This is a genomic window from Providencia sp. R33 (genome assembly GCF_019343475.1).
Taxonomy (GTDB): Bacteria; Pseudomonadota; Gammaproteobacteria; order Enterobacterales; family Enterobacteriaceae; genus Providencia.
The window spans coordinates 4,083,938-4,141,608 of sequence record NZ_CP072453.1 but is presented as its reverse complement, the minus strand read 5'-3'; the positions used below and the strand labels follow the sequence as shown (position 1 = coordinate 4,141,608).

Genomic DNA, 57,671 nt, shown 5'->3' with positions numbered 1-57,671 from the left:
CGCAGCATTATTATTGCTGCCCTTTTTTGTGCTGTTTGGCCTATTTCAAATCGCCCCGATGATTTGGGTGCTTATCAACAGCTTTATCTATGAAGAAGCCTGGTCCTTCGGTAATTACCTTGAGGTGTTTACCAATGATTTTTACCTACAAGCCTTCGAAAACACCTTATGGTTATCATTAATTTGTAGCGTGATCGGTTTGTTTATCGCCAGTGTTACTGCCTTTTCTATCTACAAGATGCAAGGCAAGGTGCGCCGAATGATGATTTCATTCACCACCATGGCAAGTAACTTTAGCGGTGTTCCGTTGGCTTTCGCATTTATCATTATTTTGGGCTTTAATGGCGCAATCACTTTGCAGCTCAAAGCATGGGGGATTATCGAAGATTTTAATATCTACAGCGCCAGCGGGTTAATGCTGCTGTATGTTTATTTCCAAATCCCACTCGGTGTGTTGTTGCTTTACCCAGCCTTTGATGCCCTCAAACCTGAATGGGAAGATGCGGCAAAAACCATGGGAGCCAGCAAATTAACCTATTTGTTAAAGGTCGCGATTCCGGTGCTTTCCCCTGCTTTACTCGGCACGTTTATTATCTTAATTGCCAATGCGATGGGTGCGTATGCCAGTACTTATGCGTTAACCAGCGGTAACTACAACCTTGTGACCATCCGTATTGCCAGTTTAGTTTCCGGTGATTTGTTCCTCGAGCCAAATATGGCGGCGGCATTATCCGTCCTGCTTATCGCTATCTTAGGGTTTATCACTGGCATCCATCATTGGTTAATCAAGCGGAGCTACCATGCAAAATAACAATGTGATTAGCCCAACTATAACCAATAAGAACGCTGGATTATGGTTTCATAAGTTAGTGCTAGTCAGTGTTGCCAGCTTATTAGCGCTACCTATTATTGCTACGTTTGTGTATTCCATTGCCAGTTCTTGGGGTGCAACCGTGTTACCTGATGCTTTGTCCATTAAATGGTATCTGCAATTGTGGCAAGACCCACGGTTTTTAATGGCATTTGGCCGTTCGTTGATTATCTGTTTTGGTACGCTGTTAATCAGTACCTTGGTCATTTTACCGATGACATTTGCGGTGTTTTATCGCTTTCCAAAGCTAAAAGGATTGATGGATTTATTGATTATCCTGCCTTTTGCAATCCCCCCTGTGGTGTCGTCCGTTGGTTTATTGCAAATTTTTGCGGATGAACCATTTATGTTAGTGGGTACGCCGTGGATCTTAATTGGCACCTATTTCACCATCACATTGCCATTTATGTACCGTGCCCTCGCCAACAGTTTTCAAGGGATTAACTTACATGACCTGATGGATGCTGCGCATTTATTGGGTGCGAATACCTTTAACGCTTTCATGATGATTGTACTGCCAAATATTCGCAAAGGTATGTTGGTTTCATTATTAATTTCATTTTCATTTTTAATGGGTGAGTTTGTGTTTGCCAATATTTTAGTGGGAACACGTTATGAGACCTTGCAAATTTACTTGTTCAATATGCGCCAAACCAGTGGGCACTTCACTTCTGCACTGGTGATGTCTTACTTCTTATTTACGCTATTGCTGACGTGGTTGGCAATGCGTTTGAATCGTTCAGGAGATGAATGATGAGCTATGTGATTGCTGAAAATTTAACGAAATCCTTCGGGTCAAATCAGGTCTTTGCGGATATTCAATTTACTATTGAAAAAGGCGAATTTATCACCTTATTGGGGCCAAGTGGGTGTGGGAAATCGACTTTATTACGCTGTATTGCAGGACTTGAGCAACCGAATAGTGGTGAGCTTTATATTAACCGTAAAAATATTACCCATCAGCCTGCCCAACAACGTGGCGTGGGCATGGTGTTTCAAAGCTATGCACTTTTCCCCAATATGACCGTCGCAGACAATATCGCCTTCGGCTTAAAAATGCGTAAAATCGATAGCAACGAAAGAGCCAAAGCTGTCGCGGAAGTGATCGAAATGGTTGAGTTACAAGGAAAAGAGCAACAATTCCCTCACCAACTATCTGGTGGGCAGCGCCAACGCGTGGCACTGGCAAGGGCGCTAGTGATGAAGCCACAAATTTTGTTACTCGACGAGCCGTTATCCGCCCTTGATGCGCGTATTCGTAAGCATTTGCGCCAGCAAATTCGCCATATTCAGCGAGAGCTTGGACTCACGACTATTTTTGTTACCCATGACCAAGACGAAGCGATGATCATGTCCGATAGGATCTTTTTGATGAATAAAGGGCAGATCGTGCAAAGCGATACGGCAGAGAATATTTATACCCAGCCCGCCACCGAGTTTGTTGCTCGCTTTATGGGCCACTACAATTTGGTGGATGCTCACAAGGCCAACGCGATGTTAGGCGTCAATTTACAAGGCACCCTCGCCATCCGCCCTGAATCTATTTATGTGAAAGAAGCAGGTCGCCAGTATGGTAGCCATATATCACACCCTGTCGATGCCGTGATTTTAGACCATCAACTACTTGGCAATATTATTCGTTATAGTGTTAATACCCCCGCAGGGGATATGACGGTGGATTTGCTCAATCGCTCCTCTGAACGTTTATTTGAACCTGGCACCCGCCTTGAGTTAATGTTTAATAAAAATGAAATTCGTGCACTTAGCTAATCATACGATAGGAATATAATGCAAAACCAATTAGCCATTTTTGACTTAGATGATACGTTGATTCAAGGGGATAGCAGCGTATTGTGGACGCAATACCTGTGGGATAAGCAAATCATCAGTGACCCACAATTTGTGGAAGCCGATAAAGCCATGATGGTGCAGTACAATGCAGGAACGTTGGATATGCCAACTTACTTGAAGTTTAACCTGCAAACCCTCGCTGATATCAAAACGGAACAAGTGGATATCTGGCTGGATGATTTTGTGCAAAGTGTGATTTTACCGAGGATCTACCCTGAAGCGATTCAAACGATCGCCCGCTACCGTGCCAAGGGGATCCCGATTATTGTGATCTCCGCGACCGTTTCGTTTATTGTCAAAAAGATAGCAGATCAACTCAATGCCGACGTCGCGATGGGCATTGATATTAAACAGCAAAATGACTGCTATACCACCGAAATTGAGGGTATCCCGACCTTTAAGGAAGGTAAGGTTAAACGCCTTATGAATTGGGTACGCCACCAGCCAATCACCGATGCGTATGTATATTTCTACACCGACTCTGCCAACGATCTCCCAATGTGCCAATTCGCCGATGAAACGTTTATCGTTAACGGTGACCCACGCCTTCTCAAAGCCGCCAATGAAAATAATTGGCCGCAATATCAGTGGGATTTATAAACCTTATTTTTAATTTTTGAGGTTTTAGGTTTTAGGTTTTAACTAACTTGCCTTTCAAAGGTTCCTCTAAATTATTCGTGCTAGAGGAAGGCGGCAAACTAAGATATCCCTAGGAGCATACACAAGTATGTGACTAGGGTAACTTAGTGCAGCCAACGCACCTATCGCGCGAAGAATGACGAGGAAGCACTTATCGCTTGAAGAATGACAAGGAAAGCTTATACTGAAATCTCTTGTCGGAGTGCCTAGTATGCATAGCATCAGGCTGAGACCGTTAATTCGGGATCCGCGGAACCTGATCGGGTTAATACCCGCGAAGGGAACAAGAGTAATCACTCAGCGCAATTTTTGCCATTTTCCTTTTGGTGAAAATTTAAACGCAACGTCTTTTTATTACTCCTCCGAACTCCTGACAAGCAACTTTCTTTCGATAAACCCGCTTGGTGCGTTTTGCATCACAGCCGTGACAATGTCAGGAAATTGCTATGTCCAATATTACAAATAATGTTATACCGACCGCTGATTTATCCCCACAAGCTGCACCTGCTCGCACACGTAAAGCCCAACGTGACGCCGCTGAAAACTTTATCAACACAGTTTCTGGCGTTTCATTTCCCAATTCTGAACGTATTTATCTCCAAGGTTCAAGAGACGATATCCAAGTTCCGATGCGAGAAATCCAGCTTTCGCAAACTCTTATTGGCGGCGACAAAGACAACCCGCAATTTGAAGACAATGAACCCGTTCCTATCTACGACACTTCTGGCCCTTACGGCGACCCAACATCAGAACTCAACGTTCACAAAGGCCTGAAAAAAATTCGCGCTCCATGGATAAACGAACGCTCAGACACCACCAAAGTAGAAAACTTAAGCTCTGATTTCACACAACAGCGACTTGCCGATGCAGGCCTCGACCACTTGCGCTTTAACAACCGCCCACACCCATTAAAAGCACAAGTCAACAAATGCGTCACCCAACTTCACTACGCTCGCAAAGGCATCATTACCCCAGAAATGGAATTTATCGCCATCCGCGAGAATATGGGTCGTGAACGTATTCGTGGTGAAGTTCTGCTGCAACAACACCCGGGACAAAGCTTTGGGGCTAATTTGCCCGAAAATATTACCCCTGAGTTTGTTCGCCAAGAAGTCGCCGCAGGTCGTGCCATCATCCCTGCTAATATCAATCACCCTGAATCTGAGCCGATGATTATTGGCCGTAACTTCTTGGTGAAAGTGAACGCCAATATCGGCAACTCGTCGGTCACTTCATCCATCGAAGAAGAAGTGGAAAAACTGATTTGGTCAACGCGCTGGGGTGCAGATACCGTCATGGATTTGTCCACAGGCCGTTACATCCATGAAACCCGTGAATGGATTTTACGTAATAGCCCAGTCCCCATCGGTACGGTGCCAATCTACCAAGCCCTTGAAAAAGTCAACGGCGTGGCAGAAAACCTGACGTGGGAAATGTTCCGCGATACGTTATTAGAGCAAGCCGAGCAAGGCGTTGACTACTTTACTATCCACGCCGGGGTCTTGCTGCGTTACGTGCCAATGACCGCTAAACGCTTGACGGGTATTGTCTCGCGCGGCGGCTCTATCATGGCAAAATGGTGCTTATCCCATCACCAAGAAAACTTCCTGTATGAAAACTTCCGTGAAATCTGTGAAATTTGTGCCGCTTACGACGTTTCTTTGTCATTAGGCGATGGTTTACGCCCAGGCTCCATCCAAGATGCAAACGATGCTGCACAATTTGCCGAGCTTCATACCCTTGGCGAGTTAACTAAAATTGCGTGGGAATATGACGTCCAAGTGATGATCGAAGGCCCTGGCCACGTACCGATGCAGATGATCCGCCGCAACATGACGGAAGAATTGGAACATTGCCACGAAGCCCCGTTCTATACCTTAGGCCCTCTCACAACCGATATTGCACCGGGTTATGACCACTTTACCTCGGGTATTGGCGCAGCAATGATCGGCTGGTTTGGCTGTGCAATGCTCTGTTATGTCACACCAAAAGAGCATTTGGGCTTGCCGAACAAAGATGACGTTAAACAAGGGCTTATCACCTATAAAATTGCGGCGCACGCAGCTGACCTTGCGAAAGGCCACCCCGGCGCACAAATCCGCGATAATGCCATGTCGAAAGCGCGTTTCGAATTCCGCTGGGAAGACCAATTTAACTTGGCTTTAGACCCCGAAACTGCACGCAAATACCACGATGAAACCTTGCCGCAAGCTTCGGGGAAAATTGCCCATTTCTGCTCAATGTGCGGCCCGAAATTCTGCTCGATGAAAATCTCCCAAGAAGTGCGTGATTACGCAGCCCAAAAAGAGGCAAACGAAAAAGAAGCAGGTATGGAGCAGATGTCTGAAGCCTTCCGCGCCCACGGTAGCGAGCTATACCATGGCGCAGAAATTGTGAATGCAGAGGTCGCTGATAATGAAAAAATCGCCTAACGCTATTATTGCGCCAACAACGCCATTTCCAGAGACCGAGCAATACCTCGGCCTTTACCCTGTTGTCGATTCCGTTGAATGGATTGAACGCCTGCTTAGTGCAGGTGTTTCCACCCTTCAATTACGCATCAAAGACAAAGCGGATGCTGACGTACGAGATGATATTCAACAAGCCATCGCATTAGGCAAAAAGCATAACGCACGGTTATTTATCAACGACTACTGGCGCTTAGCCGTTGAGTTTGGCGCCTACGGCGTACACCTTGGCCAAGAAGATTTGGAAACCACTGACTTGCTAGCAATCCACCAAGCTGGCCTTCGGTTAGGTATTTCCACCCACGATGAACATGAGCTAGCCATCGCCAAATCTGTGCGCCCCTCTTACATTGCCATGGGGCACATTTTTCCCACGCAAACCAAAGAGATGCCATCATCTCCCCAAGGGCTAGAAACCCTTAAAGCAATGGTAGAGGCAACGCCAGATTACCCAACTGTCGCCATTGGTGGAATATCCATTGACCGTGTACCCGCTGTTTTAGCAACGGGTGTTGGCAGTGTGGCACTGGTCAGCGCGATCACCAAAGCCGATGATTGGCGAGCCGCCACTGAAACGTTACTGAATTTAATTGAGCGTCATCGCGCTTATTAATTAATTCATAATCAAATAATTAGCCGTGTATTTAGTGAAATAGACACACGGCTGATAATTCGAGGAATTTAATCATGTTAAGTGACCAAGAATTCATGCGTTACAGCCGCCAGCTATTACTTGAAGACGTTAGCCCTGAAGGGCAACAAAGACTGAAAAATAGCAAAGTGCTGATTGTCGGTTTAGGTGGGTTAGGCTCTCCTGCCTCCCTCTATTTAGCTGGTGCAGGCGTTGGTGAGTTATGGTTAGCAGATCACGATGATTTGCATGTCTCTAATTTACAAAGGCAAGTTCTCTACGATACAGATGATATTGAGCAATCAAAAGCGCAGTTAGCCGCAAAGCGGCTTCGCCAACTCAACCCGTTCGTGAAAACGCGTGCCATTGTGCAAAAATTAGAGGTTGAAACGTTAATCCCACTCGCCGAGCAGGCCGACTTAGTGCTTGATTGCTGCGATAACATGGCAACGCGCCATGCCGTCAATGCCGCCTGTGTCATAACCAACACCCCCCTCGTTAGTGGTAGCGCGGTAGGCTTTGGTGGGCAACTGATGGTACTCGAACCACCGTTTAGTTCAGGGTGTTATGCCTGCCTTTATCCCGACCAAGATGAACCTGAGCGTAACTGCCGTACCGCTGGGGTATTGGGGCCTGTTGTTGGCGTTATCGGTACACTACAAGCCCTTGAAGCCCTTAAATTACTTGTCGGGTTGCCTTCATCCTTAAGTGGGAAATTACGCTTATTCGATGGAAAACAACAACAGTGGAACACATTGCAATTGACGCCATCGTTGCAATGTCCAGTTTGTCGGGAAGAAGCATGCATATCCTAATTAATGACCAAAATATGACGCTTGATGCCCCGCTAACCGTCAATCAGTTGTTTGAGGTGCTAGGTCGCTCCACCACTGGCACCGCACTGGCCATCAACCAAGTCATCATTCCAAAGAGTCAGTGGGATTCTCATCTCATTAATGACCAAGACAATATCTTGTTATTTCAAGCTATCGCAGGGGGCTAACCATGTTAAAAATCGCTGATGTAACCTTTCAATCACGCCTATTTACGGGTACAGGGAAGTTTGCCAATGCCACGTTAATGCAAGAGTCTATTCAAGCTTCGGGCAGCCAATTAGTTACCATGGCGATGAAGCGGATTAACCTGCGCGGGCAAGATGATGGTATTTTGCAGCCGCTTCAAGAGCTTGGCGTAAAGCTTTTACCCAATACATCTGGTGCAAAAAATGCCCAAGAAGCTGTTTTTGCTGCGCGACTGGCACGAGAAGCTCTTGGCACCCATTGGGTCAAACTCGAAATTCACCCTGACATGCGCTATCTATTACCCGACCCTATCGAAACATTGTTAGCAGCGGAGCAACTGGTCAAAGAGGGGTTTGTAGTATTACCTTATTGCAGTGCTGACCCTGTGCTATGCCGCCGTCTTGAAGAAGTTGGCTGCGCAGCGGTCATGCCATTAGGTGCCCCTATCGGTACCAATAAAGGTTTAGCCACCAAAGAGATGCTGCGAATTATTATCGAACAAGCCACCGTGCCTGTTGTAGTAGATGCTGGGATTGGCGCGCCAAGCCACGCCGCAGAAGCTATCGAGATGGGGGCGGACGCCGTACTGGTGAATACGGCGATTGCCGTTGCCAAGCAACCTGTTTTAATGGCAAAAGCCTTTAAACTGGCTGTCGAAGCTGCCGAATTGGCTTATCAAAGTGGCTTAGCGGCACCGAAACAGCAGGCTCAAGCATCCAGCCCGCTCACCAGCTTTTTGGGGGCACTATCATGATCCCCCGTTTCCAAGAGCGCTTAAATGCACTGGATTGGGACGATACTACGCTGCGAATTAATAGCAAAACCGCCCACGATGTAGAACACGCTTTAGGCAGTGATATCCTCTCCCTCGATGATTTTATGGCACTGCTCTCCCCTGCGGGACGGCCTTACGTTGAAGCGATGGCGCAAAAAGCACAACGGCTTACACGCCAACGTTTTGGCCACGCGGTTGGGTTTTATGTCCCACTTTATTTGTCGAATCTCTGCGCAAACGATTGTACTTATTGTGGTTTTTCAATGAGCAACAAAATCAAACGTAAAACACTCAATGACGCAGAGATAGTCAATGAGTGTGAAACAATCCGTAAAATTGGGTTTGATAGCTTATTGTTGGTCACAGGGGAGCACCAAAGCAAAGTGGGAATGGATTATTTCCGCCATACTTTGCCTATCATTCGCCCTTATTTCAGTTCGTTGATGATGGAAGTGCAGCCATTAAGTACTGCCGAGTATAAAGAATTGAAAACATTAGGGTTAGATGGTGTGATGGTTTACCAAGAAACGTACCACGAGCCAACCTACCAGCTGCATCACCTAAAGGGCAAAAAGCAAGATTTTCACTGGCGTTTAGCCACCCCTGAACGCCTTGGTGAAGCTGGTGTAGATAAAATCGGCCTTGGCGCATTAATTGGTTTATCTAATAGTTGGCGCACCGATTGCTACATGGTGGCCGAGCATTTGCTGTATTTGCAGCAATATTATTGGCAAAGCCGCTATTCCATTTCGTTTCCACGTTTGCGCCCTTGTGCGGGTGGCGTCGAACCTGCATCATTGATGAATGAAGCGGAATTGGTTCAACTCATTTGTGCTTTTCGGTTACTTGCCCCGAATGTTGAGCTTTCACTGTCGACTCGTGAGTCCCCATATTTTCGCGACCATGTGGTGCCACTCGCGATTAATAATGTCAGCGCAGGCTCAAAGACCCAACCGGGGGGTTATGCGGATACCAAAGAAGAGCTAGAACAGTTTTCACCAAACGATAACCGCAGTGCGGCACAAGTGGCAAATGCCCTCGTACAAGCGGGGTTACAACCCGTTTGGAAAGATTGGGATGGCTATTTAGGTCGTTAAACTTCTGCTAAAAAGCGTATTAGCTGCACAAGAGCTTAATACGCTTTTTATTATTTAAGCAATTTTGTCCCACTTAATGGTGTTTTCCAGAATTAATGCAAAAATAATCCCCATTAAAAGCCCATTACCTAATAGCGAACTGAACATTGTGGGTAACGAATCTAATACCGCTGATGGTGCTGACATTAAAAATATTCCGACAAAAATCGGCAGTGCTAACCGGTAAATATTACGTGCATTTAATTTCATATCCGTTAGAAATGAAAATGATGAAAACAACAGCGGCAAATACGTGGCTAACATCACCGCGCTACCAATTGCGAGGGGTAATGAACGGAAAAATTGCGTGAGTACGGCAATTCCCCCGACACAAAGAAAAATCACACTGCCAATGACAAATGAAATGCGAGAGCTGTCTTTTGTTTGGGTAATCAAGCCAATAGAAGAGACAAAAGGCGAGAAAGGCACAATTCCCAGCGGGGCAGCAAGTACCGTCACAATGCCTGACATCACAAAACTGCGTCGGTACAGTGACTTAGTCGGCTGCGTATTTGGGTAGAAGACATCGGTTCCTCGCATCGCCCCAAAAGTATTTGAGGTATTCAGAATACCTGCAAAGATAGCGGTTAAAATAATACTCACGCTAATTTCATCCGATTTACCGAGTGGAAAAAGCATCCACGAAGAAGACGACACTGGTAATGTGCTACTGCCAAACAATATGCTATACACTACCCAACCGATGATTGTACCAATCAGTAGCGCGTACTTACTGATACTCGCAGGTAAATAAATAATAATCCCAATCACTAACGTAAGCACGGCAAGGGCAAGAAAGAAAACAGGGTAATTTACCACCACTTCCGCCCCACCAACACCAAATGGAAGGCCTAACATCCCTTTCAAGAAAATCGTCACCAGTTGAGCGCCAAGTAAAAACATAAACACCACTAACACACCCGGTTTAAATAAACTGGCTAACCACCCGCCAAGCCCGCTTAAACCAATTAAAATGGTGATAATTCCCGAGAGAAAAATACCTATAGCAAGACTCCAACCAATGGTGCTAAGGGCAGTTCCTTGCATCGATTCTGATAATGTCACGGTTAAAATCGTCGCCCACCATAGCCCTGTTGGCCCTTCCATCACTGATCGTTTATGGCCCAAAAAAGCTTGCAACAAGCAGGCTAGCGCAGTTAATAGAAATGAATACTGGGTAATGGTAAAAGTGGTTTGGTCCGATAAATGAAAAGCCGACTGTAACGTTGGAGGAATAACGACCGTATTGCAGAAGATAAAAAAGAACCACTGAAAGCCAGAAATAATATTATTTTTTTTAATGTTAATTGAAGCCATACTGATCCCTTGCCTTACTTTATTAAATATGGAGTATGGCCCCTCACTTTAGTTTTCTTTTTATTTCATTAAGTAAACTCGCTAGGCACCAATTGCATCATGTCAAAAAAACACCATAGGTTCCATTAAAATAAGATTTAAAAACACGGTATATTTGATTTTGTGGTCTAACCCTATTCGTTAATCTATTTTATCTATTCATAAATAGATATTAATAATAAATGGAATTCCTCATTTTTGAACACTGCTACACTTCAAGTGGATATACTTAACCATTGATGACTATAACGCCAACTCCACCGATAATTAAGTACTACCACTCAAAATTGGTTTTAAATACTAAAATATCACCTTATTCATTCATAAATAACTCACTAAAGAGCGATTTAACTTTTAGAAAATTAAAATAAAAATTCAGTAGTAATGATTAAAATTAATTTAGTTTATCTAGCCTAGATTATTGACAAATAGATTTAAGATAAGGAAAGATAACATCAGATGTTAAATAAAAAAAACATACAGGAGGGATTTATTACTCTTTAATATCAATAAATTAACATTATTAAATAGGTAAGGTATAAAGTTGCACATTTTAATTCATTATACGAATAAAGCCAGTTTTAATTATTGATTTTATATTCCCCCTAGCATTTCTTAAAAAAATTCAACAGGTCGGATATTCAAGCTCTCTTTAGTTATGATAAAAGAATAATACTGTGAAATGAGATTACAAACACAGCGATAACTAAAGTATAAAACATTCATAATAATGTTGGAGCATGAGAATAATGAATATTGTTGACCGTTTTATTTCTTACACCAAAGTGAATACCACCACTGATCGGGAAAAAGGCGCTGCGGGGATCATGCCATCCTCCGAAGGGCAACGTGTATTAGCCAAACAACTTGTACAAGAGTTAGAGGCACTCGGCGCTGAAGATATCAAACTGCGTGATACCGCCATTGTGACAGCGACTTTGCCGTCTAACCTTGATTACGACGTCCCAACTGTCGCGTTTTTTGGTCACCTAGACACAAGTGCAGAGCAAACCAATGATACTAAAGCACAAATCTTACCTTATACTGGTGAAGACTTGTGCATGAACAAAGAACTCAATATTTATCTACGCAAAAGTGAGTTCCCTGAACTGGTGAATTATATCGGAGATGACATCATTGTCACTGATGGAACCAGCTTATTAGGTGCAGATGATAAAGCGGCTATCGCATCTATTATGGATATGTTGCAATACTTCAAACAAAACCCAGACATCAAACATGGCACTATCAAAGTCGGTTTTGTACCAGATGAAGAACAGGGTCTGCGCGGTGCCAAAGTATTTGATGTCAAAGAGTTTGGTGCAGATTTTGCTTATACCCTCGACTGCTGTGGTATTGGTGAATTAGTGTATGAAAACTGGAATGCAGGGGATGCAGAGATTATCTTTACTGGTAAATCAGCTCACCCAATGTCGGCAAAAGGTAAATTAATCAACTCATTACTGATGGCGCAAAAATTTATTGCCATGCTACCGGGTGGTGAAGCACCTGAATATACTGAAGGCCGTGAAGGCTATTACTGGGTTAAACAAATGTCAGGAAATAGCGCGCGTACCGTGTTAAAAATGGACGTTCGTGATTTCACGGAAGAAGGCTACCGTGTACGTATGGCTTTCTTGAAAAAACTGGCTGAAAATTGTGAAGACTTGTGGGGTAAAGAAAGCGTCGTTTGTAAGCTAGCGGATCGCTATTCTAATGTGTATAACAGCCTGCAAGGTGAAAATAGCTATCCGATTGATATTGCTGTCGATGCTTACCAAGCCTGTGGCATTACACCGAAAGTTATCCCAATGCGCGGTGGCTATGATGGCGCGGCATTGTCGCAAAATGGCTTACCTTGCCCAAATATTTTCACGGGCGCGCATAACTTCCATTCAATCTATGAATACCTCCCTGTGAAATCTCTGTACGCAGCAAGTAATGTTCTGAAGCAAGTGGTCCAGATCACCGCTGAACGCTTCAAACCAGGAGCAAAAGCATGATCCCAATTCTAACGGTTCTGATTATCGTTGTTTTGGTTGCACGGTTTATTTTGAAGGGCTACAAAGCAGAACCCGTGTTATTAATCGCGGGTTTAGCGCTGATGATCTTCACCATGGCATTGGGTTGGGGTCCAATCCTGCCTAAAAACGTTGCAACCACAGGGATAACTTGGCTTGACCCATTTGAAGTGATGCGAGACCTTTTCAGTAGTCGTGCAGCAGACCTTGGTTTGATGATCATGGCGCTGATGGGCTTTGCACAATATATGGACCATATCGGTGCCAATGAAGCCGTGGTTCGTGTTGCCACTAAGCCACTGAAAAATATGCGCTCGCCATATGTGCTGTTGTTTTTCTCTTTCTTACTAGCAAGTATCCTGCAACTCGCTATCCCATCTGCAACAGGCCTTGCCGTGTTGTTAATGGGCACCATGTTCCCTATCATGATTGGCTTAGGTTTATCACCAGCCTCTGCGGCTGGGGTGATCGCCACTTCGCTCGGCGTTGCCTATACGCCAACGGCTATTGATGCTATCCGAGGTGCGAAAGCTGTCGACATGTCTGTCGTTGAATATGTGCTTTACTACCAAGGCCCTGCGGCATTAGCCACCGTGCTTGTCGTTGGTATTACCCATATTTTCTGGCAGCGACATTGTGACCGCAAACAAGGTTTTGTGCCTGAGATCGGGAAAGCCGTTCAGTCTCACGAAAAAGAAGAAAGTAAAAAATCCGTCCCGGGATACTATGCATTTCTTCCTATGCTACCAATCGTGATGGCAGTTGGTACATCCAATCTATTCTTTGCAGGTATTCACTTAGATGTGGTGACCATTGTATTAATTGCAATGGCAATTTGTATGGTGATTGAAACTCTAAGAATACGTAATTTTAAATTGGTATGTAATGGTTTCCAAACATTCCTTAATGGGATGGGACACGCTTTCAGTAACGTTGTTGGTTTACTTGTTGCTGCTGGGGTATTTGCTCACGGTATCAAAGTCAGTGGTGCTATCGACCAACTGATTTTAGGTGCAGAGTCTGTCGGTTTACCACCGTTTGCCATGGCGATCGTTTTCGCCCTCGTCACACTCGCAGCCGCAATTATCATGGGCTCAGGTAATGCACCATTCTTAGCGTTTGTGGAGTTGATTCCACAAATCGCACACAGCATGGGCGTGAACCCGATTTCAATGATCCTACCAATGCAGCAAGCTTCCCATATGGGTCGTGGTATGTCTCCTGTTGCAGGGGTGATCATTGCCGTATCCAGTGGTGCTAAGCTACAGCCTTTCGATGTAGTGAAACGAACGGCGGTACCGCTAATGGTCGGTTTTGTTGCGCATTGTGCAATCATTGGTATCTTCTATTAGTCCGTAACGCTATACGCAAAAATAGAAAAGAGGGAGATTATCCCTCTTTTTTTGTCTAAAAATCAGTCATCAATGGGTACATTGGCAAGGTTTAACCACATCATGGTGCTTATCGGGCTCTTTTGAGCAGCAAGCATCAATCGTCTTATTGATAATCTCAGCTAACGTATTAACCGTCGCTATAATCAAAGGAAGTTGCTCACAAACTGTTGCACAGCTAGATTTCTCTATTTCCGGACGCCCTGGAGGCGTTAAGCTATCGCATAAAATTTCCTGTAAGACTAACGTGAAATTCGCGATCCCAGTGGTATAAATGTATGAACGTCCTCCCGTTTGTACTGCTAGGCGCTCGTATTCTTTTGTGACTTTGTCACGGTCACCCAAGGTTGGGAAGCGGTCAATATTTGACGGGTCATCATTCGGTGTCCCTTGGTAGGTATACACTTTGACGTGGGCATTTTGTGCAACGGTAATCGCTTCATTATTTTTCAGTACTGCCGCACTGGTTAACGTCCCTCCCCCGCCCTCTAAACCTTCATCTCCCAACACAAAAATCGCGCGGCGTGCATTGTCACGCCAATCAAAATAGTTACTGACATCAATGACTGCACGGCACAAATCCTCTTTGTTACCGGCATGGTCAATGCCATCAGCCTCTTTAAAAGGCTGCCTTGCTTGTAAACTGCCTTGGCTAACACCCAAGGCCGTTAAATAATCACTCACTGATTGATCAAACTTAGTTTTATCCCACGTTCCTTGAATACCTAAAAACGTAGCGCGTAGCTGTGAGGGGCATTCTGCTGATGCTTTTTCAATCGCAGCATCGATTTGCTGACTCAAATCGCTAGATTCATCCGACATTGATCCACTGGTATCAATAATAACAACTAAATCCAATGCAATAGAGCCACTACCCGTCACAATTTGAGAGGTGGCTATCGCACCAAGTGAGTTCACAGGAAGGTTCGAATTTATAACAGGATTGGTCATATCATTATCAATTTGGTTGTTTACAACATCTTTATCCATTTAATATTCCTTTTAAATTTTAAATAAAAATATACCTAATAGTGATTTCATAAATTATTACCTCATGTTTTTATCGAGGTAATTTATTATCACTTATTTTAATTCATCTTCTTCCCATAAAAATTAAAAGTGGTTTTTATAATTAAATGGATAATTTTTTTTAACAAACACTAATAAAACATCAAGTTTATTATTACGAGATTAACCTTTATATTGCTTCAACTTTTTTATGCTACTTAAATAAAAAACAAGAATAACCAACAAAAATAATAACCTAACCCAATGGCTAACATCATAAAAACAAACAATTGATCTCACCAGTGACTACCCATAGATAAAAATGAAAAAATTCAATCAACCTTTTGAAATTTATAACAACTCAATAAAATGGCAACTTAGACATTATGTAAACTCTATCACTTCCTTATATTCAATTTCTTCATATTCTTCTTATTACACTTTCAAAATTAAATAATTTTAATTCCATTTTTCATAAAAGGACTCAATATGAATTTAAAAACGCGCAGTTTGTTATTACTGCAAAACACCCGCTTTTTAACACTCGCCACACAAGGTGATGACCAATTACCTTGGGCATCAACCGTCGAACATTGCGTTAAATTAAACCCGCTACGCTTTATTTGGTTTTCATCTCGGCAAGCTAAGCATTCTAAAAATATCCAACAAAACGAAAAGGTCAGTGGATCATTATTTAATCACTCATTGCCTGAAATGCTACAGTTTGGCCTTGATGGAATGCAATTTACTGGGAAAGCACGTGAGCTATCCGCGATGGAATGTGAGGAAGCATTGGATGAATTTTACCCCCAATCTCCCTTTGATGAAGTTTCAACCAATAGTGCTCGAATTCCACTTGATGAGTTAAGTGGTAATGGCCATTCGCGCTTTTATGAAATCACTGTTGAAAATTTATGGATGTTCGATATGAAAAGCTGGGAGGAAAAACAAGAAAATCGAAGAGTCACCGTACCGATATCATTACTTAGTAATAGATAAACTTATTTCCATTACTCATAAAAAAACCGGCGCCTTACGACACCGGTTTCTATCAAGATACACTTGGATATCAGAAATTAGTTCTGGTTATCACTCGTGAAACCTGCATTTAACAGTTCAGCTAAGTTCGCTGTTGCTTCATCTGCGCTAACTTGTGGAGCTTCCACAACGTCGTTCAGATGACGGCGACGGATACGGTCTTGGTGATACGCAAAACCAGTACCAGCTGGGATCAGACGTCCAACAATAACGTTTTCTTTCAGACCACGCAGTTCATCACGTTTACCTGCTACCGCTGCTTCTGTCAGTACGCGTGTTGTTTCTTGGAACGATGCTGCTGAGATAAAGGACTCTGTTGCCAGAGATGCTTTAGTGATACCCAACAGGTCGCGTGCGTAATTGGCTGGAATTTTACCTTCAACTTCCAGTTTACGGTTAGAAACTTTAACACGTGAGTACTCGACTTGTTCACCTTCGAGGAATTCAGAACTTCCTGCATCCGCGATTGTTACTTTACGCAGCATCTGACGAACGATAACTTCGATGTGTTTATCGTTTATCTTAACGCCTTGTAAGCGGTAAACTTCCTGAACCTCGTTCGTGATATAACGCGTAACAGCATGGACACCACGCAGACGCAGAATATCATGTGGAGATTCTGGACCATCAGAAACAACGTCACCGCGTTCAACGATCTCACCTTCGAACACGTTGAGCTGACGCCATTTAGGGATCATCTCTTCGTACGGATCGCTACCATCTAATGGGGTGATAACCAGACGACGTTTCCCTTTGGTTTCTTTACCAAACGAGATAATACCGCTGATTTCAGCCAAGATTGCAGGCTCTTTCGGACGACGTGCTTCGAACAAGTCAGCTACGCGTGGCAGACCACCCGTGATATCTTTCGTACCCACAGATTCTTGTGGAATACGCGCTAAAGTATCACCCGCATTAATAGCAACGCCATCGTCTAACTGAACAATTGCTTTACCCGGTAAGAAGTACTGGGTTGGCATGTCTGTGTTAGGGATAAGTACATCGTTACCATTTGCGTCAATAACACGCAGAGCAGGACGCAGGTCTTTACCACCACTGGTACGTTCCGCAGAATCCAGAACAACGATTGAAGACAGACCGGTTAATTCATCAGTCTGACGCGTCATTGTTTGACCATCAAGCATGTCAGAGAAGCTGATGAAACCAGAAACTTCACTGACGACTGGCATGGTATGTGGATCCCAGTTCGCAACAGTTTCGCCACCCGTTACCGCAGCGCCATCACCTTTAGACAGGTGCGCACCGTAAGGAACTTTGTAGCTTTCTTTCGTACGACCGAATTCGTCAATCAGACGCAGTTCAGTATTACGTGAAGTAATAACCAGTTTGCCTTCTGAGTTCGTCACGTATTTCGCGTTGAACAGTTTCAGCGTACCTGTGTTACGTACTTGGATGCTAGATTCAGCTGCCGCACGAGATGCCGCACCACCGATGTGGAACGTACGCATCGTTAACTGTGTACCCGGCTCACCGATTGACTGTGCCGCGATAACACCGATAGCTTCACCTTTGTTAATGATATGACCACGAGCAAGGTCACGACCATAACAGTGAGCACACACACCGAAGTCTGTTTCACAGCTTACAACTGAACGCACTTTCACGCTGTCGACGGAGTTAGCTTCTAACAGGTCACACAGTTTTTCGTGAAGCAGAGTGTTACGTGGAACCAGAATGTCCGCTGTACCTGGGATCAGGATATCTTCAGCAGTCACACGACCCAGTACACGCTCACGCAGTGGTTCTTTAACGTCGCCACCCTCGATAACCGGAGTCATCAGGATACCTTCGTGAGTTCCACAGTCGTCTTCAGTAACAACCAAGTCCTGTGCAACGTCGACTAAACGACGAGTCAGATAACCGGAGTTCGCTGTTTTCAATGCGGTATCGGCAAGACCTTTACGCGCACCGTGCGTTGAAATAAAGTACTGGAGAACGTTCAGACCTTCACGGAAGTTTGCCGTGATTGGTGTTTCGATGATGGAGCCATCTGGCTTAGCCATCAGACCACGCATACCCGCCAACTGACGAATCTGAGCGGCGGAACCACGAGCACCGGAGTCGGCCATCATAAAGATACTGTTGAAAGAAACTTGTTGTTCTTCGACGCCATCACGGTTGATAACGGATTCAGTTGACAAGTTTTCCATCATCGCTTTAGCAACACGTTCGTTTGCCGCTGCCCAGATATCGATAACTTTGTTGTAACGTTCGCCTGCTGTAACCAGACCAGACTGGAACTGTTCCTGAATTTCTGCCACTTCTGCTTCTGCTTCGGCGATGATCCCAGCTTTTTTCTCTGGAATAACCATATCGTCGATACCAACTGATGCACCTGAACGTGCCGCATAGGCAAATCCGGTATACATGATTTGGTCAGCAAAAATAACCGTAGGCTTCAGGCCCAGAACACGGTAACAGGTGTTCAGCATTTTAGAGATCGCTTTCTTACCTAACGCTTGGTTAACCAGCGCGTAAGGCAGACCTTTTGGTACGATCATCCATAAAATTGCACGACCAACCGTGGTATCAACTAACCCCGTGTTGATAGTGATGTTACCTTCCGAATCTTTTACTTCTTCAGTGATACGGACTTTAACGCGGGCATGCAGTGAAGCATGACCTGAACGGTAAACACGCTCAGCTTCTTTAGGACCGGCTAATACCATGCCCTCGCCTTTCGCGTTTACGCAGTCACGCGTCATGTAGTAGAGACCCAATACAACGTCCTGTGAAGGAACGATGATAGGCTCACCACTTGCAGGTGACAGGATGTTGTTAGTTGACATCATCAACGCACGTGCTTCTAACTGAGCTTCCAGAGTCAAAGGAACGTGTACCGCCATTTGGTCTCCATCGAAGTCGGCGTTGTATGCCGCACAAACGAGTGGGTGCAATTGGATAGCTTTACCTTCGATCAAAATTGGTTCGAACGCTTGAATACCCAGACGGTGAAGTGTTGGTGCACGGTTCAGCATGACTGGGTGTTCGCGGATAACTTCATCCAAGATATCCCAAACAACGGCTTCTTCGCGCTCAACCATTTTCTTCGCAGCTTTGATGGTTGTTGCCAGACCACGTAATTCTAATTTGCCATAGATAAATGGTTTGAATAACTCAAGAGCCATTTTCTTCGGCAGACCGCACTGATGCAGACGCAGGTATGGACCTACGGTGATAACAGAACGACCTGAGTAGTCAACACGCTTACCAAGTAAGTTCTGACGGAAACGACCTTGTTTACCTTTGATCATATCTGCCAAAGATTTCAGAGGACGTTTGTTAGAACCTGTGATAGCACGACCACGACGACCGTTATCTAACAACGCATCAACCGCTTCTTGCAACATACGTTTTTCGTTACGTACGATGATGTCTGGCGCAGCCAGATCCAGAAGGCGTTTCAGACGGTTATTACGGTTGATCACGCGACGATACAGATCGTTCAGATCCGACGTAGCGAAACGGCCACCATCGAGTGGAACTAATGGACGCAGATCCGGTGGTAATACTGGCAGCACGTTTAAGATCATCCACTCTGGTTTGTTACCAGATTGAATAAACGCTTCCAGCAGTTTGATACGTTTGGTCAGCTTTTTACGCTTAGTTTCAGAGTTAGTTTCGTTTAACTCTTCGCGCAGCGTTTCACACTCGTTCTCAAGATCGAGGTTTTTCAGCAGGCCTTGGATAGCTTCCGCACCCATTTTCGCATCAAATTCGTCACCGAATTCTTCCAGCGCATCTAAGTATTGCTCTTCTGTCAGAATCTGTGCGCGCTCAAGGCTAGTCATACCGCCTTCAACAACCACATATGATTCAAAGTACAGAACGCGTTCGATATCGCGCAGTGGCATATCGAGCAGCAAACCGATACGGGATGGCAGTGATTTTAAGAACCAAATATGTGCAGTCGGAGAAGCAAGTTCAATGTGACCCATGCGCTCACGACGGACTTTGGTCTGTGTAACTTCAACGCCACACTTCTCACAAATCACACCGCGGTGTTTTAAACGTTTGTACTTACCGCACAGACATTCGTAGTCTTTTACTGGCCCGAAAATACGCGCACAGAAAAGACCATCACGCTCAGGTTTGAACGTACGGTAGTTAATGGTTTCTGGCTTTTTCACTTCACCGAATGACCATGAACGGATCATATCAGGTGATGCCAGAGCAATCTTGATAGCATCAAACTCTTCGGTCTTGGTTTGCGCTTTCAGAAACTTTATTAAGTCTTTCACAAAATGCTCCTGTCGGAGTTAGACCTGTCAGGTGAGTGTTCAAAGCCACTCTCCCCAAATCCCAGTGCTTACATTGGCCGGAAGGCGAACCCTCCGGCACAAAACGAATTACTCGTCTTCCAGCTCGATGTTGATACCCAGTGAGCGGATTTCTTTCAGCAATACGTTGAAAGATTCCGGCATGCCAGGTTCCATCTGATGGCTGCCATCGACGATGTTTTTATACATCTTCGTACGGCCGTTAACGTCATCCGATTTAACTGTAAGCATTTCTTGAAGAGTATAGGCTGCACCGTATGCTTCTAGTGCCCACACTTCCATCTCCCCGAAACGCTGACCACCGAACTGCGCTTTACCACCCAGCGGTTGCTGAGTAACCAAGCTGTAAGAACCTGTTGAACGGGCGTGCATCTTATCGTCAACCAAGTGGTTCAGTTTCAGCATGTACATGTAGCCAACGGTAACTTGACGTTCAAAACGCTCGCCAGTACGACCATCGAATAATGTAATCTGACCTGAAGTTGGCAGACCGCCCAGTTTCAGCAGTTCTTTGATTTCTTTCTCTTTCGCACCATCAAACACTGGTGTCGCAATTGGCATACCTTTTTTCAGGTTCTCAGCCAAACGCATAACTTCTTCGTCAGAGAAAGTGTTCAAGTCAACTTTCTGGCGTGGGTCATCACCTAAATCGTACGCTTTTTGGATAAACTCACGCAGTTTGGCAACTTCTTCATGCTGTTTAAGCATAGCATTGATTTTCTCACCAATACCTTTTGCTGCCATCCCTAAGTGGGTTTCCAAAATCTGACCGATGTTCATACGTGATGGTACGCCCAGTGGGTTCAGAACGATGTCAACTGGGTTACCGTTTTCATCGTAAGGCATGTCTTCAACTGGGTTGATTTTTGAGATAACACCTTTGTTACCATGGCGACCCGCCATTTTATCACCCGGTTGGATCTGACGTTTAACAGCCAGATAAACCTTAACAATTTTCAGTACGCCAGGTGCCAGATCATCACCTTGGGTAATCTTACGACGTTTAGCATCGAGTTTTTTCTCGAACTCAGATTTCAGTTCGTCATACTGTTCAGCTAATTGCTCTAACTGGTTTTGCTTCTCTTCATCAGCTAAAGATAACTCTAACCAACGATCGCGAGGCAGTTTGTCCAGTTTTTCAGCTTCAATTCCGCCGTTAACCAGTACAGAACGAATACGAGCAAACAGGCCAGCTTCGAAAATACGCAGCTCTTCTGTTAAGTCTTTCTTCGCATCACGTAACTGAGTTTCTTCGATCTCTAATGCACGTTTGTCTTTCTCTACGCCATCACGGGTAAATACTTGTACGTCGATAACCGTACCAGAAACACCGTTAGGAACACGTAAAGAAGAGTCTTTAACGTCTGACGCTTTTTCACCGAAGATAGCACGCAGCAGTTTCTCTTCTGGGGTTAACTGAGTTTCACCTTTCGGTGTTACTTTACCAACCAGAATGTCGCCGCCTTTCACTTCTGCACCGATATAAACGATACCGGATTCATCCAGTTTAGAAAGTGCAGCTTCACCGACGTTTGGAATATCCGCAGTGATTTCTTCAGGCCCTAATTTGGTGTCACGAGACACACAAGAGAGTTCCTGAATATGGATCGTTGTGAAACGGTCTTCTTGAACAACACGCTCAGAAACTAAGATGGAGTCTTCGAAGTTATAACCATTCCATGGCATGAATGCCACGCGCATGTTTTGACCCAGTGCTAATTCGCCGAGGTCTGTTGAAGGACCATCTGCTAACACGTCACCACGTTCAACTGGCTCACCTAAAGATACGCAAGGCATCTGGCTAATACAGGTGTTCTGGTTAGAACGGGTATATTTAGTCAGGTTATAAATGTCGATTCCAGCTTCGCCTGGATACATCTCATCTTCGTTAACTTTGATAACGATACGAGAAGCATCAACGTACTGAACTGAACCACCGCGTCTTGCAACAGCCGTTACACCAGAGTCAACCGCTACTGCACGTTCCATACCTGTACCGACTAATGGTTTGTCAGCACGTAAAGTTGGAACCGCTTGACGTTGCATGTTCGCACCCATCAATGCACGGTTGGCGTCATCGTGTTCAAGGAATGGGATCAGTGACGCACCAACAGAAACAACCTGTTGAGTCGAAACGTCCATATATTCAACCTGTTCACGGCTGAATAAGCTTGATTCACCTTTGTTACGACAAGTGACTAACTCTTCGATAAAGCTACCATCTTCACCTAATACGGTGTTCGCCTGAGCAATGATGAAGTTACCTTCTTCAATCGCAGACAGATAGTGGATTTCATCAGTTACTAAGCCATCACGAACTAAACGGTATGGAGTTTCTAAGAAACCGTACTCATTGGTCTGTGCATAAACAGATAATGAGTTGATCAGACCGATGTTTGGACCTTCAGGCGTTTCGATTGGACATACACGACCGTAGTGAGTTGGATGTACGTCACGTACTTCAAAGCCCGCACGTTCACGAGTCAAACCACCTGGGCCTAATGCAGAGATACGACGTTTGTGCGTAATTTCAGACAGTGGGTTGTTCTGGTCCATAAATTGTGACAGCTGGCTGGAACCAAAGAACTCTTTAACTGCGGCTGAAATAGGCTTAGCGTTGATCATATCCTGTGGCATTAATGCATCGAGGTCGCCCAGAGAAAGACGCTCTTTCACTGCACGCTCAACACGAACCAGACCGACACGGAATTGGTTCTCTGCCATCTCACCAACGGAACGAATACGACGGTTACCTAAGTGGTCGATGTCATCGACTTCGCCTTTACCGTTACGGATATCGATGAGCTTGCGCATCACCTCGATGATGTCTTCTTCGCTCAGGATACCAGAACCTTCAATTTCATCGCGGTTCAGTGAACGGTTGAACTTCATACGACCTACAGCAGACAAGTCGTAACGGTCTTCAGAGAAGAACAGGTTCTCGAACAGGTTTTCTGCCGCTTCACGGGTCGGTGGCTCACCAGGACGCATCATGCGGTAGATTTCTACCAATGCACTCAGACGGTCGTTAGTTGGGTCGACACGAATAGTTTCAGAAATGTAAGCACCGTGGTCTAAGTCATTGGTAAACAATGTTTCGATTGTTTTATGACCAGACTGGCTCAGACGTGCCAACATGTCTAAAGAAAGCTCCATGTTCGCTGCACAAATCAGCTCACCGGTACTTTCATCGATGTAGTCTCTTGCAACAACTTTACCTGCGATATATTCAACAGGCACTTCGATGTTGCTAACTTCTTCTTTTTCTAACTGACGAATATGACGTGCAGTGATACGGCGGCCTTTTTCAACATAGACTTTACCGTTCGCTTCGATATCAAAAGAAGCAGTTTCACCACGCAGACGCTCAGGAACCAGCGTCATCATCAGTTTATTATCACGGATTTGGAATACAGTTTTATCGAAGAACAGATTTAAGATTTCTTCGGTATTGTAATCCATTGCACGCAGAATAATGGTCGCAGGTAATTTACGGCGACGGTCAATACGTACAAACAGGTTATCTTTCGGGTCGAATTCGAAATCAAGCCATGAACCACGGTAAGGAATAATACGTGCGTTATATAACACTTTACCTGAAGAGTGTGTTTTACCTTTATCGCTATCGAAGAACACACCTGGACTACGGTGTAACTGAGATACGATAACACGCTCTGTACCGTTGATAACGAAGGTTCCGTTTTCAGTCATGAGTGGAATTTCACCCATGTAGACTTCTTGTTCTTTGATATCTTTAACGGTGCCTTCTGGTGCTTCACGCTCATAAACGATGAGACGTAATTTAACACGCAGAGGAGCAGAATAAGTTACACCGCGAATTTGACATTCTTTAACATCAAAAACAGGCTCGCCTAAACGATAGCTGACATATTGCAGTTCAGCACTACCGCTGTAGCTCTGAATTGGAAACACAGAACGGAAAGCTGCTTCCAGCCCATTCTGGCCATCAGGATCTTGCTCGATAAACTTCTGGAACGAGTCAAGTTGGATAGAAAGGAGGTAAGGTATATCCAAAACTTGTGGACGTTTACCAAAGTCCTTACGAATACGTTTTTTCTCGGTATAGGAGTAAACCATAGGTTTCCTCAGCTCGTTGATCAGTGACCCAAGTGGTTAGCTCTTAAAAAAGAGTCTTAACCGCAACGCGTTTTATATAAGAAATGGAAAATGAATACTTTCCGTAATACTCATTGCTATTACTCTTAAATCATTTCATTGTGCGCTTTGGCTACCGAGCTACCCGAGCGGGTCGTAGCGAAGAACACAGTATATTAAGTCGTCAATAGAAAGAAGTATTGGAGGGTTGTTGTTAACAATAAAACTGCGTGAAAAGCTGTTAACACCCATCACGCTTTACAGCGCAAAAAGGCTGGTGATTAAAAAATCACCAGCCGTCAGCCTAATTAGATTAAGCTGCGTTCTTGAAATTGAACTTATTTAAGTTCAACAGAAGCGCCTGCTTCTTCAAGAGCTTTCTTCAGAGTTTCAGCTTCGTCTTTGCTTGCAGCTTCTTTGATTGTCGCTGGAGCTGACTCTACCATGTCTTTAGCTTCTTTCAGGCCAAGACCGGTTGCGCCACGAACTGCTTTGATAACTGCAACTTTGTTACCGCCGATAGCAGACAGAACAACGTCGAATTCAGTTTTTTCTTCAGCAGCTTCAGCAGCAGCACCTGGAGCAACAGCAACAGCTGCAGCAGCAGAAACGCCGAATTTTTCTTCCATCATAGTAATCAGTTCAACAACGTCCATTACAGACATTTCTGCAACTGCATCAAGGATTTGGTCTTTAGTGATAGACATAACAAGTGTTCCTAAAATTCAGAAATAGTTTATACGTTAAAAAGCAACGAAGGAAAGGGCTTATGCAGCTTCTTTCTGATCGCGCAGAGCAGCCAGAGTACGAACCAATTTGCCGGCAGCGGCTTCTTTCATGGTTGCCATCAGGCGTGCGATTGCTTCATCGTAAGTTGGGAGAGTTGCCAGACGATCGATATCTTTCGCTAGGATTAACTCACCTTCAAAGGCCGCAGCTTTAATCTCAAATGCTGGATTCGCTTTCGCGAACTCTTTGAACAGACGAGCGCCAGCGCCCGGGTGTTCGTTAGAGAAAGCAATTAAGGTTGGACCGACAAACACGTCTTTCAGTACATCGTAAGAAGTACCTTCAACAGCACGGCGAATCAGTGTGTTACGAACAACACGGATATAAACGCCAGCTTCGCGACCTGCTTTACGCAGTTCAGTCATTTTTGCTACAGTTACGCCGCGTGAATCAGCAACAACTGCAGAAAGCGCGCCTTTGGCTACTTCGCTGACTTCAGCAACAATCGCTTGTTTGTCTTGAAGATTTAGTGCCATTAGCTTCTTGCTCCTGGATTAACCGGGAAACCCCCGGGACTCACATCACTCAGATACAACATGTATTTGAGCGCTAAAACACGGTGAGCAGAATAGAATCCAGAATAAAATTCTAGGTATCTCTGTCACCGTCTACGCAGGTAAATTAAGTGACTATAAATAGCACACCTGCGGTCTTGGACGGGGTCTGGAAAGGCCAGACTCCATACCGAAATTTGTGGTTTGTTGGGTACATTGCTATACCCAACAAACTCAAGGCGTCAAATTTTATACAAAATCAACGCAAAGGTAAAGCCTAATTACTTATTAGCCGAAGCTATAGCAATTAAACTGTCGCTGACAGACCAGCTTGGTCAACAGCAACACCTGCACCCATAGTGGTAGACAGGCTAACTTTCTTGATGAAAATACCTTTAGCAGAAGCTGGTTTTGCTTTTTTCAGCGCGATCAGCAGTGCTTCTAGGTTTTCTTTCAGTTTGTCAGCGTCGAAATCAACTTTACCGATAGTGGTGTGGATGATTCCGTTTTTGTCGTTACGGTAGCGAACCTGACCTGCTTTAGCGTTATTAACCGCTTCAGCAACGTTAGGAGTTACAGTACCAACTTTCGGGTTTGGCATCAGACCACGTGGGCCTAAAACTTGACCTAATTGGCCAACAACGCGCATTGCATCTGGAGAAGCAATAACAACGTCAAAGTCCATTTCGCCAGCTTTGATTTTATCAGCCAGATCTTCCATACCAACCAATTCAGCGCCAGCAGCTTTAGCAGCTTCAGCGTTTGCGCCTTGTGCGAACACAGCAACGCGAACTGAACGGCCAGTACCGTGTGGCAGTACAGTTGCACCGCGAACGTTCTGGTCAGATTTACGAGCATCGATGCCCAGGTTAATAGCAACGTCAACGCTTTCAACGAATTTAGCAGTCGCTAATTCTTTCAGCAGTGCAACGGCTTCAGCGATGTCATACTGTTTAGTAGCATCAACTTTTTCACGGATATTGCGCATGCGCTTAGTCAGTTTAGCCATTGTCTTAGTCCTCCACAACCAGGCCCATGGAACGAGCAGTACCTTCGATTGAACGCATCATAGCGTCAACGTCAGCACCAGTCATGTCCGCAGCTTTAGTTTCAGCGATTTCGCGAATCTGAGCAGAGGTAACTTTACCTACTTTCTCTTTGTTAGGCTTGCCTGAACCAGACTTAACGCCAGCTGCTTTTTTCAGCAGAACGGCTGCAGGTGGAGTTTTGGTAACGAAAGTGAAAGAACGGTCTGCGTAAACAGTAATAACAACAGGAATTGGTAAACCTTTTTCCAGGCTGTCTGTTTTTGCGTTGAACGCTTTACAGAATTCCATGATGTTAACACCTTGTTGACCCAGAGCTGGACCAACTGGTGGACTTGGGTTCGCCATACCAGCTGCAACTTGCAGCTTAACGTAGGCTTGAACTTTCTTAGCCATGATATTTCCTCTAGATGGGTGATAGCGCCTTAACGTTTGTAAGGCTCCCCGTTAATTAAACATGCCCCGCCTATGTAAGCTCAATTAAGAAGCAAATTGGCAAAGCATAAAAACAAAAGGCGCGAAATTGTAGTCAAATTTCACGCCTTTTGCAAGTCAGTTTTGTCGTTTAGATTAGGCTTTTTCGACTTGGCCAAAATCCAATTCGACTGGAGTTGCACGACCGAAGATAGAAACAGAAACTTTTAAGCGGCTCTTTTCGTAATCAATTTCTTCAACAACACCGTTAAAGTCAGCAAATGGACCTTCGCTAACACGAACCATTTCACCTGGTTCAAACAGTGTTTTCGGACGTGGTTTATCACCAACTTGTTGTAAGCGGTTCATGATAGCATCAACTTCTTTATCGCTAATTGGTGCTGGACGGTCTGACGTCCCACCAATGAACCCCATTACACGAGGTACACTACGTACTAAGTGCCAAGAGTCATCGTTCATGACCATTTGGACTAAGACATAGCCTGGGAAGAATTTACGTTCACTCTTACGGCGCTGACCGCTACGGATTTCAACAACTTCTTCTGTTGGAACCATAACTTCGCCAAAAAAATCTTCCATAGCATGTAATTTGATATGTTCACGTAAAGATTGTGCTACGCGACCTTCAAAACCAGAGAATGCCTGAATGACATACCAGCGCTTTTTAGGTGAATCGGACATTTAGAATAACCTCAGGCTTGTAATAAATGAAACTAAACGCACCAGGATACCATCTAATCCCCACAGTATTAATGACATTACAGCCGTTACTGCGGCAACAATTAAAGTAGTTTGTAATGTTTCCTGGCGAGTTGGCCAAATGACTTTTCTCATCTCGACACGAGCTTCGCGTGCAAACGCCAGTGTTGCTTTACCTTTTGTTGTCCATAAAGCGACAGCACCTGCAATAGCGACCACAGCCACAACTGCAAAAGCACGCAGCGCGAGATTATATTGACGGAAGTAATAGTTGCCAACAATCGCAATTATTAATAGGGCACAGACAATTACCCATTTGAAAATGTCTGCACTGCGTCCACTTCCTTGAGCTTCGCTATTCGCACTCATAATTCAACCTGTTACCATGAAGTATGTACAAAGCCTGTTACCTACAAGGGTAAGTAATCAAGCCAAACCAATAGAATATGCCAACATATCCCTCAATTACTACAAACCAAGCCTGCAAAATTTGATAGGGATATCAATAACATCACCTGCGAGTTAAAGCAATTAGCCTTGTTAATGGAGGTAATTAGCGGTATTTGTTCTGCAAACACAACCCATTGCAGCCACATTCTATTTCGCAAGTACTATTCGTTCGTCAGTACTTTCCATTTCACAAGTGCTATCCATTTTGCAGGATTTTCAGCATGCTCAGTAAATTTTCAGCCACACCAATAGGAAAAATCAGGTTTTTTTTGTGGCAGCGGTAAAATATACCATATCTTCGGAGCAAAACCTTAATAAATCTCATATAACTGCGCAAAGGAACCGACGCAATTATCAATTCGTTGTTTCAGAGCCTATCTCACCAATAATTATTTAGAAATGATTGATGAGATAGGTTCTTAATTTTGCAACGTATAAAAAGGACGTCTATAAGACGCCCTTTTTACTAAGTAGTTCTTTCTTATTCAGAAAGAGCGGTATTATGCAATGATTTTTGCAACAACACCCGCACCTACAGTACGGCCACCTTCACGGATTGCGAAACGTAAACCGTCGTCCATCGCGATTGGGTGGATCAGGGTAACGATCATGTTGATGTTATCACCTGGCATTACCATCTCTACGCCTTCTGGCAGTTCGATAGTACCTGTTACGTCAGTTGTACGGAAGTAGAACTGTGGACGGTAACCTTTGAAGAATGGAGTGTGACGACCACCTTCATCTTTGCTCAGAATATATACTTCTGATTCAAATTTAGTGTGTGGCTTGATTGAACCTGGTTTAGCAAGAACTTGACCACGTTCGATTTCTTCACGTTTAGTACCACGCAGAAGAACACCAACGTTCTCACCCGCACGGCCTTCGTCCAGTAATTTACGGAACATTTCAACGCCAGTACAAGTTGTTTTAACCGTTTCTTTGATACCAACGATTTCAACTTCTTCACCAACTTTAACGATACCACGCTCAACACGGCCTGTTACTACTGTACCACGACCTGAGATTGAGAATACGTCTTCGATTGGCAGCAGGAACGGACGGTCAATTGCACGCTCTGGTTCTGGGATGTAAGAATCCAGGTAACCTGCTAATTCAACAATTTTCGCTTCCCACTCTGGGTTGCCTTCCAGCGCTTTCAGAGCTGAACCGCGAACAACTGGAGTGTCGTCGCCTGGGAAGTCGTACTGAGACAGTAACTCACGAACTTCCATTTCAACTAATTCTAACAGTTCTTCGTCATCAACCATGTCACATTTGTTCAGGAACACGATGATGTAAGGAACGCCAACCTGACGACCTAACAGGATGTGCTCACGAGTTTGTGGCATTGGGCCATCAGTCGCAGCAACAACCAGAATTGCACCGTCCATCTGTGCAGCACCAGTGATCATGTTTTTAACATAGTCGGCGTGTCCTGGGCAGTCTACATGTGCGTAGTGGCGAGTTGGAGTATCATACTCTACGTGAGAAGTAGAGATGGTGATACCACGCGCTTTTTCTTCTGGTGCGTTATCGATTTGGTCGAATGCACGAGCAGAACCGCCGTAAGTTTTAGCCAGAACAGTAGTGATAGCTGCTGTCAGAGTAGTTTTACCGTGGTCAACGTGGCCGATAGTACCAACGTTAACGTGCGGTTTTGAACGTTCAAATTTTTCTTTAGACACGACTCTATTCCTTATGGAGTTCCCTCTTCACGATAAAGAAGGAACTTAAATTAAAGTAGTTAACCGATGTAAAATCGATTACTTAGCGTTACGAGCTTCGATAACAGCCTGTGCAACGTTGTTTGGTGCTTCATTGTACTTCAGGAACTCCATAGAGTATGAAGCACGACCTTGTGTCTGAGAACGCAGGTCAGTAGCATAACCGAACATTTCTGACAATGGTACTTGTGCACGAACGACTTTACCAGTAGGCAGGTCATCCATACCTTCAATCATACCACGACGACGGTTCAGGTCACCAATAACATCACCCATGTAGTCTTCTGGTGTTTCCACTTCGACTTTCATGATTGGCTCAAGCAGAACAGGTTTAGCTTTTTTGAAGCCATCTTTAAACGCGAGTGAAGCCGCAAGTTTAAACGCCAGTTCAGAGGAGTCAACATCATGGTAAGAACCGAAATGCAGACGAACACCCATGTTAACAACAGGGTAGCCAGCTAATGGGCCAGATTTCAGCTGCTCTTGGATACCTTTGTCAACCGCAGGGATGTATTCAGTTGGAATTACACCACCTTTGATTTCGTTGACAAATTCGTAGTCCATTGGCAGGCCGTCTTTATCGTTTTTGTTCAGTGGGAACATATCGATAAGGACATGACCATACTGACCGCGACCACCAGACTGTTTCGCGTGTTTACCTTCGATGTCAGTCACTTTAGCAGTGATTGCTTCACGGTAAGCAACTTGAGGTTTACCAACGTTCGCTTCAACTTTAAATTCACGACGCATACGGTCAACCAGAACGTCCAAGTGCAATTCACCCATACCAGCGATGATAGTCTGATTAGTCTCTTCATCACTTGATACGCGGAATGATGGGTCTTCTTGAGCCAGACGGCCTAATGCGATACCCATTTTTTCTTGGTCAGCTTTAGTTTTTGGTTCGATTGCAACAGAGATTACTGGCTCTGGGAATTCCATACGCTCCAGGATGATTGGTGCATCAACTGCACATAAAGTATCACCTGTAGTTACGTCTTTCAGACCGATAGCCGCCGCGATGTCACCAGCGCGAACTTCTTTGATCTCTTCACGTTTGTTAGCGTGCATCTGAACGATACGGCCAAAACGTTCTTTTTTCGATTTCACTGCGTTCAGAACTGTGTCACCTGAGTTAACAACACCAGAGTAAACACGGAAGAACGTTAAGTTACCAACGAATGGGTCGGTTGCAATTTTAAATGCTAATGACGAGAATGGCTCATCATCACTTGCGTGACGCTCAGCAGGAGTGTCTTTACCGTCGTCCAGAATACCATTGATTGCAGGTACATCTGTTGGCGCAGGTAAGTAATCAACAACTGCATCCAGCATCGCCTGAACACCTTTGTTCTTAAATGCAGAACCACAGGTAACCAGGATAATTTCGCTTGCAAGAACACGTTGACGTAATGCAGCTTTAACTTCTGCTTCAGTCAGTTCTTCACCGCCCAGATATTTTTCCATCAGTTCTTCTGATGCTTCTGCTGCGGTTTCGATCAGGTTGTTGTGCCACTCTTCAGCTGCTTCTTGCAGGTTCGCAGGGATATCTTCGTATTCGAAGGTAACGCCCTGGTCTTCATCGCTCCACTTGATTGCTTTCATTTTCAGCAAGTCAACAACACCAGTGAACGACTCTTCTGCGCCGACTGGTAATTGCAGTGGAACTGCGTTAGCCGCTAAACGTGTTTTTAATTGCTCAACAACACGTAAGAAGTTCGCACCCATACGGTCCATTTTATTAACGAACGCGATACGTGGAACTTTATATTTGTTAGCCTGACGCCATACAGTTTCAGACTGTGGCTGAACACCACCAACTGCACAGTAAACCATTACTGCGCCATCAAGAACACGCATAGAACGTTCTACTTCGATTGTGAAGTCAACGTGTCCTGGGGTGTCGATGATGTTGATACGGTGTGGCTCATATTGTTTTGCCATACCAGACCAGAATGCAGTAGTCGCAGCAGATGTGATAGTAATACCACGCTCTTGCTCCTGCTCCATCCAGTCCATTGTTGCTGAACCTTCGTGGGTTTCACCGATTTTATGGTTTACACCAGTATAGAACAGAATACGTTCAGAAGTAGTGGTTTTACCTGCGTCGATGTGTGCGCTGATACCGATATTACGGTAGCGCGCGATGGGCGTTTGACGGGCCATTTTTTCCTCTCTCGTGGGCGTTCAATTCTTCATATAAAGGGCAGCAAAAGCTACCCTGAGATACATCACTAAGATTGGTAAGAAATTACCAACGGTAGTGTGCGAACGCCTTGTTAGCTTCTGCCATACGGTGAACGTCTTCACGTTTCTTAACGGATGAACCTTTGTTCTCAGCAGCGTCTGATAATTCATTTGCTAGGCGAAGTGCCATAGATTTATCACCGCGTTTACGAGCAGCATCAACGATCCAACGCATTGCCAGGGCATTACGACGAACCGGGCGAACTTCAACTGGAACTTGGTAAGTTGAACCACCAACACGGCGGGATTTAACTTCCACAGTCGGACGCACGTTATCCAGTGCTAATTCGAATGCATCAAGTTCAGTTTTACCAGAACGCTGAGCCAGAGTTTCAAGCGCAGTATATACGATTGCTTCAGCAGTAGATTTTTTCCCGTCTACCATCAGGATGTTTACAAACTTGGCCAGTAATTCTGATCCGAACTTAGGATCTGGAAGAATTTTACGTTGACCTATTACGCGACGACGTGGCATGGATATGACTCCGTTGTTAATTCAGGTTTGTCCAAAACTCTACGAGAGTATTTTGACATTAAGATTAAAATGTTTGGCCTTACTTAACGGTAATCCATTAAGCCTTAGGTTTTTTCGCGCCGTATTTAGAACGAGCTTGCTTACGGTCTTTAACACCAGAACAGTCCAGTGCGCCGCGAACGGTGTGATAACGCACACCTGGCAAGTCTTTAACACGACCGCCACGGATAAGGATTACGGAGTGTTCCTGCAAGTTGTGGCCTTCACCACCGATGTAGGAAGATACTTCGAAACCATTCGTTAAACGAACACGGCATACTTTACGTAATGCTGAGTTTGGTTTTTTAGGAGTGGTAGTATATACACGAGTACATACGCCACGTTTTTGCGGGCAAGCTTCCAGTGCTGGAACGTTGCTTTTAACAACTTTCGAGCTACGAGATTTGCGTACCAGCTGATTAATAGTTGCCATTATTAAAAAAGCTCCTGGTTTTTTTGCTTCGTAAACACGGATTTTGACCTCGTTCGCCAACATGACGATACACGAGGACGCGAAATTTTATTGCCGACTGAGTCAGGTGTCAAGAAATATACAACTTTTAGTGCCTTTATAGGGCAAAATGTTGTTTTTGGACTTCTGTTAGCTTCACAAAACCTTGATATGTGATCACAGAAACGGCGGGTGATAGGGTATTTTGCAACCCTCGAGCGTTAATATCGACATCCAAGGCATATAATTGTGCCCCCGTTTTTTGCAATGCATCAAGGTAAGGTGACTGCGATATTGCAGTAGCCACGCCATCTTGCATCAATAAAACCGCGTCTTTATCTGTAATTAGGCGAAGTATGGCCGAAAAATCACAGTTAAACGGAGATGTTGCTAATGTATAAAGCATAGAAACGATCCTACTATAGATCAAAAAACAACCCAAGCTCAAAATACAATCAATCGATTAAAATTTCAGCACCACATCACAATCAGCTATTTTTCGCTGGATTTCAAGTGAACTGAGAATTTTAGGAGCAAGTACAAACTCGTTTATTTCTGATAATCCACGTTCTCGAAGTGATTCCTGACAAAGATAAATATTTTCAATGTCATATAACGGCAATATTTTAAATGTTGCAATGTAGTCCCGTGCAAGAATGGCTTTAGGTTGTTGATTTGCTAACAGCTGAAAGACGCCATCAGCAATAAAAAACACCTCAATTTCATCCGTTAACGCAGACGTTGCCAGCAAGGCATCCAACCCTTCACGCCCACTTGCATTTCCATGGGGTATTGTTGTAAAAACGAAGGCAATTTTTTTCACGCGATACCTTACTTTCCTAAAATTGAAGGGTTCTATCTGTTGTCATCATCGCTTCAGCTAAGCTGCCTAACCCACTCATAATAAATCCATCAGCTAAATTATTAACGGGTAATGATAAGTTTTGAGCCTGTTCTTTATCAACCACACCACGTCGTAGCGCCGCAGAAACACAAATATGCATTTCACAACCCGCGTCTTTTGCCAGTTGCTGCCAAGCGGTGAGTAAATTAAATTCGTCCGTTGCGGGAGAGGTGAGTAGGTTTGCGTTCAGAACACCTTCACGATAAAAAAATACGGTTTTTAACGTGTGCCCTTCTGCAAGAAGGGCTTTGGCAAATTGATACGCACTTGCAGCTTGTTGCGTCCCATATGCTGGGCCCGTCACCAAGATGCAGTACGTTAATGGATTAGCGTGACTCATTCACCACTCTTAAACTGACGAATGTATAAATAAACGGTGTGTTTTGAGATATTTAAGCGATCTGCCACTTGGTTAATGGCATCTTTGATATCGAAAATGCCTTTTTCGTAGAGGTTCAGAACAACTTGTTTATTCTTCGCATTATTCGATACGTTACGGTCAGCGCCCACTTCTTCAATAGTGTACTCTAATGTTTGAGCTACTAAGTCATCAACAGACGAGGCAAAGTTCACATCTGAGGTCACTTCTTGTTTTGTTTCTGGAATAAACGATTGAATAATTTCGGAGAAAGGTACATCTAAATTCATATTGATGCACAGTAAACCAATGACACGCTGTTTACGGTTGCGGATCGCAATCGTCACTGATTTCATTAAGTCGCCGCTTTTCGCTTTAGTAAAGTAGGCTTTAGAAACACTAGATTCTTCATCTGCCATATCGTGCAGCATACGCAGCGCAAGGTCAGTAATTGGCGAGCCAATTTTACGCCCTGTGTGCTGGCCATTAGCAATCCTCACCGCAGAACAATTCAGGTCTTCCAATGAGTGAAGAACGATTTCACAGTGCCCACCAATTAGCATTGCTAAGCCATCAACCGCCGCTTCATATGATTTTAAGATTTCGTGGTCGGTTTCAGCAAAAGGCTGGTTATCCAGTATATTAATATCGCTGAGGTCGTGTGACTGTAAAGAATCTGACATTTTCAACATCATCCTTCTAATGTAAACATTTCATCCAGTTGACTAATAAGGCATTCATTATTCGACTAATTTGCCTTTATTGCACCGCATATAATCAACAATTGTGATGATAAATAATAAAATAGAGTCTTCTGAAGTTAAAACTCCAAGACGTCGCCGTCAAGCGAATGAATGCAAGACAGTCTGTTTTATCACAAGTTTTAAACAATTTGGGGATTTTTTTGCCGAAAATTCACTAAGGTTAGCTTCTATCGCCACGTCAGGCAGTGACTTATCTAAAACTGGATCATAAGCCTTGATTCCGCATAATTTATAACGAAAAAAACCAACTTACTGTTGTTAAATATACACAGTTCATTCACTGCAATGAGTTTTTATTAATAATACATTTAAATCGAAACCATAATTAAAACAATAAAACTATAATTTCTTACCATTTTATTTGGCCAGAATAGTATCAAGATATTATATTCAATTATTAAAAATAAATAATAATGTATTCTATCCATATGCCAAATTAATTAATGAGGTTTGTTTTGATTAATCGAAATATCCACATACTAATCATTTACTTCCTAATAGTTTCATTTAGTGAAATATACGAATTATTACTGCTCATCACTGGCGTTGTCACAATAGATGTTGATGAGCTGACTATCTATTCAATCGTCTTTACCTTACTGATTATGCTAATGCGGTCACTGCTACTTACCTCTGTGCTAAATTATTCATTACATATTAAATCCATATTTAAACGTATTTTTGTGTTAGCTATTTCATTAATATTAATCGTTGATGTGATTAACCTTTTTGTTTTCTATTTATCAAATATTGATATTTCACACTTTACATCTTTCCATATCATTAGAAACTCACCTAAAACATTTATATTTTTAACTGTATTATCCACTGTATTTTCTTTATTTTTAAATAAGGAGCTTTCATGGCAGGAAACAAAGATATCGTAATCTCAGTAAAATTAGGATCATGGTCTATTTGGTACCCAATACAATCTTACATTGGCAAACATAAATATACTGTTTCTTATAGCTTTAGAGACTCACCGATGGAGATGCCATTTGAGGTTCAAATTAAGTATATGGATGGGGCTAAAACTAGCGTAGTAACCACACTAGGCCCTGGGAGCCACATTGTTGAAGGTGATGGCGCAGGCAGTGATTATATTCGATTACACTCGTTGTCGTTCGGGTTTGGGAGTGTTGCCGTTACAGTCCCAAATTGATGACCTTAATTTGGGTTTTCGCATTAGTTACCTTGAACATTTTGGAATAACTACGCTGATGGATATTCAATGCTAGATTGTAGGCACTCTTTTTTATTTTGACTAATTGCCATCAATAAAAGTACAATGAAAATTGTATATTTGAGTCATTAACTTAATTAGCGTTACTTTTAAATAATAACGCTAAACATCCACTGATATAATTTAACCCAAGATTAATAACATGGACATGACCTTACCTAGAGTTAAGAGTAGTGTTTTCTTATTTTTATACTTCATTTCCATACTCACGCCTCAGTTATTTAATTTATTCTCGTTATTATTAGCCGACGAAGATATAAACGCAATTGATTTTCTGGATGCTTCACTTTTATTTACATTATTTGTTATTATTACCAAAACGATTTTATTTTTTGTTTTTTTTAATCTATCACTCTCAGTAAAGCCTATCGTATTGCGTTCATTTTTATATTTTTTGACTTTTTCTTTAATCGCCGAGATTCAGCGCTACTTGTCGTGGTTATCTTCCGGTGTAGATATGAGTCGTTACATCTTTTTTTCTTCTATTTTCAATTCAATGTTTTTGCTTATATACAGCATCGTAATATCTACTTTATGCTCTATGTTTTTAAATAAGGAGCTGCCCTGGCAAAAAACAAAAGTATCTTAGTTTTTAGTGTGGTTTAATCGATAACCATGTATAGCTTAATTTTCTTATTTGCATAAAAAAGCCCAAGACAAATGCCTCAGGCTTGATGACAACTAAAATCTATTTTATTTAGCTGCTGGTTTGATATCTAATAATTCAACATCAAAAACTAAAGTTGAGTTAGCTGGGATACCCGGAACGCCGTTTTCGCCATACGCTAAATCAGCTGGGATCACTAACTGCATTTTACCGCCTTTTTTCAGGTTTACTAAACCTTCAGTCCAGCCTTTAATGACTGAGTTTAATGGGATAGTCAGCGGCTCGTTACGTGAGTAAGAGCTATCGAATTCAGTACCATCAATCAGAGAGCCTTTGTAGTGAACGACAACGGTTTCATCTGCTTTAGGTTTAGCGCCTGTACCGTCTTTTTCAATTTTGTACAGTAAGCCAGATTTGGTTTTCACTACGCCTTTTTCTTTAGCGTATTTTTCACGGAACTCAGCGCCTTTTTTCTCATTATTGGCGGATTCATCTTTCATTTTTTTGTCGGCAGCTGCTTTAACTTGCCCTTCGAACTGACGCAGTGTTTCTTCAACTTCTGCATCGGTCATTTTGCTTTTACCATTGAATGCATCTTGAACACCCGCCAATAATTGTGCGTTATCCAAGTTAATGCCAATGGTTTTTTGTTCTTCTAAAGAATTTTGCATGTAGCGACCTAAAGAAGCGCCCAGTGCATAAGCATTACGCTCTTCAGCGTTTTTAAATGCGCTACTTTGTGCTTTGGCTTCCGCTGCCATAACTTGCGGAGCAGTGAAAGTAAGTGCCAACGTTGTTGCCAGAAGACTTGCCTTAAACAGTGATTTCATCCTAATCTCCGATGATTTTAATGCGAACCTATTTGAACAGTAAACCCAATGTTTACCATTCATTTTATGATAATGCCCCTAATGCTTTGGGTGCTCATTATTTATTTGTGATAGAAACAGTATAATCATTTCTTCAGACAACATTAACAAAAAGAGGTTTCATCGCCTATATGTTTAACTAAAACTTATCTGTTGATTTGTAATGTTCGGTTATTATGATGGTTTGATTATGATGAAAACGCCTAAGGAGAGTCGAAAATGGACTCATCTCATTCATTCGAACAACGTTTAGAACTTTTAGAAAGTAAAGTGGCTTTCCAAGAATTAGCTATCGAACAGCTAAATCAAGTGATTACTGACCAGCAAATGCAGTTGACGCGGATGCAGGAACATTTACGCATCGTGACGGAAAGGCTGAAATCGTCGCAAGATTCCCATTTGGCGCGACCAGAAGAAGAAACACCGCCGCCGCATTATTGATAGCGACAAAAAAGGAAGCTTTCGCTTCCTTTTTCATTCTGTAACAAACACTAATACGACGACGTATTAGTGGCAGCCGCAGCCGCCTTGTTTGTGACCGTGGCCGTGACCTTCGCCACCACCACAGCAACCGCCTTCTGAACCGTGGCTATGACCGCCACCGCCACAGCAACCACCTTCGTGGTCATGGTCATGGTCGTGACCATCTGCGCCATGAACGTGGCCATGTGCGATTTCTTCTTCTGTTGCTTCACGGATACCCATGACTTCAACATTAAATTTCAGGTTTTGGCCTGCTAACATGTGGTTACCGTCAACGATAACTTCGTCGCCTTCAATCCCTGTGATTTCGACAGGAACGGGGCCCATGTCAGTATCAGCTAAGAAACGCATACCAACTTCCAGCTCTTCAACACCCATAAAGACGTCTTTAGGAACGCGTTGAACTAAGTTGTCATCGTATTGACCGTATGCATCGTCAGACGCCACTTCAACATCGAAGTTTTCGCCAACAGAGCGGCCTTCTAACGCTTTTTCTAGACCAGAAATTAAAGAACCACGGCCGTGCAAATAGTCCAGTGGCGCGCTTGCCGGGGACTCATCAACTAAAACACCGTCTTCTGTTCTTACTTGATAAGCCAAGCTGACCACCAAGTCTTTTGCTACTTTCATGACATCTCCTACTACCCGTAAGGGGAAAATTTTTTGCCAATTGTACCGAAAAACAATGATGATGTATTGAGAATTGACAAATTTCTCTTATTCAGGTGTAAAAATACCAATGACCTGCTCTTTTTGCCTCACATGTTCAGTGGCAACTTCCCCTGCTTGACGCTGTTGGTCGCCACAATTGACGCACTCTACCACATCAATTTTATCTTCACGCCACATCATCAACGTATCTTGTGATTGGCATTTCGGGCAGGTTGCGCCTGCAATAAAACGCTTACGTGTTGAAGCCATTTCTTACCCTTATTGTTCATTGTTCCAGCTATGTGGCTGTCGGTGTTCTCTTTGCATCTCTTTTTCAAATAGCTCGTTGAGCTCACGGCGCGCTTCTTTCACACGTGAAATTTGCCCGCTATCGCTGTTTTCACTTTCGGGATAGACGTCCCGCAACATGCGCATGTCTAAACGACGGAAATGCTGTTTTGCCCGGTAGGCTTTATGTGGATGCATACCAGTACTAATTAATGCCTTGCTACCGAGTTCGAGGGCACTTGAGAATGTTTCACGGCTAAAGTCGGTCACACCACAGTGCAATAATTCATGCGCTTCCAGACGGCCTTTTGCTCGGGCAATAATATGTAAGTTAGGGAAATTTTCTTGGCAAATTTGCACAATTTCCATCACTTCTTCTGGCGCATCACTGGTAATCACAATGGCTTTGGCTTTATCCGCCCCCGCTGAACGCAGCAATTGCAGTTCCCGCGCATCACCGTAATACACGGTATAACCATAGCGGCGCATCGTACCAATCGCAGTCACATCTTGTTCAAGCACCGTGATTTTGACTTTATTTGCCATTAATAAACGCCCAACCACTTGCCCCATACGGCCAAACCCAACCAAAATAACATGCGGGTCGTTGTCTTCTACAAAGGGTTTTTCACTGGATGCAGGCTGCTGATTATAACGGTAGTTCAAATAGGCATCTATCAGCTGCATCACAAGTGGCGTTGTCATCATCGAAAGTGTGACCACCACCAGCAAAAGGTCCATTTGACGCTCATCAATCACACTTGCTCCAAATGCCGTGGCATAGATAACAAAAGCAAATTCACCACCTTGGCTTAAAACCCCTGAAAATTGGGCTCGTGCACCGTTACGTAATCGTGCAGCAAACCCAAGCAAATAGAGTACTAAGGCTTTGACTGCCACTAAAACCACCACGGCAATCAATACCTGTGGTAAATAGGTCCACAGCACTTGTAAATTGAGCGACATACCTACGGAGATAAAAAACAGACCTAATAACAAGCCCTTAAATGGCTCAATGTTGATTTCCAGTTCATGACGGAATTCTGTTTCCGCTAACATGACTCCTGCCATAAAGGTACCTAACGCCATCGAAAAACCGAGGCTTTCCATAATCAACGCAGAACCTAATACCACTAAGAGTGCGGCGGCGGTAAAAATTTCATGCACACCCGATTTTGCAGCTAACCTAAACATCGGGCGCAATAAGTAGCGCCCTACGACCCACAACCCGACAAAAGCGACAACTTTTAAGCCAATTTTTTGCCAATCGCTGGTTGCCGTGTCCCCCGCCAATAAGGGGATTAATGCCATAATCGGGATCACCGCCATATCTTGGAATAACAAAACGGAAAAACCGAGCTGACCGCTTTCTTTATTGGACATGCCCTTTTCGTTCATCAGTTGCAGTGCCATCGCCGTCGATGACATCGCCATTCCTAGTCCCCCAACAATAGCGGCTTGCCATGAAAACTTAGCTAAAAACAGTAGTGATGCCATGATTGCCGCGGTGACCACCACTTGAACGGTGCCTACGCCAAAAATCGAACGCCGCAGTTCCCATAGCTTAGAAGGTTTTAACTCTAAGCCAATTAAAAACATGAGGAACACGACGCCCATTTCAGAGAAGTGCAAAATATCATCAACATTATGGATAAAGCCGAGCACAAATGGCCCAATCATAATCCCTGCCAATAGATACCCGAGTACCGCGCCCAAACGAATTTTCTGAGCAATAGGTACCATGATGACACCCGCACAGAGAAAAATAATGACGGATTCAAATAGCCCCATATCTGACATTATGAAAGCCCTCCTGCACTCAGCGGTTGTTGTATCCATTGACGGTAGTCATCAATCAGCTGTTGAAAATGGGCTTTAGGCTGCCGACGTGCTGCATAAATAATGGTCGGCTCCAGCCATTGCATATCACACATCAATGCAGTCAATTCAAATGGACGAAGTATTTCTGTTAAAGGGTAACGATTGTACCCATCATGTTGATAGGCATGGATAGGTTCACCGGTTGTAATCACTGAGCGCCAATATTTGCCTTTTAATTTTTGATACCCCATATCGGTGGCAAAACGACGCGTTAATACGCGGTCAAACCACTCTTTCAACAACGCCGGGCAACTATAAGTATAGAGGGGATGCTGAAAAACAATCACATCATACAAGCACAGTAGCTTTTGCTCCGCGGTCACATCAATAAAATAATCGGGGTATGTCGCGTATAAATCATGCACCGTGACATGTTCAAAATCGCGCACCGCATCAAGCAACGCCTTGTTGGCGATAGATTCATCAGGGTCTGGGTGGGCATAGACCACCAACACTTTTGGTGTATTTGACATCTTTCCCTCCTCAAAGGCGTGTCAGACGGAACATTTTCCGTTACCATGCTGCCTGCTATACTCGTCATACTTCACGTTGAAGTGTTGTTGACTACGCGCATTCGCACTAGTCACCTACTTAAGTAGGTGACTAGCGACTCATTTGCTTGTCGCCTAACTGCACCGTGAATTATTTAGAGTATATACGTTGGTAATTTAACATATTTTTAATAGACGGTTGCTATGATTGTTTTCTCTTCACTCCAAATTCGTCGAGGCGTTCGTGTTCTTTTGGACAATGCCACGGCGACGATTAACCCCGGCCAAAAAGTTGGTTTAGTGGGTAAAAACGGCTGCGGTAAATCGACGCTGCTTGCGCTGTTAAAAGGCGAATTACAGGCTGAAGCAGGCTCTGCAACGTTTCCAAGCAACTGGTCTATGGCATGGGTCAACCAAGAAACCCCTGCATTAGATATGCCAGCACTCGAATATGTCATTGATGGTGACCGCGAGTTTCGTGCCCTTGAGCAAAAACTGGCTCAAGCCAATGAAAAAAATGATGGTCACGCCATTGCTGTCGTTCATGGGCAATTAGATGCTATCGATGCATGGACAATCCGTTCGCGTGCATCAAGTTTGCTTCATGGTTTAGGTTTCAGCCAAGCGCAATTAGACTCACCAGTAAAATCATTTTCTGGTGGATGGCGGATGCGTTTAAACCTTGCGCAGGCTCTGCTTTGCCGCTCTGATTTGCTGTTACTCGATGAGCCCACCAACCACCTTGATTTAGATGCAGTGATTTGGCTGGAAAAATGGCTGAAAAGCTACCAAGGCACGTTAATTTTGATTTCCCATGATAGGGATTTTCTCGACCCAATTATTGATAAAGTGCTGCATATTGAGCAAGAAACCATGTTCGAATACACGGGAAACTACTCTTCATTTGAACGCCAACGGGCAACAAAACTGGCTCAGCAGCAAGCGCTGTATGAAAGCCAGCAGGCTAAAGCCGCACATTTACAAAGCTATATCGACCGCTTTAGAGTGCAAGCCACCAAAGCAAAACAAGCCCAAAGTCGTATTAAAATGTTGGAAAAAATGGAAATGGTGGCACCTGCTCACGTGGATAACCCATTCCATTTTTCATTCCGTAAGCCTGAAAGTCTACCCAACCCATTATTAAAGATGGAAAAAGTCAGCGCAGGTTATGGCGAAAAAGTCATTTTACAATCGATTAAACTGAATCTGGTTCCGGGCTCACGTATTGGGTTGCTGGGTCGCAATGGCGCAGGTAAATCTACGTTAATTAAGATGTTAGCAGGCGATTTACCGCCGTTACAGGGGGAAATTTCCCTCGCCAAAGGCATTAAATTAGGTTATTTCGCCCAGCACCAATTGGAATACCTGCACCCAGAAGAGTCCCCATTACAGCACCTTGCACGCCTTGCCCCTGACCAAACGGAGCAACAATTGCGTGACTATTTAGGCGGTTTTGGCTTTAAAGGTGACCAAGTGACAGACCCAAGCCTTCGTTTCTCTGGCGGGGAAAAAGCACGTTTGGTGCTAGCGCTGATTGTCTGGCAGCGCCCGAATCTGTTATTACTCGATGAGCCAACCAACCACTTAGATTTAGACATGCGCCAAGCCCTCACCGAAGCCTTGATGGCATTTGAAGGTGCATTGGTTGTGGTTTCCCATGATAGGCACTTACTGCGTACCACCACTGATGAGCTGTATTTAGTTCACGGCGGTACGGTAGAGCAATTTGATGGTGATTTAGAAGATTACCAACAATGGCTTGCCGAGCAAAACAAGCTCGAATTGCAGCAAGTGCGTGATCAACAAGAGAAAGATAGACCCGCAGCGACGGCAACGGTTACTGCACAAGATAGAAAAGATCAAAAACGCCGTGAAGCTGAATTCCGTCAATTGACGCAGCCTATTCGTAAGAAAATTACGGATTTAGAAAAGAAAATGGAGAAACACTCAACATCACTGAGCGAGTTAGAAGCAAAGCTTTCTGACGCCGCAATTTATGAGCAAGATAAAAAAGCGGAGCTGACTGAGTGTTTGAAAAAACAGACTGAGCAAAAATCGGCGTTAGAAGAGGTTGAAATGGAGTGGATGGATCTGCAAGAACAGTTAGAAAACATGACGAATGAGTTCGAAGCGGGTTAATTAATACTTTCTTTTCATAAAGAATCCCCCCTTATCCAAGTTCAATTAATGAGGGGGATTTCAATAAAACATCAAAATAAGATAATCTCAATTGGAATTGGTGATTAGCTTTTTAAAATTAAACACAAAACTCTCATTTATGATATTTAACAGAAACAAATGATACCATTCAATTAAAATATACAGAACTATTCATCAATTAGTCTCCAACTGCTAGCATTTAAAGTCTTTATTTAAAATGCTAGCATGAAAAATATCACTTACTCTTCAATAAATTAAAATCCCAAAAAAAGCCCATCACTCCTAGCTAATTTTCTCATTTGAATATTTTTATTATAATAAAACGATTATTAGAAACTAAAAAATGCAGATTAAATGCAATTAATGACTATTTTGGTGCAAAATGATTTATATTATTACCATGCTTTATGGCAGAGAAACTGCCAAGAAATATTTCTGGGCTATACTCTCCATCACTTTATTTGGTGCTTTCATTGGCATTGGTTTTTTCTTGCTGCCTTTCTTTGCAGATCCTTATGAATTCATGATTTTCCTGTGTATCCCAATTCTCTTGGAAGCTATTCGATCATTCATCTGTGCTGTTTATTGTAAAGGCGCTACTCGTGGTTTAAGAATAAGCCGTGGCCTCGTTTTGCTCTTTATGGTGTATGTCGTTTTATTTTCTCAAATTCACGCATGGGAAACCGTATTATCCGGTTTCATTACCGGCCTATATTTAATGATGAGTTCAATATGGAAAATGTCTAACAGTATTGTACTCAAGTTCCAACGTTGGAAACTGATGTTAGCAGTTTCTATTCTTGAGTTTTTTATAGGTTTATGGAATTTTATTCCATGGTCATTTGATTACTCTTCCCGCCAAATATACTGGGATGTCGGAACACTGATTCTAATTTACTCCTTAGACTCTTTCTTTGTTTATTATTTTGTCATCAGTAGTCAGTTAGCCGATATTGACGGTATGAAAACCGACTTAGAGAGTAGTAACCATAAAAAGAATAGAGAACAAGCTGTTGTGCATGTCTGGACGACGACAGGGCAATTGCCACTATTTTTTAAAATTATCCAACGCTATATTGTCTCCCGTAATTCACTCGGGGTAATTAGTACTGGACACGTAGCTTTTGAACTCGATGAGATTTATATCAGTCACTATCCTGAGAAAGATATCGATCGCGATACTGCACAATTCTTGCAGATATTAAAATCTACGGAAGAAAATAATGATACTGGCGTTTTTCAAGTAAGTTATCTTGATGAAATGAAAATTGCCTCACCATCGAATTTTAAATTAACTATTGATGGTATCAGCAAAGAAAAACTGGATACATTTTGGCAGGAGTATAGCAAAGACACGACTTACAACTTAACGAATCGCAATTGTTCAACAGTTGTCTCTTTAGCGCTGGTAAAAAGTACGGAAGGGTATTTTGCAGAGAAACAAGGTGGATTCATGTTACTCCTCAAATTACTATTTAGCCCTGAACTTTGGGTAATGTCTCAGTTGAGGAAACACGCAAGTATCATGACATGGACCCCCGGCATTGTTTTAGATTATTCTCGTGCAATGTCCGTTTTATTGAAAATGTGAATTTATGGCAAAGAACATGTCCCCAACAGAAAAATGGAGAACAGAGTATCGCCATAAATCCTCTATGGATTTTAATCGCGATACTTCAGAGATTACTATCCATAACTTCCGCTCTTTTCAATTTTCCGATAAGAACGATTACACATGGCATACCCGTAATTACAACCTTGACCAGCTACAGAGTGTCGATCTGATACAATCCCACTGGTCAGGTAAAATGATAGCTCATGTTTTTCTGAGCTTTGGTTTCTCAAATGGGGATTACGTCTCTTTCTCTATAGAGACAAGACGCAAATCACACCAACAATTTTCTGTTTGGAAAGGTTTTTTTTATAACTATGACATTATTTATGTCGTTGCTGATGAGCAGGATTTAATTGGTACGCGGGTTAATTTACGTAACGAACAGGTTTATATTTTCCCATTAAATTTAGATAAGGCTCTCATTACCGAATTCTTTATCAATTACATGAGTAAAATAAACGCGTTAAAAGAAAATGATGAAAAGTACCATTCCATGTGGAATAACTGCACGACCAGTATTTATAAAATCGCCCAAAAAACCTACCCAGACTTTAAATTTAACTGGAAATTACTTGTCAGTGGCTATGCATCTCAATACTGCCATCAATTAGGCTTTATTGAAGATAAAGACTATTTTAACAAACAGCAAATTCCGATTATCCCATCCATTGACGAGACATTCTCACATCAGATTAGGCGTGAACTAGGCTAAACACGGGCTACATTCAAGAAATCGGACCGATAAGCAATAGATCCTTAACCAATAAGTTTATTAGTAAGGATCTATTTTCGCTCTTAATCCATGCAATGAATTACGTTCTCACTAGCGTGCTTTCACACACATCACATAATACTCACCATCAATTTTTTCCGTGCCTTCAGTCTCATGTTCAAAGCCCGGAAACTCGGTATCCCAAGCTTGTAAACTACGTAAATAACCAATGTGGGGGCTATTGGCTTCACCGAAACTTTCACCTGAAAGTAACATCGGAATTCCTGGTGGGTATGGAATGATAGAGTTCGCCGCAATGCGTCCAACGAGTGCGTCCAATGGCACTGCCTCAACACGGTTAGCGACAATCTCTTGGTATGCATCCCGTGGACTCATCATGACTTCAGGCAGTTGTTCATAGGCTTGGTTCAATTGCCCACCAGGGTTATTTTTTTGCAGGTAAGCGAACATTTTATCGCCTAAGTCGCGCAGTCCCATATGCCCGTATATTTCAGGAGCACTTTCCACCACTTCTGGCAGCACCTTCTTCAACCCAGTGTTACTATCATAATGGCGTTTAAAGGAAAGCAGCGCATTGACCAATGTCCCCCATTTCCCTTTGGTGATCCCCATAGAAAACAAGAACATAATTTGGAAATCAGTTGTCCGTGTTGGCACAATGCCATAATGGTTTAACCATGCTGTGACCAACGCCGCAGGCACACCCGTATCCAGCAATTGGCCATTGTCCCCCATTCCTGGTGACAAAATACTGACTTTAATCGGGTCAAGCATCGCCCAATTTTCAGGGATATCTTTAAAACCGTGCCATTTATCCTCTGGGTTCATTACCCAGCAGCTCTGTTCTTTCATCAGCAGCTCAACAGGGGCATCTTCAAAGGCATAACGTTTCCCTGTCGCAGGGTCTTTCACCATCTCCTGATTCCATGGCTTAAAAAACCATTCATCATCATTGAGAAACTCTTTATACAAATAACCCAGTGATTGGCGGAAATCGATAGATTCACGAATCACTTCATCGGTGAGTGAACGCCCACTATTCCCATCCATCATATCTGCCGCGATATCGTTTGAGGCGCAAATCGCGTACAGCGGCGAGGTGGTGGCGTGCATATGGTAAGCCTGATTAAAACGATTGAAATCAATTGAATTGCGGCCGTTTCTGATGTGAATAAATGATGCTTGAGATAACGCATTTAACAATTTATGCGTAGAGTGCGTGGCAAAGATGGTCGGTTCATCGCCATTTCTTGGTTCATCTCGCATGGCAAAATGGTCATGATAAATGGGGTTAAAACGCGCGTAGCCATACCATGCCTCATCAAAATGAATTCTATCCAATGATTTATCCAGTAAATCTTGAACTTTGCGTGCATGGTAACACACGCCATCATAGGTACAGTTCGTGACAACACTATAAGCCGGACGTTTACCGATTTTATCCGATGTTAGCGGGTTTTTAGCGATTTTTTCTGCAATGGCTTCAGGCGTCATCTCTTTCGGATAAATGGGACCAATAATCCCATAGCGGTTGCGGCTTGGTGTCATGTACACAGGCTTAGCCCCTGTCAGGATCAACCCTTGCTCAATCGATTTATGGCAATTTCTGTCGATGACCACAACGTCGTCATCGGTCATACAGGCTTGCATAATCGTTCGGTTAGAACCCGATGTCCCGACAACCACAGAGTAAGATTGGTCAGCACCAAAGATGCGCGCCGCATTTTTTTCACATTCGCCAAATGCCCCCGTATGGTCAAGTAACGATCCCACCGCGACTCGCTCAATGCCGATATCTGTGCGGAATAAATTCTCACCGAAAAAATCGTGGTAAATTCGCCCTGCAGGTGTTTTGGTAAAACCGACACCACCTTGGTGCCCCGGTGCAGCCCACGAATATTCATGTATATCACTGTATTTAATTAAGCTTTTCATTAATGGTGGCAGCAACTGCGCACGATAACGAATAATCGCCGCAAGTACGCGCCCTGCAATAAAGTCGGCTGAATCCTCTAAGATCCAAGCAAATTCATCGACTTGCTCCATCATTTTGCGGTCAAAGGCAGTCAGTGCCTCCTCACGATCACTCAGTAAAAAAACAGGTACATCTTCTTGTCGACGATGGAGTTGGGCAATTAACTGATGAGCTTGGGTTTGTTCTTGCTTGTCTGACATATCACGGCCGTACAGCAAGCAATCAATACTGGTATTTGAACGGATGTAAGCCATGCCATCTTCAAAATCGCGAATAATCACAGTTTCAACATGTTCATCGTTCAATTCACTCGCAAGCCTTGCGACAGCGTGGCTAATAACGGAATCTTCGTCAGTTAACTCAGTATAAACAATGAGTGCTCTCATCAATAATTCCCCTTTGAATATTTTAAATTTAAATACTTATGACTTTAGTCTTAACGCAAATATGTATTTATTGCAAAGTTATCGATGAGTTATAAGATAAAAGACTATTCATCTAAATTATTAATTGCCATTCTCGCGTTCATAACTAATGACTTAGCTTTGGTCTCGCGTTTTTGCAGCAATGCCATGAAAATGAGGTCGGTTATCGTGTTTTGTGCCGTTCTGGATGAAATAGAAGAACTGCGCCATTCATCTTCTTCCGCGATGCTTTCTAGCACGTAATCAGATAACTGTGCCAGCGGCGAATATCGGTCACGTGTGATAGCAATAATCGATGCACCTTGCTTATGAGCAATATTCGCTGCACTCAGCATGTCTTTCCGCTTGCCCGTAAACGAGATCACAATCTGTACATCATTGGAACTTAACGTTAAAGCCGCTGCAATTTGCACATGATGGTCAAATTCAACTAATGTGGTGATCCCTATTTTTTGTAGCTTGTAGCTTAAATCTTTCGCCGTTAGCCCCGAGCCGCCGATCCCCACGATTTGTACTCGTTGTGATTTATCGATTAACTCCACAACTTTTTCAAACTGCTTGAAATCAATGTGCTTTGTGGTCTCAGTAATCGAATGGTTTTTCTCCATCGCAAGTTTTTGTGCCACCACCATTAAATTATCATTCGGTGCAATGTGATTATGTAATGCAGTGTGGGCAGCTCCTTCATTAAGTTTCTGACGCCCAATAATTTCACTCAGTGCCAGTTTCAGCGCTGGGTACCCTTTAACCCCCACTTTTTGGCTAAACTTCACAATCGCAGACTGGCTAACATTTAGTTTTTCAGCCAATTGAGATGAAGACAAACTCAGTATATTTTCTGGATTTTCGAGGATAAATTGCGCAATTTTCCGTTGATTTTCCGCTAATCTCGGTAGTGAATATGTAATGACGTCCAATAATGTCATGGTGATATCTCCAAATAGGTACTCATTTCAAGTTTTCAAAAAAAAGAATAATAAATTATTCCTACCAGACTTAATCGATACGTGAAAAATAACTAAATAAATTCAATACAAAGCCATTTTTTAACCTGTTATTTTTTACAAAATATTCCTTTATATTCGCAAGTTAGAATAGATATCGACGTGATCTTAATCACACCAAAGGAATAAATAATTCCTTATTATTAGCACAATATCTGATTTAGGAGCAATTTTTATGACTATCGATTTAAGCAAAATGGTAACGGAAAGCCGTAATGCAGCCAGTACTAATATCGACCAGCTTTCAACGATTGATATGCTGCATGTAATTAATGATGAGGACAAACTCGTTCCGTTAGCGGTTGAAAAAGTGCTCCCTGAAATTGCGCAGCTGGTTGATAAAGTCGCAGACGCATTTCTAAAAGGCGGCCGGTTGGTTTACTCAGGCGCAGGTACGTCAGGGCGTTTAGGCATACTTGATGCCAGTGAGTGCCCACCAACTTATGGAACGCCTCATGAGCAAGTCATCGGTCTTATTGCTGGTGGCCACCAAGCTATTTTTCGCGCCGTCGAAAATGCGGAAGATAAACCTGAATTAGGCGAACAGGATCTGAAAAATATTCAATTCAATGAAAAAGATGTGCTGGTTGGCATCGCAGCAAGTGGACGTACTCCATATGTATTAGGCGCTTTAGCTTATGCAAACTCGGTTGGCGCGACTACCGCAGCCATTAGCTGTAATCCAGATAGCCCCATCGCCAATGCAGCAGATATCGCAATCACCCCTGTCGTTGGTGCAGAAGTCGTCACTGGCTCTTCTCGAATGAAAGCAGGCACTGCCCAAAAATTAGTTCTGAATATGATCACCACAGGCGCGATGATCCGCATCGGTAAGGTATTTGGCAACTTGATGGTGGATGTTGAAGCCACTAATGCCAAGTTAATTGAAAGACAAACTAAAATTGTTATGGAGGCAACTGACTGCGACCGAACCACCGCTGAAAACGCACTTCAACAATGTGACAGACACTGTAAAACGGCCATTTTGATGGTGTTATCGGGTCTGAATGCCGATGATGCTCGTCAACTGCTCTCAAACAATAACGGTTTTATTCGTACAGCACTCAATATGGCATCCTCCGCCTAATCCGCGGATTTTAATGAGAAAAATAGTATGGCTAAAATAACAATAGAAATGATGCAGCAGATCCTGCAACAGGTTGGGGGTCGTCGCAATATTAAATTAGCGGGTAACTGCATGACTCGCTTACGACTCACACTCAACAATGAACAACTCGTCGATAAAGCCGCACTCAAGCAAATCGCAGGTGTGCTTGGTGTTATTGAAAGTGACGAACAGCTACAAATTGTCCTTGGCCCAGGTAAAGCTCAAACCGCTGCGGACTTAATGAACAAAATGCTAGAGGATGAAGAAGATGAGCACGATGAACTGCCTCATCAAACTCAAGACTTGAACGAAATAGCCTCTGCCAATAAGCAGCAGTTGAAAAAGAAACAAACCAGTGCAGTACACCGCTTCCTATCAAAATTTGCCACCATCTTTACACCATTAATTCCGGGGTTTATTGGTGCAGGTCTCTTGATGGGGATCGCGTCATTGCTCGGCCTGTTAGTCGCCAATGAAAACTTATTCCCACCAGACTCCCAGCAGTTGAGCTGGTTAAAAAGCGCTATTGCCTACCTTGCTATATTCGGTAAAGGTTTATTTACCTTTATGGGGCTATTAATTGGCTACAACGCCCAAAAAGCCTTTGGAGGGAGCGGTGTTAACGGCGCAATTATTGCTGCCTTATTTATTTTAGGTTACGACCCTGAAGCCACAAAAGGTTTCTATTCAGGGATGTCGAACTTCTTTGGTTGGCACATTGACCCTCGCGGTAACATCATCGGGATTTTAATCGCCTGTATTTTTGGGGCGTGGGTAGAAAAACAAGTTCGTAAAATTATTCCATCCAGCCTTGATATTATTCTGACTTCAACCATTACTCTGTTAATTGTTGGAGCAGCTACCTTTATCTTTATCATGCCGATTGGTGTTTGGCTGTTCGATGGAATGTCTTGGTTATTTATGCACTTAAACGGCAACCCAATTGGAACCGCAGTTTTAGCAGGGCTGTTCTTGATCGCAGTAATGTTTGGGGTTCACCAAGGGTTTATCCCTGTTTACGTAGCCTTAGTGGACGCCCAAGGGTTTAACTCACTGTTCCCAATACTGGCAATGGCGGGTGCAGGCCAAGTCGGTGCAGCACTTGCTTTATATGTGAAAGCAAAAAAAGGCTCAGTCACCCGTGGGCAAATTGGTGGTGCTCTGTTCCCTGGCTTCTTAGGTATTGGTGAGCCACTGATTTACGGTGTCACACTTCCACGCGTCAAACCCTTTGTCACTGCGTGTTTAGGTGGCGCGGCAGGAGGGTTCTTTATCGGTGCGGTAGCATGGATGGGTTTGCCTGTCGGTTTAAATACGGTGTTTGGCCCATCAGGGTTAATTGCTATTCCCTTAATGACCTCAGGGCAAGGCGTTCTCGCTGGGATGGCAGTATATGCGGGCGGCATACTGGTTTCGTATGTCTGTGGTTTCCTCTTTACTTACCTGTTTGGCAGTAAAGGCGTCGATTTAAGTTAATCTCGCTCTAAGCAAAAAAGCAGCCTGATGGCTGCTTTTTCGTATTGAAAATATAAGCTATAGCTTATAAATTTAACAATAGATTATCACTTATGCAAGGATGCATCGTGTGGACAGTAATACTAACCTCTCATTTTGAAAATTGGCTAAATCAGCAAAACGTACCCGTTCAAGAGAAAGTCTTAGCCGCTCTTGGGAACCTAGAAGCCTATGGCCCTAAACTGCCTCGCCCCTATGCTGATACCATTAAAGGCTCTAAATATAGCAATATGAAAGAGTTAAGAATTCAACATTCGGGGAAGGCTCTACGCGCATTTTTTGCCTTTGATTTCAAACGTCAAGCTATTGTGTTATGTGCGGGAGATAAAAGTAATAACAAACGTTTTTATCAAACAATGATTCAAATTGCTGATAATGAATTTATGGCATACCTTGCACTCATGGAGAAAAAAATGAAAACACTGCGTGACGCAATTGCTGAACGTTCCCCTCAAAGCCAATCTAGAATCAAAGCGTTAACTGAAGAAATGGTACTCGAAACAGGTCTCCAGTTATTACGAGAAGAACTGAATATTTCCCAAAAAATGCTAGCTGAAAACCTAGGTATTTCGCAACCTGCGATTACACAAATTGAACGGCGGGGAAATGACCTAAAGCTTGCCACGTTAAAACGCTACGTCGAAGCGATGGGGGGGAAACTTAGCCTAACCATCGAATTACCAACAGGTCACGACCATATTTTTCATATATAGATATACCAAGAAGCTAAGCATACTTAGCTTCTTGGCTACAGGCATTACTCCAACCAAATTAATGGTACGCACAGTGCCGTCAGCAATCCCATCGTCCAGTTAAAAATAAACCATGCACGGCGGCTACGAAGAAACAAGCTAATTAGCGAACCAAACCCCATCCAAATAAGGCCTGCCACCAAATTCACAATCACAAAAGCGATACTCATCATGATAATTGATTGAGTAAATAACTCACCGGGCAGGCTAAACCCGCCAACAGCCCCTAAACCCATCATCCATGCTTTTGGATTTAAAAACTGCAATAAACCGCCCTGATACCAAGTCACGCTTTTTGCCACTTCGCTATTTGCTTTAAGTGGTGCATAATTTGCGGTCGCGGTTTTCCATGCGAGCCACAATAAGTAAATACTCCCTGCAATTTTTAAGACAATATGGATAGCGGGATATAGCAGTAAAAGCGCAGCAATCCCAAATGCAGAGAGGTAAAGTATGGACTGCATACCCAGCATGATCCCTAGGCAGAGTGTGATAGTACGACGAAAACCATAGTTTGCTGCACTTGAGGTCAGCAACATATTGTTAGGGCCGGGTGTGACTGCAGCAATGAATAGAAATGTAAAAAGTGAAAAAATCAGCCCCAGTGTCATTTATACTTTAATCCTCAAACTCAAATTTGTTTACTTGCATCACAAAAAAATAACAGTATGTTATGTGACTCACAAGAGTCCCCATTAAATAAAATAAGGCTATGTCAGAAAACTTTCGTCCGATAAGTTGGGCTAAGAATCCACACCTCCAAACTTTGTTGCCAAGAATTTTTCGCAGGACACCGAAAATTAAACCTCTTTGGCAGAGACTCGAATTGCCTGATGGCGATTTTATCGATCTTGCTTGGAGCGAGAAACCTGAGCTCGCTGCACATAAGCCGCGTTTAGTCATTTTTCATGGCTTAGAAGGCAATTTTAAAAGCCCCTATGCCCACGGCATGTTAGAAAGCGCACAAAACCAAGGTTGGTTAGGTGTCATCATGCATTTTCGAGGTTGCAGCGGCGAACCCAATCGCCAACAACGCATCTATCATTCAGGTGAAACAACTGATGCGCGCTATTTTTTACGCTGGCTAAAACAAACCTTTGGTGATGCACCAACAGCGGCTGTGGGTTATTCCCTTGGTGGTAATATGTTAGCATGTTATCTCGCTGAAAGCGGTCAAAATGCCGATGTGGACGCTGGCGTGGTGGTCTCCGCACCATTAATGTTGGAAGCCTGTTCATTGCGTATGGAAAAAGGGATTTCTCAATTTTATCAGCGCTATTTACTCAATGGCTTAAAGCGTAATGCAACTCGTAAACTGGTTCGCTACCCTGGTTCATTACCATTAAATTTGTTACAGCTAAAACAACTAAAACGCATTCGTGAATTTGATGATGTTATCACCGCTCGTATTCATGGCTTTGATGATGCAACGGATTATTATCAAAAATGCAGTGCACTCCCTAAGCTTGCTTATATCACTAAGCCAACATTAATTATTCATGCCAAAGATGATCCCTTTATGGCACCTGAAGTGGTCCCTGATTTATCACATTTACCTAAAAATGTGGAATATCAAATGACTGAGCATGGTGGCCACGTGGGCTTTGTGAGTGGAACATTAAGAAAGCCCAAAATGTGGCTAGAAACCCGAATTCCACAATGGCTAACCCCTTATTTAAATAAGGAAAAAGAATGATTATTCCTTGGCGAGAGCTTGCGCCTGAAACACTGGAAAATCTGATTGAAAGCTATGTGTTACGCGAGGGCACCGACTACGGCGCCCAAGAAAAAAGCCTGCAAGATAAAGTGAACGATGTGAAACGGCAGTTAGTTTCTGGCGAAATTGTGCTAGTCTGGTCAGAATTGCATGAATCCGTTAATTTCATGCCTAAAGCCCGCTAACCCGCTTCGTTCGCTGTTTCTGAAATAGTGGCCATAAGCGCAACACAGGGAGTCCGCTATGTCCAAAAAACACCCGATTATTGCCATCACTGGTTCAAGCGGTGCCGGCACAACCTCAACTAGCCAAGCATTCCGTAAAATATTCCATCAATTAAATATCCAATCTGCCACGCTAGAAGGTGACAGCTTCCATCGTTATACTCGCCCTGAAATGGATATGGCGATCCGCAAAGCCAGAGAACAAGGCCGCCATATTAGTTATTTTGGCCCAGAAGCCAATGACTTTGCGCTACTTGAGCAAACACTGGTGGATTACGCCAAAACGGGCTGTGGGAAATCACGAAAATACCTACATACCTATGACGAAGCAGTTCCTTATGGTTTACAACCAGGTACATTCACCCCTTGGGAATCGTTACCCGAAAAAACGGATGTGCTGTTCTATGAGGGCTTACACGGTGGGATAGTGACACCTGAGCACAATGTCGCGCAACATGTTGATTTACTTGTCGGTGTTGTGCCTATCGTGAACTTAGAGTGGATACAAAAGCTCATCAGAGACACTACGGAGCGCGGGCACTCCCGAGAAGCGGTAATGGATTCAGTGGTACGTTCGATGGGTGACTACATTAACTACATTACACCACAATTTTCCCGTACTCATATTAACTTCCAACGCGTACCGACTGTGGATACCTCAAACCCATTTTCAGCGAAAGCCATTCCTTCACAAGATGAAAGCTTTATCGTTATTCGCTTTCGTGGGCTTGAACAGATCGATTTTCCCTACCTGCTATCAATGATATCAGGCTCTTTTATCTCTGCGATGAATACTATTGTGGTACCTGGAGGGAAATTAGGCTTAGCGATGGAATTAATTATGACACCAATAGTTGAAAAACTAATTAGTCAAAAACATAGCTAAATTGCTTTTTGATTATTAAACAAGATGCTTACCATTAATTAAGATAAGCATCTTTCAATTCAAATATATTAATAATAATTAAATTTATTTTTAATTTCTTATTTCAAAGCTGTGGGTCACTTCCACAGTTTTTTCTAACATCAACGCGACCGAACAATATTTTTCAGCCGAAAGTTGAACCGCACGTTCAACGGCTTTATCCGTTAATTCATTCCCTGTTACAATAAAATGCAAATGAATTTTAACGAAATAGCGTGGCGCTTCTTCGCGACGCTCGGAGGTTAATTTCACTTCACAGTCGGTAATGTCATTACGACCTTTTTGTAAGATGGATACCACGTCAATCGCGCTACAACCGCCCGCTGCCATTAACACCATCTCCATTGGGCTTGGTGCTTTATCGCCTGCGTTACCATCCATCATCACTTGGTGGCCTGACGCTGACTCACCTAAAAAAGAGAGTCCTTCTACCCATTTAACTCTTGCTTCCATTTTATTCCCCTTGAAATGAAATCGATTTAAAGGCTACATTGTTCCATAGATATAATGAATGTTATATCAGCTTTATTCTGCTGAAGCGATACAGGGAAGACTTTCTGTATTGAATATGCTACAAACAATACTTAGTTGATAGGATTAAGATCAAAACTCAACGTTGTATTTGATTATATTATAGTGTTGATATCAATTTGTTTACCCTAACCATGAAAAGCGATTGATGCAATGTTGCTCTTCCTATTATTTAGGGTATATAAGACAAATTAATATGCTAAGCTAGTGACTTTAAAGCCAGCCTTTCTGGTACGCTTTTTCCGGATGGCTGCAATAACATACAGAGGATAACGCTAATGGTTCTCGGCAAGCCACAAACAGACCCTACTCTTGAATGGTTTTTGTCACACTGCCATATTCATAAGTATCCATCCAAGAGCACACTGATCCATCAGGGTGAGAAAGCAGAAACCCTTTACTACATAGTTAAAGGTTCAGTGGCTGTTTTAATCAAAGATGAAGAAGGCAAAGAAATGATCCTCTCCTACCTGAATCAGGGGGATTTCATTGGTGAGCTTGGATTATTTGAAGAAGGGCAAGAACGTACTGCGTGGGTTAGAGCAAAAATCGCCTGCGAAGTTGCTGAAATTTCTTACAAAAAATTCCGTCAATTGATTCAGGTTAACCCTGATATCTTAATGCGCCTCTCTGCGCAAATGGCAAGCCGCCTACAAACCACGTCAGAAAAAGTGGGCAACCTCGCCTTCTTAGACGTGACAGGTCGTATTGCACAAACGTTACTGAATCTAGCCAAACAACCTGATGCCATGACGCATCCAGACGGGATGCAAATCAAAATCACCCGTCAGGAAATTGGCCAAATCGTTGGTTGTTCCCGTGAAACTGTCGGCCGTATTTTGAAAATGCTGGAAGATCAAAACTTAATCTCCGCGCATGGTAAAACCATTGTTGTTTACGGTACACGATAATTAACCTTTCGCCTCACTCCCTTGGTGGGGCGCACCTTTTTGAATAGCGTTATATCCTAAGTAT

The 57,671-nt window shown here is 43.3% G+C and carries 52 protein-coding genes, 1 pseudogene and 1 riboswitch (1 of these 54 cut by a window edge); of the genes and pseudogenes, 26 read left to right on the top strand and 27 right to left on the bottom strand.

All coding sequences use genetic code 11. From position 1 onward, the window contains the following. From J6836_RS19405 to thiH, 10 genes are all read left to right on the top strand, one after another. Positions 1–811: the 3' portion of an ABC transporter permease gene (locus tag J6836_RS19405; protein WP_219249557.1), read on the top strand. 92 nt of this gene lie to the left of the window's left edge; the window shows 811 of its 903 coding nt (coding positions 93–903); its start codon lies off the left edge, out of view; its stop codon occupies positions 809–811. Beyond that, complete coding sequence (locus tag J6836_RS19400; RefSeq protein WP_219245481.1) at positions 801–1,625, top strand: ABC transporter permease; 825 nt, start codon at positions 801–803, stop codon at positions 1,623–1,625. Before J6836_RS19405 ends, J6836_RS19400 begins: the two co-directional genes overlap by 11 nt. Then, positions 1,625–2,641, top strand: coding sequence for an ABC transporter ATP-binding protein (locus J6836_RS19395; RefSeq protein WP_219249556.1), 1,017 nt, complete (start codon positions 1,625–1,627; stop codon positions 2,639–2,641). Before J6836_RS19400 ends, J6836_RS19395 begins: the two co-directional genes overlap by 1 nt. An 18-nt stretch (positions 2,642–2,659) precedes the next feature. Beyond that, the gene (locus tag J6836_RS19390) at positions 2,660–3,322 is read left to right on the top strand and encodes an HAD family hydrolase (RefSeq protein WP_219245480.1); all 663 of its coding nucleotides are present in this window, start codon (positions 2,660–2,662) and stop codon (positions 3,320–3,322) included. A 227-nt stretch (positions 3,323–3,549) separates the two neighbouring features. Next, a riboswitch (TPP riboswitch) is annotated at positions 3,550–3,661 on the top strand. 146 nt (positions 3,662–3,807) lie between these two features. Then, positions 3,808–5,793: a phosphomethylpyrimidine synthase ThiC gene (gene thiC, locus J6836_RS19385; RefSeq protein WP_219245479.1), complete on the top strand. Its 1,986-nt coding sequence runs from the start codon at positions 3,808–3,810 to the stop codon at positions 5,791–5,793. Next, on the top strand, positions 5,777–6,442 hold the full coding sequence (gene thiE / locus J6836_RS19380; RefSeq protein ID WP_219245478.1) for a thiamine phosphate synthase: 666 nt from the start codon (positions 5,777–5,779) through the stop codon (positions 6,440–6,442). Before thiC ends, thiE begins: the two co-directional genes overlap by 17 nt. Before the next feature lie 74 nt (positions 6,443–6,516). Further along, positions 6,517–7,275: a HesA/MoeB/ThiF family protein gene (locus J6836_RS19375; protein ID WP_219245477.1), complete on the top strand. Its 759-nt coding sequence runs from the start codon at positions 6,517–6,519 to the stop codon at positions 7,273–7,275. Next, positions 7,263–7,463, top strand: a complete 201-nt coding sequence (gene thiS, locus J6836_RS19370) for a sulfur carrier protein ThiS (protein WP_219245476.1) — start codon at positions 7,263–7,265, stop codon at positions 7,461–7,463. The genes J6836_RS19375 and thiS overlap by 13 nt, the downstream gene beginning before the upstream one ends. Positions 7,464–7,465: 2 nt before the next feature. Continuing rightward, entirely contained in the window at positions 7,466–8,236 is a 771-nt protein-coding gene (locus J6836_RS19365) for a thiazole synthase (protein ID WP_219245475.1), read from the top strand. Beyond that, entirely contained in the window at positions 8,233–9,354 is a 1,122-nt protein-coding gene (thiH, locus tag J6836_RS19360; RefSeq protein ID WP_219245474.1) for a 2-iminoacetate synthase ThiH, read from the top strand. Before J6836_RS19365 ends, thiH begins: the two co-directional genes overlap by 4 nt. Before the next feature lie 54 nt (positions 9,355–9,408). Here the strand turns inward: thiH and J6836_RS19355 are convergent, their stop codons facing one another. Beyond that, a complete protein-coding gene (locus J6836_RS19355) occupies positions 9,409–10,710 on the bottom strand; it encodes a uracil/xanthine transporter (RefSeq protein ID WP_219245473.1) in 1,302 nt (433 codons plus the stop codon). A gap of 788 nt (positions 10,711–11,498) precedes the next feature. Here J6836_RS19355 and pepT point away from each other — a divergent pair. Together pepT and dcuC are read left to right on the top strand one after the other, a co-directional pair. Further along, positions 11,499–12,752: a peptidase T gene (gene pepT, locus J6836_RS19350; RefSeq protein ID WP_219245472.1), complete on the top strand. Its 1,254-nt coding sequence runs from the start codon at positions 11,499–11,501 to the stop codon at positions 12,750–12,752. Continuing rightward, positions 12,749–14,122, top strand: coding sequence for a C4-dicarboxylate transporter DcuC (gene dcuC, locus J6836_RS19345; protein WP_219245471.1), 1,374 nt, complete (start codon positions 12,749–12,751; stop codon positions 14,120–14,122). The genes pepT and dcuC overlap by 4 nt, the downstream gene beginning before the upstream one ends. Before the next feature lie 69 nt (positions 14,123–14,191). On the opposite strand, the gene J6836_RS19340 is transcribed toward dcuC, so the two are convergent. After that, complete coding sequence (locus J6836_RS19340; protein WP_219245470.1) at positions 14,192–15,151, bottom strand: VWA domain-containing protein; 960 nt, start codon at positions 15,149–15,151, stop codon at positions 14,192–14,194. 507 nt (positions 15,152–15,658) lie between these two features. On the opposite strand from J6836_RS19340, the gene J6836_RS19335 reads away from it, so the two are divergent. Further along, a complete protein-coding gene (locus J6836_RS19335; RefSeq protein ID WP_219245469.1) occupies positions 15,659–16,168 on the top strand; it encodes a pyridoxamine 5'-phosphate oxidase family protein in 510 nt (169 codons plus the stop codon). A 77-nt stretch (positions 16,169–16,245) separates the two neighbouring features. On the opposite strand, the gene rpoC is transcribed toward J6836_RS19335, so the two are convergent. From rpoC to J6836_RS19255, 16 genes are all read right to left on the bottom strand, one after another. Continuing rightward, complete coding sequence (gene rpoC / locus J6836_RS19330) at positions 16,246–20,469, bottom strand: DNA-directed RNA polymerase subunit beta' (RefSeq protein WP_219245468.1); 4,224 nt, start codon at positions 20,467–20,469, stop codon at positions 16,246–16,248. 108 nt (positions 20,470–20,577) lie between these two features. Then, positions 20,578–24,606 carry a DNA-directed RNA polymerase subunit beta gene (gene rpoB, locus J6836_RS19325; RefSeq protein ID WP_219245467.1) on the bottom strand — a complete coding sequence of 1,343 codons (4,029 nt, stop codon included), beginning with the start codon at positions 24,604–24,606 and terminating at the stop codon, positions 20,578–20,580. A gap of 356 nt (positions 24,607–24,962) precedes the next feature. After that, complete coding sequence (gene rplL, locus J6836_RS19320) at positions 24,963–25,331, bottom strand: 50S ribosomal protein L7/L12 (protein ID WP_219245466.1); 369 nt, start codon at positions 25,329–25,331, stop codon at positions 24,963–24,965. Positions 25,332–25,391: 60 nt separating this feature from the next. Beyond that, positions 25,392–25,889 (bottom strand): 50S ribosomal protein L10, encoded by a 498-nt coding sequence (rplJ, locus tag J6836_RS19315; RefSeq protein WP_219245465.1) that lies wholly within the window; start codon positions 25,887–25,889, stop codon positions 25,392–25,394. A gap of 325 nt (positions 25,890–26,214) precedes the next feature. Next, positions 26,215–26,916, bottom strand: coding sequence for a 50S ribosomal protein L1 (rplA, locus tag J6836_RS19310; protein ID WP_219245464.1), 702 nt, complete (start codon positions 26,914–26,916; stop codon positions 26,215–26,217). 4 nt (positions 26,917–26,920) lie between these two features. After that, a complete protein-coding gene (gene rplK / locus J6836_RS19305) occupies positions 26,921–27,349 on the bottom strand; it encodes a 50S ribosomal protein L11 (RefSeq protein ID WP_164456258.1) in 429 nt (142 codons plus the stop codon). A 174-nt stretch (positions 27,350–27,523) separates the two neighbouring features. Further along, positions 27,524–28,069, bottom strand: coding sequence for a transcription termination/antitermination protein NusG (gene nusG / locus J6836_RS19300; protein ID WP_219245463.1), 546 nt, complete (start codon positions 28,067–28,069; stop codon positions 27,524–27,526). Next, positions 28,070–28,456 (bottom strand): preprotein translocase subunit SecE, encoded by a 387-nt coding sequence (gene secE, locus J6836_RS19295; protein ID WP_004265885.1) that lies wholly within the window; start codon positions 28,454–28,456, stop codon positions 28,070–28,072. It abuts the gene before it with no gap. 581 nt (positions 28,457–29,037) lie between these two features. Then, positions 29,038–30,222 (bottom strand): elongation factor Tu, encoded by a 1,185-nt coding sequence (gene tuf, locus J6836_RS19290; protein ID WP_219245007.1) that lies wholly within the window; start codon positions 30,220–30,222, stop codon positions 29,038–29,040. A 78-nt stretch (positions 30,223–30,300) separates the two neighbouring features. Next, a complete protein-coding gene (gene fusA / locus J6836_RS19285; protein WP_219245462.1) occupies positions 30,301–32,427 on the bottom strand; it encodes an elongation factor G in 2,127 nt (708 codons plus the stop codon). Positions 32,428–32,512: 85 nt separating this feature from the next. Beyond that, the gene (gene rpsG, locus J6836_RS19280) at positions 32,513–32,983 is read right to left on the bottom strand and encodes a 30S ribosomal protein S7 (RefSeq protein ID WP_219245461.1); all 471 of its coding nucleotides are present in this window, start codon (positions 32,981–32,983) and stop codon (positions 32,513–32,515) included. 97 nt (positions 32,984–33,080) lie between these two features. Next, positions 33,081–33,455 carry a 30S ribosomal protein S12 gene (rpsL, locus tag J6836_RS19275; RefSeq protein ID WP_004265905.1) on the bottom strand — a complete coding sequence of 125 codons (375 nt, stop codon included), beginning with the start codon at positions 33,453–33,455 and terminating at the stop codon, positions 33,081–33,083. A gap of 136 nt (positions 33,456–33,591) precedes the next feature. Further along, positions 33,592–33,879, bottom strand: a complete 288-nt coding sequence (tusB, locus tag J6836_RS19270) for a sulfurtransferase complex subunit TusB (RefSeq protein ID WP_219245460.1) — start codon at positions 33,877–33,879, stop codon at positions 33,592–33,594. Between the two features lie 57 nt (positions 33,880–33,936). Continuing rightward, positions 33,937–34,296 carry a sulfurtransferase complex subunit TusC gene (tusC, locus tag J6836_RS19265; RefSeq protein ID WP_219245459.1) on the bottom strand — a complete coding sequence of 120 codons (360 nt, stop codon included), beginning with the start codon at positions 34,294–34,296 and terminating at the stop codon, positions 33,937–33,939. A 16-nt stretch (positions 34,297–34,312) separates the two neighbouring features. Continuing rightward, the gene (gene tusD / locus J6836_RS19260; RefSeq protein WP_219245458.1) at positions 34,313–34,717 is read right to left on the bottom strand and encodes a sulfurtransferase complex subunit TusD; all 405 of its coding nucleotides are present in this window, start codon (positions 34,715–34,717) and stop codon (positions 34,313–34,315) included. After that, positions 34,714–35,418 carry a helix-turn-helix transcriptional regulator gene (locus J6836_RS19255; protein ID WP_219245457.1) on the bottom strand — a complete coding sequence of 235 codons (705 nt, stop codon included), beginning with the start codon at positions 35,416–35,418 and terminating at the stop codon, positions 34,714–34,716. Before J6836_RS19255 ends, tusD begins: the two co-directional genes overlap by 4 nt. A gap of 943 nt (positions 35,419–36,361) precedes the next feature. On the opposite strand from J6836_RS19255, the gene J6836_RS19250 reads away from it, so the two are divergent. Beyond that, entirely contained in the window at positions 36,362–36,661 is a 300-nt protein-coding gene (locus J6836_RS19250; RefSeq protein WP_219245456.1) for a colicin Z C-terminal domain-related protein, read from the top strand. A 774-nt stretch (positions 36,662–37,435) separates the two neighbouring features. On the opposite strand, the gene fkpA is transcribed toward J6836_RS19250, so the two are convergent. Then, on the bottom strand, positions 37,436–38,179 hold the full coding sequence (gene fkpA / locus J6836_RS19245) for an FKBP-type peptidyl-prolyl cis-trans isomerase (RefSeq protein WP_219245455.1): 744 nt from the start codon (positions 38,177–38,179) through the stop codon (positions 37,436–37,438). 258 nt (positions 38,180–38,437) lie between these two features. On the opposite strand from fkpA, the gene J6836_RS19240 reads away from it, so the two are divergent. After that, positions 38,438–38,659, top strand: coding sequence for a SlyX family protein (locus J6836_RS19240; RefSeq protein WP_206084806.1), 222 nt, complete (start codon positions 38,438–38,440; stop codon positions 38,657–38,659). A gap of 66 nt (positions 38,660–38,725) precedes the next feature. Here the strand turns inward: J6836_RS19240 and slyD are convergent, their stop codons facing one another. The 4 genes from slyD to kefG form a co-directional block, all read right to left on the bottom strand. Next, positions 38,726–39,331, bottom strand: a complete 606-nt coding sequence (gene slyD, locus J6836_RS19235) for a peptidylprolyl isomerase (RefSeq protein ID WP_219245454.1) — start codon at positions 39,329–39,331, stop codon at positions 38,726–38,728. Between the two features lie 87 nt (positions 39,332–39,418). Further along, positions 39,419–39,622 carry a YheV family putative zinc ribbon protein gene (locus tag J6836_RS19230; RefSeq protein ID WP_206084808.1) on the bottom strand — a complete coding sequence of 68 codons (204 nt, stop codon included), beginning with the start codon at positions 39,620–39,622 and terminating at the stop codon, positions 39,419–39,421. A gap of 9 nt (positions 39,623–39,631) precedes the next feature. Beyond that, positions 39,632–41,440, bottom strand: coding sequence for a glutathione-regulated potassium-efflux system protein KefB (gene kefB, locus J6836_RS19225; protein WP_219245453.1), 1,809 nt, complete (start codon positions 41,438–41,440; stop codon positions 39,632–39,634). After that, positions 41,440–41,994 carry a glutathione-regulated potassium-efflux system ancillary protein KefG gene (kefG, locus tag J6836_RS19220; RefSeq protein ID WP_219245452.1) on the bottom strand — a complete coding sequence of 185 codons (555 nt, stop codon included), beginning with the start codon at positions 41,992–41,994 and terminating at the stop codon, positions 41,440–41,442. Before kefG ends, kefB begins: the two co-directional genes overlap by 1 nt. A 222-nt stretch (positions 41,995–42,216) precedes the next feature. Between kefG and J6836_RS19215 the strand changes: the two genes are divergently transcribed. The 3 genes from J6836_RS19215 (at position 42,217) to J6836_RS19205 (ending at position 46,499) form a co-directional block, all read left to right on the top strand. Continuing rightward, on the top strand, positions 42,217–44,151 hold the full coding sequence (locus tag J6836_RS19215; protein WP_219245451.1) for an ABC transporter ATP-binding protein: 1,935 nt from the start codon (positions 42,217–42,219) through the stop codon (positions 44,149–44,151). A 403-nt stretch (positions 44,152–44,554) separates the two neighbouring features. Next, positions 44,555–45,763 carry a peptidase gene (locus J6836_RS19210; protein WP_219245450.1) on the top strand — a complete coding sequence of 403 codons (1,209 nt, stop codon included), beginning with the start codon at positions 44,555–44,557 and terminating at the stop codon, positions 45,761–45,763. A gap of 4 nt (positions 45,764–45,767) precedes the next feature. Then, a complete protein-coding gene (locus J6836_RS19205; RefSeq protein ID WP_219245449.1) occupies positions 45,768–46,499 on the top strand; it encodes an Lnb N-terminal periplasmic domain-containing protein in 732 nt (243 codons plus the stop codon). A 111-nt stretch (positions 46,500–46,610) separates the two neighbouring features. Here J6836_RS19205 and adiA read toward each other — a convergent pair whose 3' ends face one another. Further along, complete coding sequence (adiA, locus tag J6836_RS19200; protein ID WP_219245448.1) at positions 46,611–48,881, bottom strand: arginine decarboxylase; 2,271 nt, start codon at positions 48,879–48,881, stop codon at positions 46,611–46,613. A 104-nt stretch (positions 48,882–48,985) separates the two neighbouring features. Next, the gene (locus J6836_RS19195; RefSeq protein ID WP_219245447.1) at positions 48,986–49,846 is read right to left on the bottom strand and encodes a MurR/RpiR family transcriptional regulator; all 861 of its coding nucleotides are present in this window, start codon (positions 49,844–49,846) and stop codon (positions 48,986–48,988) included. Positions 49,847–50,099: 253 nt separating this feature from the next. Here J6836_RS19195 and murQ point away from each other — a divergent pair, with 253 nt between their 5' ends. The 4 genes and pseudogenes from murQ to J6836_RS19175 all read left to right on the top strand — a co-directional run bounded on the left by murQ (position 50,100) and on the right by J6836_RS19175 (position 53,260). After that, complete coding sequence (gene murQ, locus J6836_RS19190) at positions 50,100–51,011, top strand: N-acetylmuramic acid 6-phosphate etherase (RefSeq protein WP_219245446.1); 912 nt, start codon at positions 50,100–50,102, stop codon at positions 51,009–51,011. Positions 51,012–51,038: 27 nt separating this feature from the next. Then, positions 51,039–52,508 carry a PTS N-acetylmuramic acid transporter subunit IIBC gene (gene murP, locus J6836_RS19185; protein WP_219245445.1) on the top strand — a complete coding sequence of 490 codons (1,470 nt, stop codon included), beginning with the start codon at positions 51,039–51,041 and terminating at the stop codon, positions 52,506–52,508. 92 nt (positions 52,509–52,600) lie between these two features. Next, positions 52,601–52,960: pseudogene (locus tag J6836_RS19180) on the top strand (type II toxin-antitoxin system RelE/ParE family toxin); the annotation flags it as partial. After that, positions 52,961–53,260 (top strand): helix-turn-helix domain-containing protein, encoded by a 300-nt coding sequence (locus J6836_RS19175; protein ID WP_219249555.1) that lies wholly within the window; start codon positions 52,961–52,963, stop codon positions 53,258–53,260. A 44-nt stretch (positions 53,261–53,304) separates the two neighbouring features. Here the strand turns inward: J6836_RS19175 and J6836_RS19170 are convergent, their stop codons facing one another. After that, complete coding sequence (locus J6836_RS19170; RefSeq protein WP_219245444.1) at positions 53,305–53,910, bottom strand: LysE family translocator; 606 nt, start codon at positions 53,908–53,910, stop codon at positions 53,305–53,307. 101 nt (positions 53,911–54,011) lie between these two features. Here J6836_RS19170 and J6836_RS19165 point away from each other — a divergent pair, with 101 nt between their 5' ends. Genes J6836_RS19165 through J6836_RS19155 form a run of 3 tightly spaced genes read left to right on the top strand, consistent with a single transcriptional unit; the run spans position 54,012 to position 56,126 of the window. Beyond that, the gene (locus J6836_RS19165) at positions 54,012–54,995 is read left to right on the top strand and encodes a hydrolase (RefSeq protein ID WP_219245443.1); all 984 of its coding nucleotides are present in this window, start codon (positions 54,012–54,014) and stop codon (positions 54,993–54,995) included. Beyond that, positions 54,992–55,201, top strand: coding sequence for a YheU family protein (locus J6836_RS19160; RefSeq protein ID WP_219245442.1), 210 nt, complete (start codon positions 54,992–54,994; stop codon positions 55,199–55,201). Before J6836_RS19165 ends, J6836_RS19160 begins: the two co-directional genes overlap by 4 nt. 58 nt (positions 55,202–55,259) lie before the next feature. Then, positions 55,260–56,126 carry a phosphoribulokinase gene (locus J6836_RS19155; protein ID WP_219245441.1) on the top strand — a complete coding sequence of 289 codons (867 nt, stop codon included), beginning with the start codon at positions 55,260–55,262 and terminating at the stop codon, positions 56,124–56,126. A gap of 90 nt (positions 56,127–56,216) precedes the next feature. On the opposite strand, the gene J6836_RS19150 is transcribed toward J6836_RS19155, so the two are convergent. Next, entirely contained in the window at positions 56,217–56,618 is a 402-nt protein-coding gene (locus J6836_RS19150; RefSeq protein WP_219245440.1) for an OsmC family protein, read from the bottom strand. Between the two features lie 356 nt (positions 56,619–56,974). Here J6836_RS19150 and crp point away from each other — a divergent pair, with 356 nt between their 5' ends. Beyond that, positions 56,975–57,607: a cAMP-activated global transcriptional regulator CRP gene (gene crp, locus J6836_RS19145; protein ID WP_004262556.1), complete on the top strand. Its 633-nt coding sequence runs from the start codon at positions 56,975–56,977 to the stop codon at positions 57,605–57,607. Positions 57,608–57,671 lie beyond the last annotated feature (64 nt).

Bases quoted from the DNA above. Each gene is read 5' to 3' on its own strand.
- J6836_RS19400 (WP_219245481.1), top strand. From the start codon at position 801: ATGCAAAATAACAATGTGATTAGCCCAACTATAACCAATAAGAACGCT.
- J6836_RS19395 (WP_219249556.1), top strand. From the start codon at position 1,625: ATGAGCTATGTGATTGCTGAAAATTTAACGAAATCCTTCGGGTCAAAT.
- J6836_RS19390 (WP_219245480.1), top strand. From the start codon at position 2,660: ATGCAAAACCAATTAGCCATTTTTGACTTAGATGATACGTTGATTCAA.
- thiC (WP_219245479.1), top strand. From the start codon at position 3,808: ATGTCCAATATTACAAATAATGTTATACCGACCGCTGATTTATCCCCA.
- thiE (WP_219245478.1), top strand. From the start codon at position 5,777: ATGAAAAAATCGCCTAACGCTATTATTGCGCCAACAACGCCATTTCCA.
- J6836_RS19375 (WP_219245477.1), top strand. From the start codon at position 6,517: ATGTTAAGTGACCAAGAATTCATGCGTTACAGCCGCCAGCTATTACTT.
- thiS (WP_219245476.1), top strand. From the start codon at position 7,263: ATGCATATCCTAATTAATGACCAAAATATGACGCTTGATGCCCCGCTA.
- J6836_RS19365 (WP_219245475.1), top strand. From the start codon at position 7,466: ATGTTAAAAATCGCTGATGTAACCTTTCAATCACGCCTATTTACGGGT.
- thiH (WP_219245474.1), top strand. From the start codon at position 8,233: ATGATCCCCCGTTTCCAAGAGCGCTTAAATGCACTGGATTGGGACGAT.
- J6836_RS19355 (WP_219245473.1), bottom strand. From the start codon at position 10,710: ATGGCTTCAATTAACATTAAAAAAAATAATATTATTTCTGGCTTTCAG.
- pepT (WP_219245472.1), top strand. From the start codon at position 11,499: ATGAATATTGTTGACCGTTTTATTTCTTACACCAAAGTGAATACCACC.
- dcuC (WP_219245471.1), top strand. From the start codon at position 12,749: ATGATCCCAATTCTAACGGTTCTGATTATCGTTGTTTTGGTTGCACGG.
- J6836_RS19340 (WP_219245470.1), bottom strand. From the start codon at position 15,151: ATGGATAAAGATGTTGTAAACAACCAAATTGATAATGATATGACCAAT.
- J6836_RS19335 (WP_219245469.1), top strand. From the start codon at position 15,659: ATGAATTTAAAAACGCGCAGTTTGTTATTACTGCAAAACACCCGCTTT.
- rpoB (WP_219245467.1), bottom strand. From the start codon at position 24,606: ATGGTTTACTCCTATACCGAGAAAAAACGTATTCGTAAGGACTTTGGT.
- rplL (WP_219245466.1), bottom strand. From the start codon at position 25,331: ATGTCTATCACTAAAGACCAAATCCTTGATGCAGTTGCAGAAATGTCT.
- rplJ (WP_219245465.1), bottom strand. From the start codon at position 25,889: ATGGCACTAAATCTTCAAGACAAACAAGCGATTGTTGCTGAAGTCAGC.
- rplA (WP_219245464.1), bottom strand. From the start codon at position 26,916: ATGGCTAAACTGACTAAGCGCATGCGCAATATCCGTGAAAAAGTTGAT.
- rplK (WP_164456258.1), bottom strand. From the start codon at position 27,349: ATGGCTAAGAAAGTTCAAGCCTACGTTAAGCTGCAAGTTGCAGCTGGT.
- nusG (WP_219245463.1), bottom strand. From the start codon at position 28,069: ATGTCCGATTCACCTAAAAAGCGCTGGTATGTCATTCAGGCATTCTCT.
- secE (WP_004265885.1), bottom strand. From the start codon at position 28,456: ATGAGTGCGAATAGCGAAGCTCAAGGAAGTGGACGCAGTGCAGACATT.
- fusA (WP_219245462.1), bottom strand. From the start codon at position 32,427: ATGGCCCGTCAAACGCCCATCGCGCGCTACCGTAATATCGGTATCAGC.
- rpsG (WP_219245461.1), bottom strand. From the start codon at position 32,983: ATGCCACGTCGTCGCGTAATAGGTCAACGTAAAATTCTTCCAGATCCT.
- rpsL (WP_004265905.1), bottom strand. From the start codon at position 33,455: ATGGCAACTATTAATCAGCTGGTACGCAAATCTCGTAGCTCGAAAGTT.
- tusB (WP_219245460.1), bottom strand. From the start codon at position 33,879: ATGCTTTATACATTAGCAACATCTCCGTTTAACTGTGATTTTTCGGCC.
- tusD (WP_219245458.1), bottom strand. From the start codon at position 34,717: ATGAGTCACGCTAATCCATTAACGTACTGCATCTTGGTGACGGGCCCA.
- J6836_RS19255 (WP_219245457.1), bottom strand. From the start codon at position 35,418: ATGTCAGATTCTTTACAGTCACACGACCTCAGCGATATTAATATACTG.
- J6836_RS19250 (WP_219245456.1), top strand. From the start codon at position 36,362: ATGGCAGGAAACAAAGATATCGTAATCTCAGTAAAATTAGGATCATGG.
- fkpA (WP_219245455.1), bottom strand. From the start codon at position 38,179: ATGAAATCACTGTTTAAGGCAAGTCTTCTGGCAACAACGTTGGCACTT.
- J6836_RS19240 (WP_206084806.1), top strand. From the start codon at position 38,438: ATGGACTCATCTCATTCATTCGAACAACGTTTAGAACTTTTAGAAAGT.
- slyD (WP_219245454.1), bottom strand. From the start codon at position 39,331: ATGAAAGTAGCAAAAGACTTGGTGGTCAGCTTGGCTTATCAAGTAAGA.
- J6836_RS19230 (WP_206084808.1), bottom strand. From the start codon at position 39,622: ATGGCTTCAACACGTAAGCGTTTTATTGCAGGCGCAACCTGCCCGAAA.
- kefB (WP_219245453.1), bottom strand. From the start codon at position 41,440: ATGTCAGATATGGGGCTATTTGAATCCGTCATTATTTTTCTCTGTGCG.
- kefG (WP_219245452.1), bottom strand. From the start codon at position 41,994: ATGTCAAATACACCAAAAGTGTTGGTGGTCTATGCCCACCCAGACCCT.
- J6836_RS19215 (WP_219245451.1), top strand. From the start codon at position 42,217: ATGATTGTTTTCTCTTCACTCCAAATTCGTCGAGGCGTTCGTGTTCTT.
- J6836_RS19210 (WP_219245450.1), top strand. From the start codon at position 44,555: ATGATTTATATTATTACCATGCTTTATGGCAGAGAAACTGCCAAGAAA.
- J6836_RS19205 (WP_219245449.1), top strand. From the start codon at position 45,768: ATGGCAAAGAACATGTCCCCAACAGAAAAATGGAGAACAGAGTATCGC.
- adiA (WP_219245448.1), bottom strand. From the start codon at position 48,881: ATGAGAGCACTCATTGTTTATACTGAGTTAACTGACGAAGATTCCGTT.
- J6836_RS19195 (WP_219245447.1), bottom strand. From the start codon at position 49,846: ATGACATTATTGGACGTCATTACATATTCACTACCGAGATTAGCGGAA.
- murQ (WP_219245446.1), top strand. From the start codon at position 50,100: ATGACTATCGATTTAAGCAAAATGGTAACGGAAAGCCGTAATGCAGCC.
- murP (WP_219245445.1), top strand. From the start codon at position 51,039: ATGGCTAAAATAACAATAGAAATGATGCAGCAGATCCTGCAACAGGTT.
- J6836_RS19175 (WP_219249555.1), top strand. From the start codon at position 52,961: ATGAAAACACTGCGTGACGCAATTGCTGAACGTTCCCCTCAAAGCCAA.
- J6836_RS19170 (WP_219245444.1), bottom strand. From the start codon at position 53,910: ATGACACTGGGGCTGATTTTTTCACTTTTTACATTTCTATTCATTGCT.
- J6836_RS19165 (WP_219245443.1), top strand. From the start codon at position 54,012: ATGTCAGAAAACTTTCGTCCGATAAGTTGGGCTAAGAATCCACACCTC.
- J6836_RS19160 (WP_219245442.1), top strand. From the start codon at position 54,992: ATGATTATTCCTTGGCGAGAGCTTGCGCCTGAAACACTGGAAAATCTG.
- J6836_RS19155 (WP_219245441.1), top strand. From the start codon at position 55,260: ATGTCCAAAAAACACCCGATTATTGCCATCACTGGTTCAAGCGGTGCC.
- J6836_RS19150 (WP_219245440.1), bottom strand. From the start codon at position 56,618: ATGGAAGCAAGAGTTAAATGGGTAGAAGGACTCTCTTTTTTAGGTGAG.
- crp (WP_004262556.1), top strand. From the start codon at position 56,975: ATGGTTCTCGGCAAGCCACAAACAGACCCTACTCTTGAATGGTTTTTG.